The following is a 56,553-nucleotide window of genomic DNA, read 5'->3' as shown; positions in this document are numbered from 1 at the left end:
CGCCATGCTGTGATGGATTTCCTTGGTGGCCTTCCACACCAGGAAAAGGCCACCGGCGATCAGGATCATGTCGCGCCACGAGAAGGCCTTGCCGAACACGCTGAACACCGGCTCCACCAGCGTCACGATGATCGCGATGGTGCTGAGCAGGCCGAGGCGCATGATGAGCGCCAGACCGATGCCGATCTTGCGCGCGCGGGGCCGGATGTCCTCCGGCAGCTTGTTGGTGAGGATCGAGATGAAGAGCAGGTTGTCGATGCCGAGCACGACTTCCATCGCGACCAGCGTGACGAGCGCCGCCCACGCCGCCGGGCTGGCGGCAAGTTCCATCAAATAGTCCACCGGATCACTCCCCCGAAATGGTCACGACAAGCCGCGCGCCGCGCGGGCATGCGCTGCGGCGGGACAGAAAGGCAGTCGGCAAGGATATCGGAAAGGGTAGCAGCCTCATTTCGACACGGTTCCACCGGCGTGACGTCGGAAAGCGATCCGACATCACGCGAACGCCGGTTCGGTTCGCGTCAGAGGGGCCCGGATCAACGGGTGCGCCGAACTTAAGGCAGCCACGAACCATTGCCAGAGCAATCGACCTGACAGATTGTCGCACCCTTGCGCCACTGGCGCCAGTGCGCGCGCCCCTTCTGCCGCTCCGTCATCCTTGTCGAAATGCGACAGAAACATTGTCTGCACGCGACACCGGCTTCCGCTGCCGGCGGGCCCGTGTCATCGTCCGTTCATGCCCGGTAACTAGAGCGGACGCCGTTTCGCCCACCGGGGCCAAGGGAGGTACAGATGACCCGCTTTTCGCGTCGCGACCTGATGAAAGCCGGCGCCTTCGCGCTCGCCGCGCCGGCCGTGCTGCGCGCCCATGACGCGCTTGCCACCTCCGGCTCGCTGAACGTCTATGCCTGGGGCGACTATTTCGACAAGAACACGCTTCTCGCGGACTTCACCAACGCCACGGGCGTGAAGGTGAACCTGTCGACCTACGGCTCCAACGAGGAGTGCGAGAACAAGCTGCGCGCCGCCGGCGGCAAGGGCTTCGACATCATCTTCCCGTCGGTCGACACCGGCCCGAACTACTACAAGGACGGGCTGCTGCAGCCGATCGACGAGGCCAAGTTCAAGTCGGCGCTGATCATTCCTTCGCTGTACCGCAACTCGCTCAAGCTCGGCGCGGCCTATCGCGGCAAGCGCTATCTCGTGCCGTTCGACTGGGGCACCGAGGGCATCACCTGGGATTCGACCAAGTTGGCCGGCAAGAAGTCCGGCGAGATTTCCTATGGCGACATGTGGCTCGCCGGCAATCCCAAGCAGACCGCCATCCGCCAGAAGTCGGTGTTCAACGGCGTGGCGCTCTATCTCGACGCCACCGGCGAGCTTCCCTCCGACCGCGGCCTCGACCTCTACAAGTCGGAAGCCGATTCCCGCCGCGTGTTCGAGGGCGTGCTGAAGTACATCCTCGCCCACAAGGGCAATATCGGCGCCTACTGGAACAACGCCACCGAGGCGACCGCCGCCTTCACGGACGCGGGCTGCACCATCGGCCAGACCTGGGACACCACCGGCATCCTGCTGCACCGGAACACGGACAAGAAGTGGTCCTACGGCATGCCCAAGGAAGGCGGCCTCGCCTGGACCGACACGCTCGGCATCCCCTCCGGCGCCGAGAATGTCGAGCAGGCCTATGCCTTCGCCAACTTCATCTACCAGCCGGAAGTCGGCGCCCGCTTCGCCAACACCACCGGCTACAACAGCGCGGCGGACGGCGCGGGCCAGTTCCTCTCCGACGAGGCCCGCTCGGCCTTCGAGGCGGCCTATCCCGCCGGCACCATCGACAACCTGTTCTGGTGGCCGATGCAGACCGACTTCTACGCCAAGCTGCGCGGCGAGTACGTCGAGAAGCTGACCAACAGCTGATCGGGTCGGCCTGCCGCCTTTCTCAGGTTCCGGCCGCGCGTGCACCCGTCCTCCCCGAAAGCGCCCACGCGCCTCGGGGATGCCGGAGCCGGTCCGCGCGGCCGACTTCCTTCGAGGCCCGGCCGGCCGCCACGCACTTCAAGACACGTTGACCGGGGAAGGCGACGCGCCGTCCCCGCCACCGGCCTCCGGCTCTCTTTCACGCAGAGGTCTGCCCATGCGCGGCAAGGACGTCCGTCTCGACCAAGTTTCCATCCGTTTTGGCGATTCCACCGCCGTCCAGCCGACCGACCTCGCCATCCATGCCGGCGAGTTCTTCTCCATTCTCGGCCCCTCGGGCTGCGGCAAGACCACGTTGCTGCGCACCATCTCCGGCTTCATCGAACCGACCGAAGGCCGGGTGCTGATCGGTGGCGAGGACATGGCCGGCAAGGGGCCGAACGAGCGGCCCACCGCCCTCATCTTCCAGAACCTCGCCCTGTTCCCGCTGATGAGCGTCGCCGAGAACGTCGCCTTCGGGCTGGAGGCGCGCGGCGTCGCCAGGGCCGAGCGCCTGCGCCGGGCGCAAGAACTGCTGGAGCTGGTGGCGCTCGGCGGCTATGGCGACAAGAAGCCGGCCGACCTTTCCGGCGGCCAGCGCCAGCGCGTCGCCATCGCTCGCGCGCTCGCGGTGGAACCCGCCGTTCTTCTGCTCGACGAGCCGCTCTCGGCGCTCGACCTCAAGCTACGCCAGCACATGCGCACCGAGCTGCGCGCGATCCAGAAGCGGGTCGGCATCACCTTCATCTACATCACCCACGACCAGGGCGAGGCGCTCGCCATGTCCGACCGCGTGGCGGTGATGAGCCGGGGCCGGCTGGAACAGGTGGCGGATGCCGACGCGCTCTATGCCGAGCCGGCGACACCTTTCGTCGCCACCTTCGTCGGCGAGCAGAATGTGCTGCGCGGCAGCGTCGCCAGCCTCACCGGCGATCTCGCCGGCGTCGACACCCCGGTCGGCCGCCTGGAAGGGCGTGCCAAGGGCGCGCTGCGGCTCGGCGAGGAGGCGCTGGTGATGGTGCGGCCCGAGCGCGTGTCGCTGGGCGGCGCGGGCATCAACGCGCTTTCGGCCCGGCTCGCCTCGCGCAACCTCGAAGGCCCCTCGGTCAACCTGCTCTGTGCCGCCGCCGGCCAGAGCCTGACCGTCACCGTGCCGAACGGCCCCGCCGTGCGCGATCTGCCGGAAGAACTCACCCTCTCCTTCGGCGTCGACGACGCGCTGGTCTATCCGGTCGGAGCGCTGGCCCATGGGTAGCCTCGCGCGCGCCTATGGGCGGCCGCTGGCCGCTGCCATCCTCGCCATCGCGGCACTATGGATCCTCGCGCTGATCCTGGTGCCGCTCGGCGCCATGGTCGAGCAGTCGCTGTGGTGGCGGGAATCCAAGGGCGACATCTCGCTGCAGATCGACCGCATCTACAACGACATCGCCACGATCCAGCTTGACCGCGCCAGCGAGACGGACCCGGCCAAGCAGGCCGCGCTCGACGCCACGCTGGAGCAGCGGCAGGCCGAGGCCACCGCGCTGGAGGCGCAGGAGAAGGACCCGCCCAAGACCTATGGGCTCGCCAACTTCACCCGCATGAGCGGCCTGCACCTCTATATCTTCGTGCGCACCATCCTCTACGCGCTGATGGTGACGGGCCTCGCCTTCGTCGTGTGCTACCCGGTCGCCTATGTGGTGGCGCTCGCCAGCGGGCCGCGCAAGGCGGTGATCCTGATGGTGGCGCTGATCGTGCCCTATGCGATCAACGAATTGCTGCGGGTCTATGCCTGGCTGATGATCCTCGACTATCGCGGCGTCATAAACGGGCTGCTGAGCTGGTTCGGCGTCGTCGACCTCGACAATCGCGGCTGGATTCCCTTCCTGGAAAATCCCTCCGCCGTCTTCCTGGCGATGATCTACACCTATGTGCTCTTCATGGTGTTCCCGATGGTGAACACGCTGGAGACGCTGGACCGCAACCAGATCGAGGCCGCGCGCGACCTCGGTGCCTCGACGCTGCGCATCCATCGCCGGGTGATCATCCCGCACGCCAAGCCGGGCATCGCGGTCGGCTGCATCATGACCTTCATGCTGTCGGCCGGCTCCTATTCGGTGCCGGCGATCATGACGCGCGGCCAGGGCGGCGACTGGTTCAGCCAGCTCGTCTACCGGCAGTTCTATGAGAGCAACAACTGGAACATGGGCTCGGCCTATGCGGTGTCGCTGCTCGTCGTCTGCACCACCTTCATCCTCATCATGATGCGCCTGTTCGGCGTCGGGCTGAGGGACATCGCCAAATGAGCACCGCCATCGAGAGCCCCGGCGCCCGGCTGGTGCTGAACATCTATATCGGCCTCTTCGTGCTCTATCTCTTCCTGCCGCTGGCGGTCATGTCGGCGGCGGCATTCAATTCCTTCGACTACCCCTCGGTGACACAATGGCGCGGCTTCACGCTGCAATGGTTCGTGGCGCTCGCCCATGACCAGCGCCTGCTGCAGGGGCTGGTGAATTCGGTGCTGGTCGCGCTCGGCGTCATCGCCGTGTCGATCCCGGCCGGCCTGTCGGGCGCGCTCATCCTCACCCGGCTCGGCCAGCGCTCGGGGACGGTGCTCTATTCGGTGCTGGTGTCGCCGGTGCTGACGCCGGGCATCATCCTCGGCATTTCCAGCCTCATCTTCTGGCGCGAATTCGGCGTGCCGGGCGGGCTGTTCGTCGCCGTCATGGCGCAGTCGAGCTTCATCGCCTCCTACGCCATGCTGCTGTTCCTCGCCCGCCTCCAGCGGCAGGACCGCACGCTGGAGGAAGCCGCGCTCGACCTCGGTGCCAGCCACACGCTGGTGTTCCGCCGCATCACCCTGCCCTTCCTGGCGCCGACCTGCTTCACGGCCGCCGTCGTCGCCTTCCTGCAGTCCTTCGAGAACTACAACACCACGGTCTTCGCCATCGGCGGCGAGTGGACGCTGGTGACGGAGATCGCCTCGCGGCTGCGCTTCGGCCTGTCGCCGGTGATCAACGTGGTCGGCGTGATCTTCGTCGTGCTCACCCTCGTGGCGGCGGTCGCCTATGTGGTGCTGAAAGGCAAGCCGCGCCGCTGAACCGGGCGAAAGGGAAAAGCCGACAGCGTTCTGTCATCCAGGCTGCATGGCGGCCCGGAATGATGCCGGGGAAACCCGGATGAACGCATGCCCGCTCCCCGTCGCCTCCTCGCGCTCGTCGCGATCCTCGCCGCCCCGACCCTCGCGCCCGCCGCAGCGCTCGCCGGCAGTACCAGCATCGGCGGCGCCTTCACCACCGAGCGCGCCGTGGACGCCTTCGCCGACACCACCTCGTCCGACTGGCAGATCGACGTCGCGCACAGCTTCGACAACAAATTCAGCCTCGCCGGCTCGGTGAAGTATTACGACACTGCCGGCACCTCGGACTACAAGGTCAACGCCCAGTTCGGCGGCGGCTACACGTGGGAGCTCGGCACCTTCGCGCTGACGGCCGGGGCCGGCGTCGGCCAGCATTTCGTCCAGGACGACGACCCCTGGAGCTTCCCCTACTACTATTTCACCCTCGCCGGCGCCCTGCCGCTCGGCGAGAAGTGGACGTGGAACGTCTTCCGGCTGCGCTACCGCAACGCCTTCGACAATTCGAACGGCTACAACACGCCGGAGGCGGCGATGGGCGTGACCTACCGCGTCGATGCCCATAACAGCGTCTCGCTCTATATCGAACGCGACTGGACGAACGGCCAGCCGGCCTATGACGGCATCGAGATCGGCTACCGCTACAGCTTCTGAAACCGGCTCACGCCCGGCCTCACGCCAACGTGACCCTTCCCCGGCGTGACCCCGCGCCGGCGCGCCCCTAGCCTGCGGCCGGCCCGCGACGCCCTTTCACCTATGGAGAGCCGCCCATGAGCCCGTTTCCCACGAGCCCGTTTCCCACGCCCCACCTCTCCCGCCGCCATCTGATGATCGGCGCCGCCGCCGCGCCCCTTGCCGCCCCGCTCGCGGGCGTCGCCGCCCTGTCTGCCGCCTCCCCCGCCGCCGCGCAGACCGGCTCGGGCCAGCAGGTGCCCGGCCTCTATCGCTACAAGGTTGGCACTATCGAGGTGACGGCGGTCAATGACGGCGCGCGGACCTTCCCGCTGGCGGACGGCTTCGTGCGCAACGCCAGCCGCGAGCAGGTCAATGCGGCGCTGGAGGCGGCCTTCCAGCCGAAGGACGTGATGAGCGTCCAGTTCAACCCGCTGCTCATCAACAATGGCGGCAAGCTGACCCTGATCGACACCGGCAACGGCCCGCAGCCGGGCAATTCGAGCGTCGGCAAGCTGCGCGCCAACCTCGCCTGGGCCGGCGTGAAGCCGGCCGACATCCAGACCGTGGTGATCTCGCATTTCCACGGCGACCACATCAACGGCCTGCGCGCCGAGGATGGCGGCCTCGCCTTCCCCAATGCCGAAATTCTGGTGCCGGAAGTCGAATGGACGTTCTGGACCGACGAGGGCGAGGAGAGCCGTGCGTCGGAGGGGCTGAAGGCCAATTTCCAGAACGTGAAGCGGGTGTTCAAGGACATCGACAGCAAGGTGACGCGCTACGCCTGGGACAAGGAGATCGTGCCCGGCCTGACCTCGGTCGAGGCCGCCGGCCACACGCCGGGCCACACCGCCTTCGTGCTCGCTTCGGGCGAGGGCAAGCTGTTCATCCAGTCGGACGTCACCAACACGCCGATCCTGTTCGCTCCGAACCCGCAATGGCAGGTGCAGTACGACATGGACGGCGAGAAGGCCACGCAGACCCGCCGGCGCATCTACGACATGGTGGCCGCCGACAGGCTCCAGCTCACCGGCTACCACTACCCCTTCCCCGCCACCGGCTTCATCCGCAAGTCGGGCGAGGGCTACGAGGTGGTGCCGGCGATCTGGAACCCGGTGCTCTGAAGGCACGGCGCCTCGCGCCGGGCTGGCAAGCGGGCGCGAGCGAGGCTATGTCTCGCCCCCGACCGTCAACCCGAGCCGAGGACAACATGGCCGACACCCTTCCCGACCGCCTGTCGAGCGACCCGAACAGCCCCTATTACGATGCCGAGCTGCTGGAGCGCGGCGTCGGCATCCGCTTCAAGGGCGCCGAGAAGACCAATGTCGAGGAATATTGCGTCTCCGAGGGCTGGATCCGCGTCTCCGTCGGCAAGGCGAAGGACCGCGCCGGCAACCCGATGACGGTGAAGCTGGTCGGCCCGGTAGAGCCCTATCTGCGCGAGGCCGAGGGCTGAAGCGACGGCCGGAGGCCGGACCGGCGCTCAACCGCCCGTCTCAGCGGCGATCCAGTCGAGGTAATCGGCATCGCCGCCGTCGACCGGCAGGAACAGCACGGCCGGCGTCTCATGGGGATGGCGGGCGCGCACCGCCTGCGCCACCGCCTCGGCGAGCTCGGCGCGGGTTTTGAAGATCACGACGACCTCCTGCGCGCGCTCGATCTCGCCCTGCCAGCGATAGATCGAGACCATGCCGGGCACTATATTGATGCAGGCGGCCAGCCCGTCGGCGACGATGGCCCGGCCGGCCGCTTCCGCCTCGACGGCTTCCGGCCACGTCGTATAGATCAGGACTGTGCTATAGCCGCCCTCGGGCATCGTCCCCCTCCACCACCATCGGGCCGTCCAGCATGAACGAAGTCGCCCGCCCCGCCGGTCAGAGCAGCGTGGAAGCCGACGCCCCGCAAGCATATGGCCGAATCGCCTTCGTCGCGAGCGAGGCGCCGGACGCCCTGCTGGCGCAGGCGCACCTCGTCGGCCGCTACGGCAACATTCCGGCCGAGGAGGCGGATGTCGTGGTGGCCCTCGGCGGCGACGGCTTCATGCTGCAGACGCTGCACCGCTTCCGCGACAGCGGCATGCCGATCTACGGCATGAATCGCGGCTCCATCGGCTTCCTGATGAACAGTTTCCGGGAGGAAGACCTGCCCGCCCGGCTGGCGGCGGCCCAGCGTGTCGTGGTCCATCCGCTCATGATGGAGGCGACGGACGTCAACGGGCGCCAGCACCGCGCCTGGGCGTTCAACGAGGTTTCGCTGATCCGCCAGTCCTATCAGGCGGCCAAGCTGCGCATCGCCATCGACGGCAAGATGCGCATGGAGGAGCTCATCTGCGACGGCGTGCTGGTGGCGACCCCGGCGGGCTCGACAGCCTATAACCTTTCCGCGCAGGGGCCGATCCTGCCCATCGGCACGCCCTTGCTCGCGGTCACGCCGATCTCCGCCTTCCGCCCCCGCCGCTGGCGCGGGGCGCTGGTGCCGGACCGCGCGCGGGTCGACATCGCCGTGCTGGAATTCGAGAAGCGGCCGGTGAACGCGACCGCCGATCATTTTCAGGTGCTGAACGTGGTGGCCGTGCGCGCGCGCCTAGACCCGTCCTCCTCGATGACGATGCTGGTCGACCGCGACCACTCCATCGAGGAACGCATCCTCGCCGAGCAGTTCGGCTGAGCCTCAGGCGGCGAGCGACGCCGCCGTCCGGCGCTCGCGCGCCTCGGCCTGCCAGCGGCGCAGCAGCGCCAGAACGCTGTTCTCCGCCTCGCCCGGAATCGCCTCGTAGGCGCCGATCACCCGCTCGACGATGCGCTGCTTGAGACCCGGCACCTCTTCGGATTCGTCGAGATAAGCCTCGGACTGGACGACCTCCAGCGCCGTGCGGAAGGCGACGAACGCCCCTGCCGGCAAAGTGAGCCGGTCATAGAGCAGGCGGAAGGCGTCGCCCGAGCGGTCCGCCGCAAGCGCCGCCACATGCTCGACGGGAATGCCGGAACTGAGCGACATGGCCTCGAGGAACAGCCGCATCTGGCCGGACAGCAGCGAGCGCAGCACCAGGGCGGGCGTCAGCTCGCCACGCGCCTGCAGCGCCTCGGCGAGCGCCCGCACCTCGGTGAAATGCCGGCGGCCGGCTTGCGCCACCGTCGCGCTGTCGCTGGCCTCGCGGGCGACGCGCGCCGCCTCGGCCGGAGAGAGCCAGCGGCGCTCCGCCACGAAGGAGCCGAGCGCGCCGGCAACGACGCGGATCAGCGCGTGATGGGCATCGGCGGGCAGGTCGGGACGGATCAGCAGCGCCTCGCGCAGCTCTGGCACGGCGCCGAAGCGCGCCACGATATGGCCGAGCGCGAAGCCCGGCACGTCCGCCGTCGGATTGCGCACCAGCGCGAGGCAGGCGCCGATATCGCCGGATTCAGCAAGCACCGCCGAAACCGGCGCCGGCAGCTCCTCGCGCCGCGCGATGGCGGCCTGCCGCTCGGGCGTGCCGGCGGCGCAGAAGCCGATCAGTTCGCGCGTGTTGAGCACGGGCGACTGCTCCAGCACGATCTCGCCCGCCTCTCCCGGCAGCGCGGCCAGCCGCATCACCAGATCGGCCGGGACCAGCGGATGCCGGCACAGCGCGGAAGCGAGCTCGAACTGCACAAGCGGCGACGGGTCATCGGCGATGGTGGGGAAGGCGGCATCCATGTCCGCGCGGTCCGGCGCGCCAAGATCGGGCAGCACATAGGCCCGGCCGAGCGCCGCCACGGCCTTGGCGCGCGCGCCATCGGGCGCCGTACGGGCCCATTCGAGAAACTGACGCACGATCATGGCCGACCTCCGGCTGCATCCATCGAGGTTCGATGATGCCGGCCGGCACTTAAGAAACCGTTGACCATAAACGGGGCGATGACAGGCGCTCGGAGTGACGACGGGAAACGGCGTCAGTCGCCGCTGCCCTCCTGCGTGTCGATGCCCTGCGGGGCGACCTGATCGCCCACCATCACCTCGATGGGGCCATCCTTGCCCGCCTCGACGGCGAATTCCTTCGTGTAGGTCTTGCCCTCGAAGCGGGCGACCGCCGTGTATTCGCCTTCCGCCAGCGCGAAGACCGGCAGGGCGTTGATCGATTCCTTGATGCTGTCGCCGCCCGGCGTGAGGATCGACCATTGCGTGTCGGGAAGCGGCTCGCCACCCGCGACGCGCACCAGCCGCAGCGCCACTTCGCCGGCCCGGTGATGCAGCGTGGCGTCCGTCACCTTGCCCGGCGCGACCGCCACGTCGGCCTGAATGACGGCGTTGCCCTCGCCATAGGTAGACACGACATAATAATCGCCAGCCGGCAAAATAATCAGGTCGCCGGAATTCGCGCCGCGGAAATAGGGGCGGCTGGAGGCGCGCCCCTGCAGGAAGCTGCCCTCGAAGATATCGTAGGTGACCTTCTGCGCGGGGATCGGCCGGTCGGCCACGTCGGCCCGCAGCGTCACCCCGCCGGCCGGCACGACGAGCTGCTCGCGGCGGGATTCGTCGCCCACCACGATGCGGCGCGCCACGCTGGCAAGGCCATAGGCGACATGCACGACATAGCCGCCCGGCGACAGGAAGAACACCGGCGCGGGATCGGCCGCCTCCGCCACCAGGGGATAGGCGCCCGACGCCTCCGGCCGGTCGGCGAAGACACGCCAGACCAGCCCGCGCGGGATGACCGGCTCGTTCTCGCCGAAGCGCGCGCTCATGCCGATGGCGACCTTGCCCGCCGGCGGCTGCGGCAGGATGCTGTGCGGGTCGCCCGCCGGGCCGGCTGTCGCGCCCTGCCCCGCCACGGCCCGCGCGCCGGACGCCGTTCCGCCAGCCGGCGGGGTGCCAACGAAGGGCAGCGCCTGCAAAGGCAGCGTCTGCGAAGGCACCCGGGGAAGCTGCCCCTTGCCGTCCGGCGCCGGACGCGCCGTCGGTGCGCCGGCGGGGTTCTGGCCCGGCAGCACCTGCGAGAATTGCGAGGGGCTGAAGGACAGTGCGCCGGACGGATCGGCCATGAAGCCAGACTGGGCCTGCGCCGCCACGCCCATCGCGAGCAATGCCCACGCAATGCCGAGGCTGAGACTCGCCACACGCGCCCATTCAGGCATTCGGATACCGGAAAAAGCGCGTGTGAGACACGGCGACATGTCCCTCACCGCGCCGAGAAACGCCCCCTGAGCGACCCCTGCGAAGGCGCGGCGGATGCGAATCGGGTTCATCGGGAACAAGCGTGCGACGGACATGACGACCGTTCGTGCCCCCAAACGGCGGCAAATTCAAGTCGGGCGCGCTTGGATCGAGCCGTTCCCGATTGAGGCGGCGCAAGGGCCCGCGCGCGGCGGCGCGGGAGTTCGCGCCGGTCCGCCTCCCTCCCTTCCGCCACGCGCCTTGGTCGCCCGCCCGACGCATGCTAGGCGCCTATATATAAGGTGGGAGGAGCCCATGACCGCCACGCTGACGCTTCTGAAGACCCGCAAAAGCCCGAAAGTGTTCGATCTTACCGACCCGGGCCCCAGCCCGGCGGAAATCGACGAGATGCTCGCCATCGCCTCGCGCGTGCCCGATCACGGCAAGCTGACGCCCTGGCGCTTCATCGTTTTCGAGGGCGCGGCACGCGAGCAGGCGGGTGAGGTCATCGCCGGCGTGTTCGCCGCGCAGAACCCGGACGCGGATACCGACCGCCTCGCTCTGGAGCGCGGCCGCCTCACCCGCGCGCCTCTGGTGATCGCCGTCGTTTCCACGGCCGGCCCCCATGCGAAGATTCCAGAGTGGGAGCAGACCCTTTCGGCTGCCGCCGCCGCGACGCTTCTCGTGGTCTCCGCCCACGCCCACGGTTATGCCGCCACCTGGCTGACCGAATGGTACGCCTATGATGCGGACGCCCGCGCGGCTCTCGGCCTCGCCGCGAACGAGCGTTTCATCGGCTTCATCCATATCGGCACGCTGGCACGGCCGCAGGAAGACCGCCCGCGCCCGGCGCTGAACGATATCGTGACGAGATACTGAAATGTTCTACGAGACGGCCCGACGCGACCACGGCCTGCCGCACGATCCCATAAAGGCCATCGTGGCGCCGCGCCCGATCGGCTGGATCTCGACGCTTTCCGAGGATGGGGTCGCCAATCTCGCCCCCTATTCCTTCTTCAATCTGGTCAGCACGCGGCCGGACATCGTGGCCTTTTCGAGCGACGGCCTGAAGCACACGGTGCGCAATATCCTCGCGACGCGCGAATTCGTCTGCAATCTCGCCACGCTCGAACTCATCGAGGCGGTCAATCTCACGTCCAAGCCGGTGAAGCCGGATGAGAGCGAATTCGACCTCGCCGGCCTGATGCCGGCACCCTCGCGCCTCATCGCACCGCCGCGTGTCGCGGCGTCGCCCTGCGCGCTCGAATGTGTCTGGATAGACACACTCGAACTGAAGGACCAGCACGGCGATGCCACCGGCACGCACCTTACGCTAGGCGAGGTCCTGGGCGTGCACATCGACGAGGCCTTCATCGAGGATGGCCTCCTTCGCACGGAAAAGTTGCACTCCCTCGGACGCGACGGCTATTTCGACTATAGCTGGGTCGACGCTGTGCGCTCCGTGCCCCGCCCCCGCTAAGCGAGCCCGAGCCCGCCTCAGCAGGCCACCGCCTGCAGGTTTCCCGAGTCCGCATAGTCCAGAAGGACACGGTCGCGAGTCATGAGGCGGTAGCCCTGATCGCGGGCTGTTGCAATTAAGATACGGTCGATCGGATCGCTGGGCGGCATGCCCGGCAGGAAGGACGACGCGATCAACGTGTCGGCGGTCAGAGCCGCGACACTGATCCCCGGCAGCGTGCTGAGGGCCGAGAACCACTTCGCCGGATCCATCGCCAGGCGAATACGTCCCTGATGGACGAGCACCCCCACCTCCCAGGCCGTCACCGGCGACACCGCGATGGGCGCCCCGCGCAGTCTTGCCTCGATCAGGGTGCCCCGGGCCTCGTCGCCGATCGGGGCGCCCTGAGCGATCCACACGGCTGCGCAGGTGTCGAGCAAGAGCGGCAGCGCCATGTCACCCCTCCACCGTCCAGTCGATGCTCACCGGCTGGGTGAGGTCGGTGTTCGGCTCCACGTGGATGGTGCCCCGCAGCCCCCCGAACAGGCCAGCCAAAGGCGACGTCGTCGATGCCGCCGCCGGTCGCGCCATAGCGGGGTCCGATACCGGATTCGGCAGATGCCGGGCAAACACCAGTTTTCGACCGATCATATCGACTTCCTCGCTTCGGAAGCCCGCAGCGAGCCAAGCCTTGGTCATGACACTGTTTGTTGGATTGTTGCTCCACCACGCCCGGTGATTGAACGCCGACTGCGGAAGTCGCGCGCCAACAATCCGCTCTATGTCCTCGAACGACATGGAAATTCGTGGCTGCGTACGGCTGGCCAGAAACGTTGTCAGGACGCTGTATTTCGACATAAGTACACCCCCCGATGCGTCATGCACTAACGGTGGGACTTCTAACACTGTTTGTGTTATGTGTATATGCGACTCCAGCCAAACAATTCAGCACCCGATACCGGTAGCTAAATACCGATTCTATACATGACCCACGTCACGTCGACGCTGCCCGGAAGCAGCGCGAAGCCTGGCAAAGCCGGGGCGCACGACCCCGATCAAAATACCTCTCACCGCGAGAGACATACAGAAACGCCGCTGTATGTCAGTGCGGAACTGTCTAACTTTTGTATCGCTCTGAGCTATGCCGACTTAGCGGCCATCGCTTACATGAAATGCACTAGACAAAATGCTGATCTAAATTACGTTTTTGTTATCTCGAAGACCTTTGCCATCGCCAATTCCGACGAGGAAATTGTCCATTCACACGGCCATAGTTTCACCGGTAGTACCGGCCGGTCTGTCAGCACTAACTGCGCCGAACGCATAAAGTTAACGCCGCGACGGGATAACGGATGGGCGACGGGCGCCGCCCCTCCCCGGACCCCTTCACGACTCATTATTCACGCCTTCGACAACAGGTTGTTTACCATATCCGCACTAATATCAGGCCGTGAAGCTGCCAAGGGGTTGCCTTATGCCGAAACTTGATCGCCGCACCATGCTCGCCCTGTCTCTGGGCGGCCTCGCTCTTGCTCTCGCGGGATGCAAAAGGACCACGACGGCCAGCGCCCCGCTGACGCCAATCACCCCGGTGAGCGGATATGCGGCCGCCGGCGCCTATGGTCCGGTCGCGGACAAGTTCCCCGTCGCTGAGGTCGACACCTCACAGATCGACCCTGCCTATCTCCGGCGGGAGGTCGCCTACGCGACCACCCAGCCGCCAGGCACGGTTGTCATCGATCCGCGGGAGCACTTTCTCTATCTGGTGCAGCCCGGCGGCACGGCGATCCGCTACGGGGTCGGGGTCGGCAAGGAGGGTTTCGGCTGGTCGGGCACGGCGACCATCAATTCGAAGCAGGAGTGGCCGGACTGGTATCCGCCGAAGGAGATGATCGAGCGCCGGCCGGACATCAAACCCCAGCTCACCCAGCTCCGCAGCGGCCAGGGCGTGGCCGGCGGACTGCAGAATCCGCTCGGAGCCAGGGCGATGTACCTCTGGCAGAACGGCAAGGACACGCTGTACCGGATCCATGGAACGCTCGAACCCGAGACGATCGGCACCAACGTCTCCTCGGGGTGCATCCGGATGATCAATCAGGACGCGATCGACCTCTACAACCGCATTCCGGTCGGAACGAAGGTCGTGGTGCTGGGTGGAGCGACCGGCGCCTGACGTCCGTCGGCACCACTCTATGGTTGTGTCGCAGTTCGGCAACAGGCCAAGTCGGCCGATCGTGCCATATTCGCAACGGTTCGTTTTCTTAACTTTGGAGAGGCCTTGGCGATGAGTGGCATTATTATCACAGTCGCGCAGCAGAAGGGTGGATCGGGCAAGACAACCCTCGCCGCGCATCTCGCCGTGGCCTTCGCGCAACTTGCCGCGATTCGCGGGTCCGGCCGAGTCGCCCTTCTCGATTGCGATCCACAGGGCAGCCTCGGCGAGTGGTTCGAGGCGCGCGAGCGCACGCTGGGCGAAGACGCCACCGGATTGGCTTTCCGGACCGCCTCTGGCTGGGGCGCGCGACGGGAGGCCCGAAGCCTGGCGCGGGATTTCGGCGTCGTGGTCATCGACACCCCGCCGAAATCCGACGTCGAATCCCGGCCGGCGATCGAAGTCGCCAGCCTTGTCGCCGTCCCCGTTCAGCCCACGCCGATCGATCTTTGGGCGACGCAGCCGACGCTGGAAATGATCGCCAAGGAGGGCGCGCGCTCGCTGCTCGTCATCAATCGCGCGCAGTCGCGCTCGGTGCTGACACAGGAGATCGCCGAGGCGATCCTCGCGCTGGGCCACCCGGCCGCCGACACGCGCCTCGGCAATCGCGTCGCTTTCGCCGCGAGTATGGGTGAGGGGCTCACGGCACAGGAAACGGCTCCCGGCTCGAAAGGCGCCGCAGAAATCGAGGCCCTCGCTGTTGAAATCCGGCGTTATGTGAATTTCTGATCGCGCATCGGCTGAATCTCGATGCTGGTCCGAGGGATTTCGGACGGCGTACCGGACCCGTTCTGCCCGTCGCTACCGGCGTATTGAGGCGTGCTCGGCCGTGCGAAATGGCCCGAAGCTGTTCGCCACCGGATACCACGCGCGCATCGACGTATGCGTCAGACTCCTGTGTCGGTCGCCCGAAGCTGCAAAGGCGCGCCCACGCCACTCCTGCCCTGTCCCGGCCGCATATAGCGGCGCGTGGCACGGACGCACGGCAACCCTGCCCTTCCGGGCAGAGCCTGTTGACGGCCGCCCTTTTGCTGGCCGCGCGGCCGCCGCAGGCTGCATCCCCGCCAAACGGCGCTGAGAGCGCCGCGGGCGGCCAAACGCCTGGCTCGCGGCCGTTTTTCCGCGCTCACCGGCGAACCGGCGCGTGCGCGCCTCCCGCACATCCTCCTCCGCCGCCCGCGTCTCCCGAAGGGCCGCCCGGAAAGATCGAACGCGTTGCCGCCGCCGGGACGCTCCGTTCGCGCGAATTGCAGCAGGCGCTGAAATCAGAGGGGCTGCGAGCGACTGGCGGTGCCGATGCGATCTTCCGGAAGGGAGCCGTGCACAGTTGCGCGCAACGCCCTGCCTAGCATCGATCCAATCACCCATCGTCGCCGCAACCAGATCGAGCGGCTTCGTCCGAGGGCTCCAGCACCTCGGACGGATCGCCGTCCATTCCGAAAAATGCGCGAGAAAGGCCGCAAGGTCGTCTGCGCGGTCCCGCTCGCATCCACCCGCTTGTGGATCGGCGCTCATGAGGCGACGATCTTGGCCCTGAGATCGAACGCCTGCGCGCCAGCCACACCCGCCGGCGGCGGTTCTGCCTGCTCACCGGTACGCGCCGCCGTGAGCCCGCAGGGGTAGCCCACCCCGCCACGAACGAGGGACCCGCGGCACACCCGTCCCGACTGCGCGACGGCATCGCGGCACCCCGATGCCGCCGATTCGTCCATCCGTTACCGCCCTGGTAACCCTGCGGCGGCGAAAGACTGCATGTATCCCGGGCCAAGGTTGACGCTGACGGCCGCACGCGGCAATCAAAGGGTGCTTTCCTATTGGCGTGCCTGCATAATCGGTCGGAATGCGGCTGGCGCGGGGCCGTCGACGGGGCGGGCATAAGATGCTCCGGCCCGATGCGGGACGAGCAGACGGGGAGGGCTTTTGGCGGGCGTACGGGAGACGGATAGCCGGCGCGTGCTGCGTGTTGCGAGGCCGGGGGCCTCTTGGGCGGCTGCCTTCCGGCGGCGCGCCTCGCGTCTGCATGCCTGGCTTCTGCCGGCTGTGCGCCTGCCCGCCTCACTGCTGGCCGCGCTGCTGCTGGCCGCCCTGTTCCTGTTCGCGGCCCCCCAGCCGGCTTCCGCCCAGCTCTTCGGCGGCACGGAGAACGCTGGCGCGGAGGATAGCAAGAGCAGCGGCTTCTTCGATCCCCTGCTCAACCTGTTCAATCCCCAGCGCGCCGCCGAGGCCGGCCCACCGGCGCCGGACGCAACGCCTTACACGGTGACGATCGACATAGCCGGCGGCGACAGCGCACTGCGCGACAGCGTGGAGGCAGCCTCCAATCTCCAGCGGCTGCAGGCGCGCGCGCCTGCCGGCGCCGCCGGGCTCGTGCGCCGGGCGCTGGCCGACCGGCGCGACATCAATGCCGCGCTCTATTCCGCCGGCTATTATGGCGGCATCATCCGCATCACGCTCGCCGGCGCGGCGCCCGACGCGCCCGATATCTTCGAGCGGGTGGAAGCCGCCCGCGCGCAGGGGCCCGTGCCGGTGCGCATCGATATCACCGCCGGGCCGCTGTTCCATTTCGGCCGCGTGGCGGTGCTGGACGCGCCGACGCGCCGCCCGCTGGCGGACGCACCGAGCCTCGCGCGGCTGCGCCTGGTGCCGGGCGAGCCGGCGCTGGCGACCGCCGTGGTGCGGGCCGAGGGCGCCCTCGTCGATCACTGGCGCGGCCTCGGCCACCCCTTCGCCCGCATCGCCGCCAAGAACGTGACCGCCGACCATGCCAGCCGCACGCTGGACGTGACCTTCCTGGTCGCGCCGGGGCCTTTCGCCACCTTCGGGCGCTTCACCGTGTCGGGGGCGGATTTCCTCACGCCGGGATTCATCGAGGAGCGCATCGAGATCCCGCCCGGCACGCCCTATTCGCCGGAGACGCTCGACCGGCTGCGCCGGCGCCTGCTGGAATATGAGGCCATCGCCAGCGTGCGCATCCACGAGGCGGAGCGGCTCGATGCCGACGGCAGCCTGCCGATCCGCATCGAGGTTTCGCCGCGCAAGCCGCGCTATGTCGGCTTCGGCGCCAGCTATTCCTCGACGGAGGGCTCGGCGATCAATGCCTATTGGGGCCATCGAAACCTGTTCGGCGGCGGCGAGACGCTGCGGCTGGACGCGCAGGTCTCCTGGTTCGGCGAGCGCTCGGAGGCGGTGCCGAACGCCGACCCGTTCGGCTACCGCATTGCCGCCTCCTTCACCAAGCCGGGCATCTACACCGCGCAGGACGATCTCGTCGCCCAGGCGGCCGTGCTGCGCGAGGTGACGAACGCCTATGTGCGCGAGGCCGCCACGCTGCTGATCGGCGTGCGCCATCGCTATAGCGACAAACTGAGCCTGCAGGTGAGCCTCGACCTCGAACAGTCGCAGGTGGAAGACAGCACCGGCACGGGCGATTACGGCATCATCGGCGTGCCGTTCGAGCTGACCTATGACAGTACGGACAGCAAGCTCGATCCCTCGCGCGGCTGGCGGGCGCTCGCCACCGTGGAACCCTTCGCCTATCTCGGCGACGCCGGCGCCGGGCCGACAATGTTCAAGGGCACCGTCTCGACGTATCACGCCTTTGACGAGGAGAAAAAACTCATCTTCGCCGGGCGCCTGTCCGCCGGCAGCATCATCGGCGCGGGGCTCTACGACGTGCCGCCGCAGCGGCGCTTCTATGTCGGCGGCGGCGGTTCGCTGCGCGGCTACGACTACCAGTCGGCCAGCCCGCGAAACGAGGAGGGCATCATCATCGGCGGGCGCAGCTTCTTCGAGGCCTCGCTGGAGGCCCGGCTGCGCGTGACCGACACGATCGGCATCGTGCCCTTCTTCGACATGGGTTCGGCCTTCGCCTCCGAATGGCCGGACTTCGACGGCATGAAATATGCGGCGGGCATCGGCCTGCGCTACTATACGGCCATCGGTCCGCTGCGCCTCGACCTCGCCTTCCCGCTCAATCCGGGGCCGGAGGACGGCAGTTTCGGCGTCTATGTCAGCTTGGGGCAGGCCTTCTGATGAAACGCGCGCTCCGCACCCTCGCCTTCCTGCTGATCGTGCTGGCTCTGCTGCCGGTGCTGGCCTTCGGCGTCGTGCAAACGCCGCCCGGCCGCGCAATGCTGGCGCGTCTCGTCTCCTCCGCCGCCTCGACGCCGGACCTGACGGTGAGCGTGAGCGGTCTCGGCGGGCTCATTCCGTTCGAGATCCGAGCCGAGCGCATCGAGCTGGCCGACGCGAAAGGACGCTTCGCCGGCGTCGAGAATGCCGCCCTCGACTGGCGGCCGACCGCGCTGCTCGTGGGCCGGCTGGACGTGACGCGCCTGTCCGCCGCCCGCGTCGCGCTCCACCGCCGCCCCGAACTGCCGCCGGCGCCCGCTGCGACGGACGGGGGCACGTCCTTCGCGCTTCCGGTGCGCGTGAGCGCGCTGGAGATTCCCGAAATCGTTCTCGATGAGCCCGTGCTGGGTCATGCGGCACGGCTCTCGCTCACCGGCTCGGCGGACCTTGCATCGCTGGCGCAGGGCATCTCGGCGCAGTTCGCCCTCGCCCGGCTCGACGCACCGGGCCGGCTCGCGGGTTCAGCCATCTATGCGCCGGAGAGCGGCAGACTCGACCTCGACATCGCCGGCGAAGAACCCGCCGGCGGGCTGATCGCGCGTGCCGCCGGCTTCGACGGTCTGCCGGAGATCGCCGCGACCCTGAAGGGTGGCGGCCCGCTCGACGCCTGGGACGGGCAGTTGCGGCTTTCGGTCGGAACGCTCGCCGAGGCGAGCGGCGCGGCCGGAATCCGTGCTCTGGCGGACGGACGCCGCGTCACCTTCGCGCTCGATGCCGACATGTCGCGCGTGTTGCCGGCCGATATCGCACCGATCTTCGCGGGGAGGGCGGAATTCTCCGGCAGCGCCGCCATCGACAACGCGCGCAACGTCGCGATCGAGAAGCTGACCGCCCATGCCGCCGGTTTTCAGGCCGAAGCCAGCGGCACGATTGAATCAGCCGGCAAACTAAACCTCACCTTCGACGTCACCGCGAACGATGCTGGGCGCTATGCCGCCGTCTCGCAAGGTGTTGCGTGGCAAGGACTTCGCGTCTCGGGAACGGCCGGCGGCACGATCAATCAGCCGGCTATCGATACGCAAATATCCGCCTCCGGCGTCACCGGGGCGGGCTATGGCGCAGATACGCTGAATGCAACGCTCCGAACGATGCCTGATTCGTCCGGCTACCTCAATCTGAAGGTGGACGGTGCCGCGAGCGGACTGACCGCGCAGGATCCCCAGGTCGCAAGCGCGCTCGGCGGTTCCGGCCGCTTCGCCCTGAGCGGCACGGCCGATCCGCAGGCATTGCCCGCCCCGCAGGCCGTCACCGTGCAGTCCGTCACGGTCGAACTGGCGGCGCTGGAGGCGCGCTTTACGGGTCAGGCGGATATCGCCGCCATCGACGGCGACCTCTCGGTGCGCCGGCTGGATCTGGCCGCCTTCGCTCCCCTCGCCGGCCAGCCTCTCGCCGGCACCGCGACGCTGGAGGCGCGGCTCTCCGCCGCCGCCGACCTCTCCCGCGCCAGCGCGAGCGTGCAGGGCAGCGCGCAGGGGCTGACGACCGGCATCGCCCGGCTCGACGCGCTTCTCGGCCCGTCGCTGCGTATCGAGGGCGCGCTGGCCCGCGACGGCACCAACGCCGTCTCGGTGCGTGACCTGCAGATCGACACCCAGGGCCTCGCGGCGACGGTGAACGGGCGCATCGCCTCGGATGTCGCCGACCTTGCTGCCAAGGCGACGCTGGACGACCTCGCTCGCCTCGATCCGCGTCTTGGCGGCGCGCTGGAGGCCGACGCCACCTTCTCCGGCACGGTCGACGATCTCGGCGTTACCGCCCGCCTGCGTGTACCGCAGGGCGTCGCGGAGGGCCGCCCGCTGCGCGATCTCGCTCTCGACGTCACCGCGAGCGACATTACCGGCTCCCCGGCGGGCCGTTTCACCCTCGCCGGGGAACTGGCCGGCAAGCCCGCGCGCGGCACAGGCGCTTTGGCGACGCAGGCGGACGGCACCCGTGCGCTGAGCGGCCTCGACATCGCGATCGGCTCCGTAACGGCGCGCGGCGACGTGGCGCTCGCGGCCGACGGCCTGGCGAATGGCCGGCTAAGCATCGCCGCCGGCGACCTCGCCGACGTGGCCGCCCTGCTGCTCACCGAAATGTCGGGCCGACTCGAGGCGGATGTGACGCTCACCGCCGCCAGTGGCCGGCAGGACGCCGCCATCCGCGCCACGGCGGCCAATCTCGACGCCTTCGGCCGCCGGCTGGGCGCCGCCACCATCGACGGCACGGTGCGTGACGCGCTGGGCGTTCCGCTGCTCGACGGCACGGCGGACCTGCGCGCGCTCGACCTTTCCGGCCTCACGGTGGAGACCGCCTCGCTGCGCGCCAATGGCAGTGCCACCGGCACGGACCTGACGCTGGACGCCGTGGCGCAGGGCACCACGCTGCGCGGCGGCGGGCGACTGGAGCCGCGACCGGACGGCGCTCGCCTGCGGCTCGACCGGCTCACCGCGACGCGGGGCAACCTCAGCGTGGCGACCAGCGCGCCGGCCACCTTCACCCTCGCCTCGGGCACGGTGAGCGTCGACCGCCTGGTGCTTTCGGCCGGCGGTGGCAGCGCCACCCTTTCCGGCTCGGCCGGCGCGACGCTCGATCTCTCCGCCGATCTGCGCGCGCTGCCTCTGGCGCTGGCGGGGCTGGCGGGCAGCGATCCCGGCCTTTCCGGGACGTTGGCCGGCACCACGCGCATTCGCGGCACGCCGCAGGCACCGACCGGCACCTATGACCTGCGCATCGCCCGCCTCAGCAGCCCGGACCTCGCCGCCTCGGGCGCCGGGCCGTTCGACATCACGGCAACCGGTGCGCTGGAGGGCGGGCGCGCCTCGCTGCGCGCCGGCATCACCGGCCCGAATCTCCAGGGCTTCACGGTCAACGGCTCCGTGCCGGTGGGCCCGGGCGAGCTCGACCTCGCACTGCGCGGGGCAATCAACCTCGCCATCGTCAACCCGCTGCTCGCCACCACCGGCGCCCGGCTCACCGGCACCGCCAATGTCGACGCGACCCTGCGCGGCACGCCCGCCGCCCCGCGCGCCGGCGGCACGGTGCGCGTCACCGGCGGGCGCTTCGACGACGCGGTGAACGGCGTGGCGCTCGATCGCATCGAGGCGGTGCTGACCGGCACGGACCGCACCGTCACGATTACCAGCGTCTCGGCCCGCACGACAAATGGCGGCACGGTGACGGGGCGCGGGAGCATCACGCTCGACCCCGCCGCCGCCTATCCCGGCCGGATCGACCTCGATCTGTCCAACGCCGCCATGGTGAACAGCGACCTCATGCGCCTCGTCGCCGAGGGACGCATCGGCATCGAGGGCGCCTTCCTCAACGGCCCGCGCCTCACCGGGCGGCTCGTGCTGCGCGCGCTCGACATCAACGTGCCGGACCGCTTTCCCGGCGGGGTGCAGAACCTCAATGTCCGCCACGTCAATGCCAGCGGGAAGTTCAACAAACTCAGCCCCTCGGTGAACCGGCCGGCGACGGCCAGCCGCAGCGGCATCGCGCTCGATCTCGTGCTTTCCGCGCCGAGCAACAACGTCTTCGTGCGCGGCCTCGGCATGGAGGCGCAGCTCGGCGGCGAAGTGAAGCTCAGCGGCACCACGCGCGCGCCGATGGCGCTGGGCGGCTTCGATCTGCGGCGCGGCACATTCGATTTCGGCGGACGCCGCCTCACCTTCTCGCGCGGGCGCGTCACCTTCACCGGCACCACCGATCCCGAGCTGGACTTCCTGGCCGAGACGACGAGCGCCGACATCACTGCCCAGCTCCTCGTCTCGGGACCGGCCTCGCGTCCGCGGGTGAGCTTCTCCTCCACGCCCACCCTGCCGCAGGACGAGGTGATCGCCCGCCTGCTGTTCGGCCGCTCGGCCGGCACGCTGAACGCCGGACAGGCGGTGCAGCTCGCGCAGATCGCCGCTCAGTTCTCCGGCGGCGCGGGCGTGCTGGAGAATCTGCGCCGCTCGCTGGGCGTCGACAGCCTCGACATCGGCGCCAATTCCGAGGGCACCGGCGGCCAGATCGGCGTCGGCCGGCGGCTCAACGACAATATCTATCTCGGCGTTCGACAGGGCACGACGGGCGGCTCCAGCCGCGTGACGGTCGATGTCGACGTGACGAAGAACATCCGCCTGCAGGGGGCCACGGGCGCCGACGGCTCGGCCGAGGTCGGCATCGGCGCCCAGTGGGACTACTGAGGCTCAGGATGCCTCGTGGACGCCGTAGCGCGCCGCCGGCCGGCTGAGCGACAGGTTCGGCCCGAGCTGGCGCACCGCCGCCTCGGCAGCCGTCCAGTCAGCCGCTTCCGGCAGCGAGGGAATGGTGATCAGCTCGCCCAGGTCCAGCCCGGCCAGCGCGGCATCCACCAGATCCTCCGCCGACATCACCATATGCGCCGGCAGCGCATTGGCATCGAGCCCAGCTCGGTCGAAGAATTCGGTGCGCGTGAGGCCCGGCAGCACCGCCTGCAGCCGCACCGGCCCGTCCTTCAGCTCGGTGCTGAGCGACTGGGTGAAGGCCAGCACATAGGCCTTGGTGGCGGCATAGGCGCCGAGGAAGTTCTCCGGCATCAGGGCCACCACCGAGGCGATGTTCACCAGCGTGCCCTGCCCGCGCCGGGTGAAGGCGTTGACCGCCGCGACGGCGAGCTGCGTCAGCGCGACGACGTTGAGCTGCACCATGGCGTCGATCTTGCCGGCGTCGGCACCGATCACCGGCCCCTCCGTCCCGGAACCGGCATTGTTGACCAGCAGCGTCACGGCCGGATCTTCGGCGATGCGCGCGGCGACGGCCGCGACATCCTGCGGCGCGCCGAGATCGGCGGCCAGCACGTCCACCTTGCGGCCGGTGGCGGCGGAAAGCTCGGCGGCGAGCGCTTCCAGGCGCGCGCGGTTGCGGGCGACGAGGATGAGGTCGTAGCCGCGCCGGGCGAGACGCTGCGCATAGACCTTGCCGATGCCGCTGGAGGCGCCGGTGACGAGGGCGGTGCCCTGGGAGGGAACTGCATTCATGATGGAAACTCCCTGTGCGCCGGCCAACCGGCACTATTGATGATAGTTATCATTATTAAGTATCGGTGGATTTGGCCAGCGCCGTTGAACCCATCGGGCGGCGATTGCGTAAAAAGCCGCGCAACGCCACGGTGAACCGACCATGCCCACGCCCTCCCAGCGCCCTGCCCTCGTCTGGCTGCGCGACGACCTGCGGCTCGCCGACAATCCGGCCGTCGAGGCGGCGCGCGCCAGCGGCCGGCCGCTTATCCTCGCCTATGTGCTGGACGAGGAAAGCCCCAATATTCGCCCGCTCGGCGGCGCGGCGCGCTGGTGGCTCGGCCGCTCTCTGGCAGCACTTGGGGCGGAGATTCGCGCTCTGGGCGGCACGCTGGTGCTGCGGCGGGGCGCAGCGGCCGAGGTTATCCCCGCGCTCGTCGAGGCCAGCCATGCGGCCGCAGTGTTCTGGAACCGCCGCTACGGCGCGCCCGAAATCGCCGTGGACGGCGCGCTGAAAGCCGCCCTCGTCGGGAGCGGGCTGCTGGTGGGCAGCTTCAACGCCGCGCTGCTGCACGAGCCGTGGACGGTGAAGACGCAGGCCGGCGGCCCCTTCCGCGTGTTCACGCCCTTTTACCGCAGCGCCCGCCAGCAGGAGGTGAGCCCGCCGCAGCGGGCCGCCGGCACGTGGAGCTTTGCCGAAGCTCCACCCGGCGACAGGCTCGACGATTGGGCTCTGGAGCCGACCCGACCCGACTGGGCGGGCGGATTGCGCGAGAATTGGACGCCCGGAGAGCGAGGGGCGGCGGCGCGGTTGGCGACGTTCGTCGACGAGGAGCTTGCCGGCTATACGCAAGGCCGCGACCGGCCGGACCTGCCCCATGTCTCGCGCCTGTCCCCGCATCTGCGTTTCGGCGAGGTCTCGCCCCGGCAGGTTCTCGCCGCCGTCCGCCACGCGGCGGACGCCGGCACTGTGCCCGGCCGCGACGCGGAGAAATTCGTCAGCGAGCTCTATTGGCGGGAGTTCAGCTACCACCTGCTGTTCCACTTCCCCGACATCGGCCGGCAGAATTTCAATGCCCGCTTCGATGCCTTCGAATGGCAGCCCGACGCCACGCTGGAACGGGCATGGCGCAAAGGGATGACAGGCTACCCGCTCGTCGACGCCGGCATGCGCCAGCTCTGGCAGACGGGCTGGATGCATAACCGGGTGCGCATGGTCGCCGCCTCCCTCCTCATCAAGCACGGCCTCACTGACTGGCGGCAGGGCGAGGAGTGGTTCTGGGACACGCTGGTCGACGCCGACCCCGCGAACAATCCGGCAAGCTGGCAATGGGTCGCTGGATCGGGCGCCGACGCCGCGCCCTATTTCCGCATCTTCAATCCCGTGAGCCAGGGCGAGAAATTCGACCCCAACGGCGCCTATGTCCGCCGCTTCGTGCCCGAACTCGCCGGCCTGCCCGACGCCTTCATCCACAAGCCGTGGCAGGCCCCGGCGGACGTACTCAGGCGGGCCGGCGTGGTGCTGGGCGAGACCTACCCGCGCCCCGTCGTCGATCACGCGGCGGCGCGCGAGCGGGCGCTGGCGCGATTTGCGCGCATTCGCGGGGAATTACACGCAAGCCGGTTGCCGAGCCGGTAAGGGCCCACTAACTTCGTGGGCCTTTCGGGCAGAGCAGCAGAAGCACCATGGACATCCGCAACGGTCTCGTCGAGGCGATCGGCAACACGCCGCTCATCAAGCTCCAGCATGCCTCGCAGGCCACCGGCTGCACGATCCTCGGCAAGGCCGAGTTCCTCAATCCCGGCCAGTCGGTGAAGGACCGCGCCGCGCTGTTCATCATTCAGGACGCGGTGGCGCGCGGCGAACTGCGCCCCGGCGGCGTCATCGTCGAGGGCACGGCCGGCAATACGGGCATCGGCCTCGCTCTGGTAGGCAACGCGCTGGGCTTCCGCTCGGTGATCGTCATCCCCGACACTCAGAGCCAGGAAAAGAAGGACATGCTGCGGCTCGCCGGCGCCACGCTGGTGGAAGTCCCGGCGGTCGGCTATGCCAACCCGAACAACTATGTGAAGGTCTCCGGCCGGCTGGCCGAGGCGCTGGCGGCGAGCGAGCCGAACGGGGCGGTGTGGGCCAACCAGTTCGACAACGTGGCCAACCGGCAGGCTCATATCGAAACCACGGGCCCGGAGATCTGGGCGCAGACCGGCGGCAGGGTGGACGGCTTCGTCTCCGCCGTCGGCACGGGCGGCACGCTGGCGGGCACCGCCATCGCGCTCAAGGCGCGGAACCCGGCGATCCGCATCGCATTGGCCGACCCCTTCGGCGCCGCGCTCTACAGCTACTACACGACCGGCGAACTGAAGTCGGAAGGCTCCTCCATCACCGAGGGCATCGGCCAGGGCCGCATCACCGCCAATCTGGAGGGCGCGCCGATCGACACCGCGTACCAGATCCCCGATGCGGAAGCGGTGCAGATCGTGTTCGACCTGCTCGAACATGAGGGCCTGTGCCTCGGCGGCTCCTCCGGCATCAATGTCGCCGGCGCCATCCGGCTGGCGAAGGAGCTGGGCCCGGGCCACACCATCGTCACCGTGCTCTGCGATTTCGGCACGCGCTACCAGTCGAAGCTCTTCAACCCCGCCTTTCTGCGCGAAAAGGGCCTGCCCGTGCCGGGCTGGCTGGAGCGCAGCGTGGACATTCCCAGCGTGCTGATCTGATGGCAACAATCCTGCTCTTTCGCGACGACGCCTACCAGAAGGAGACGACCGCCGTCGTCACCGGGCTGTCGCCGGAGGGCGGCATCGCGGTCGACCGCACGGTGTTCTACGCGACCGCCGGCGGCCAGCCGGGCGATCGGGGAACGCTGGTGCGCGCCGACGGGTGCGAGATCGCCATCGAGACCGCCATCTACGGCCCGTCCAAGGTCGATGTCCTGCACATGCCGGCGGCCGGCGCCGAGCTGCCCGAACAGGGCGAGGTGGTGACATTGCGCCTCGACTGGCCGACCCGCCACAAGCGCATGCGTATGCACACGGCGCTACATCTCCTCTCCGTTGCCCTGCCCTTTCCCGTCACGGGCGGCTCCATCGGCGAGGAGGAAAGCCGGCTCGACTTCGACATTCCCGATGCCGGGCTCAACAAGGACGCCATCACCGCACAGCTCGTCGAGATGATCGCCACCGGCGCAAAGGTGTCGGAGCGCTGGATCACCGAGGAGGAGCTGGACGCCAATCCGGGCCTCGTGAAGACGCTGTCGGTGCAGCCGCCGCGCGGCAGCGGGCGCATCCGCCTCGTCGAGATCGCCGGCCTCGACCTGCAGCCCTGCGGGGGCACCCATGTGCGCTCGCTCGACGAGATCGGCGCGGTTCAGGTGACGAAGATCGAGAAGAAGGGCCAGCAGAACCGCCGCGTGCGGCTGGCCTGGGCCTGACGCCCAGCGCGCGGCTCCGGAGAGTGCCCCATGACCGAGAATAACCGCCTCGTCTCGACCGAATGGCTCGCTGCGCATCTCGGCGCGCCGAACCTCGTGATCGTCGACGGCTCGTGGCACATGCCGACGAGCGGGCGCAAGGGGCGCGAGGAATACCTCAAGGCGCATATTCCCGGCGCCGTGTTCTTCGACGTGGACGCCATATCGGACGCGTCGAGCCCGCTGCCGCACATGCTCCCCTCGCCGACGCTGTTCCGGGCGGCGATGGAATCGCTCGGCATCGGGCGGCAGATGAAGATCGTCGTCTACGACACGCACGGCCTGTTCTCGGCGCCGCGCGTCTGGTGGACGCTGCGGGCCTTCGGCGCGGTGGATGTGGCGATCCTCGACGGCGGCTTTCCGAAATGGCTGGCCGAGGGGCGGCCGACGGAATCGGGCGAGGTGCCCTATCTGCCCGCCCATTTCGACGCCGCGCTCGATTCCGCGCTTGTCGCTTCCATCGAGGACGTCGCCGCCCATCTCGCCAGCGGCAGCGCGCAGGTGCTCGACGCCCGCTCGGCCGAACGCTTCCGTGGCGAGGCGCCGGACCCACGGGCCGGTGTGCGGGCCGGACACATGCCGGGCGCCCGCAATCTGCCCTTCAACGCGGTGGTGAAGGACGGGCGGCTCGCCGACCCCGCGACGATCCGCGCCGCGGTGGAAGCCGCCGGCATCGACGTCTCCAAGCCCGTCGTCACGAGCTGCGGCTCGGGCGTGACGGCCGCTGTGCTCTGGCTGGCCCTCGACACCATCGGCGCGCCGCCCAAGGCGCTCTATGACGGCTCCTGGTCGGAATGGGGCGCCTCGAACAAGCCGGTCGCGACCGGGCCCGCCTGAGGCGATCTGCGGGCTCCGGGAGGCCATTGCGCTGAAATGAGAACGGCCGGAGCGGACGCCCGCTCCGGCCGTCGTCTTTCGCGGTGTCGGTCGACCGCCCGTGGACCGCTCAGTGCAGGATCTGGCTCAGGAACAGCTTGGTGCGCTCGTGCTGCGGGTTCGAGAAGAACGCGTTGGGCTCGTTCGCCTCAATGATCTGGCCGGCATCCATGAAGATGACCCGGTTCGCCACCTGCCGCGCGAAGCCCATCTCGTGGGTCACGCACAGCATGGTCATGCCCTCCTCCGCGAGGCTCACCATGGTCTCCAGAACCTCCTTGACCATTTCCGGGTCGAGGGCGGAGGTCGGCTCGTCGAACAGCATGATCTTCGGCTTCATGCACAGGGCGCGGGCGATGGCGACGCGCTGCTGCTGGCCGCCGGAGAGCTGGCCGGGATATTTGTTGGCCTGCTCCGGGATCTTCACCTTCCGGAGGAAGTGCATCGCCAGTTCCTCGGCCTCGCGCTTGGGCATCTTGCGCACCCAGATCGGCGCCAGCGTGCAGTTCTCGAGGATGGTGAGGTGCGGAAACAGGTTGAAGTGCTGGAAGCACATGCCGACCTCGCGGCGGATCTCGTCGATCCGCTTGAGGTCGTTGGTCAGCTCGATGCCGTCGACGACGATGGTGCCCTGCTGGTGCTCCTCCAGCCGGTTGATGCAGCGGATCATGGTCGACTTTCCCGAGCCCGAGGGCCCGCAGATGACGATGCGCTCGCCGCGCTGGACACGCAGGTTGATGTCCTTGAGCACGTGGAACTCGCCGTACCATTTGTGCACGCCGACCAGCTCGACGGCGACCTCCCGGCTCGGGGCGGTGTGCACGGCGGGGAGCTCGTCGCTGGGAACGATCGAATGTGTATCGGACATGGGCAGGGTCTCCGTCACCGCCGGTGAGATGTGTTGAGGCGCCGCTCCACGAACAGGGAGTAGCGTGACATGCCGAAGCAGAAGAGGAAGTAGACGACGCCCGCGAAGGCGAAGCCCGTGTAGAGCGTCACCGGCGTCGCCCAGTTGGGATCGGTGAAGGAGGCACGCAACTGGCCGAGGAAGTCGAAGATCGACACGATCAGCACCAGCGTCGTGTCCTTGAACAGGCTGATGAAGCTGTTCACGATGCCGGGAATGACGAGGGTGAGCGCCTGCGGCAGGATGATGAGCCGCATCATCTGGCTCCAGGTCAGCCCCATCGCCATGGCGCCCTCGTACTGGCCCTTGGAGATCGCCTGCAGGCCGCCGCGCACCACCTCGGCCATATAGGCCGCCGAGAACAGCGCCACGCCCACCAGCGCGCGCAGCAGCGCGTCCGGATTGGTGCCGGAGGGCAGGAAGAGCGGCAGCATGTAGGTGGCGAAGAACAGCACGGTGATCAGCGGCACGCCGCGCCAGAACTCGATGAAGACGACGCAGAGCAGCCGCACGATGGGCATTTGCGAACGCCTGCCGAGCGCCAGCAGGATGCCGAGCGGCAGCGAGGCGACGATGCCCGTCACCGCGATCACCAGCGTCACCAGCAGGCCGCCCCATTGCCGGGTCTCGACATAGGGCAGGCCGAAGTCGATGTCCCAGGCGAGCACGAGCGCGCCGAAGGCGAGGAAGACCCACAGAGTGGTGCGCGCCGCGCCCGTGCCGCTGCCCCCGAGCAGCGCCAGCAGGCCGCCGACGAAGGCCGCCGCCGCGATGGCGGTCAGCACGTAGTCGACCCAGAAGGTCGCGTTGACGCCTGCCATCGTCACGTCGCCGACGAAGGAATGGATGAGCCCGAAATGCTCGAACAGAAAGGCCGAGGCGTCGATATTGCCGCCGGTCAGCAGCACGAAGGAGACGACCGGATAGATCACGAAGAACAGGAAGGAGTTCAGCCGCTTCAGCGGCCAGCTCGGCACCAGCAGCGGCACCATGAGCAGGATGCCGGCGGCGAACACGATATTGGGCCGCCAGCGTTGGTCGATGGGGTAGAAGCCATAGATGAGCTGGCCGAACTTCGCCTTGATGAAGGGCCAGCAGGCGCCGACCTCAGGCCCCAGGCAGGCCTCGCGGTTCTCACCGGTCCACACCGCGTCGAGGATCATGAAGCGCACCAGCGGCGGCAGGATGAGCGCCACCAGCGCGATGCCGGCAAGGGTCAGCACCGTGTTGAGCACGCTGGAGAACAGGTTCTCGCGCACCCAGCCGAGGGCGCCGACCTGGCGGCGTGGCGGCGGCAGCGGCTGCACCATCTCGTTGCGGATGAAGGTGCCGTCGTCGAAGGTCAAACTCATGGCCGCGCCCTCACCGTTCCACGAGCGCGACGCGCTTGTTGTAGGTGTTCATGATCAACGAAGTGATGATCGACAGCACCAGGTAGACGCCCATGGTGATGGCGATGATCTCGATCGCCTGCCCGGTCTGGTTCAGCGTCGTCCCCGCGAACACCGCCACCAGGTCGGGATAGCCGATGCCGACCGCGAGCGAAGAGTTCTTCGTGAGGTTCAGATACTGGCTGGTGAGCGGGGGAATGATCACCCGCATCGCCTGCGGGATGATGACGAGGCGCAGCGTCTGGCCGTTGCGCAGGCCTAGCGAATGCGCCGCTTCGGTCTGCCCATGGCTCACCGCCTGGATGCCGGAGCGCACGTTCTCGGCGATGAAGGCGGCGGTGTAGGTGGCGAGCGCGATGGTCAGCGCGACGAATTCCGGGATGACCCGCACGCCGCCGACGAAGTTGAAGCCCTTCAGTTCCGGCCGCTCGAAGCTGATCGGGAAGCCGGTGACGATCATCGCCACGAGAGGGATGCCGATCAGCAGCGCCAGATTGACCCACAGCACCGGCAGGCGGCGGCCGGTCTCCTCCTGCCGCCCGGCCGCCCAGTGGCCGAACAGCACGGCGGCGACAAAGGCGAGGCCGAGGGCCCACAGCACGAGGCCGGTGCCCTCGCCGAACAGCGGGCGCGGCACGATGATGCCGCGGTTGGAGATGAACACCTCGTCGAGGATGTTGATGCTCTGGCGCGGGTTCGGCATCGCGCTCAGCACGGCGAGATACCAGAACAGGATCTGGAACAGCGGCGGCAGGTTGCGCAGCACCTCGACATAGACGGTCGAGATGAGCCGCACGACGAAGTTCTTCGACAGCCGGCCGATGCCGACGAGAAAGCCGATGATGGTGGCGAGTATGATGCCCACCACGGCGACCAGAATGGTGTTGAGCAGGCCGACCAGGAAGGCGCGGCCATAGGTCGAGGTTTCGCTGTAGGGGATCAGCGTCTGGTTGATGCCGAAGCCGGCGGTGTTGTCGAGAAAGCCGAAGCCGGTGGCGATCTTCTGCGCCGCGAGGTTCTCGCGGGCATTCTGCGCGAACATCCAGCCGAGCACGACGACCACGATCAGCGCGATGATCTGCAGCCCGATGCTGCGCACTCTGGGGTCGTTGATGAATGACGTCTTCTCACGCGCCGGCGCGTGGTGAGCCAGGTCCGACATAGTCCCCCTCGCCTCTTTCCGAGGCCCATTCTCGTGCCGGGTGCCGAACGTGCCGTCGGCTTGGCCGGAAAGAAAAGGCTCCCGGCGCGTGCCGGGAGCCTCATGCACGGATCAGCGGATCGGCGGAGCGTATTGCAGGCCGCCCTTGTTCCACAGCGCGTTGACGCCGCGGGCGAGCTTCAGCGGGGTGTCGGGGCCGACATTGCGGTCGTACATCTCGCCGTAATTGCCGACCTGCTTGACGATGGCCACGACCCAGTCGTTGCCGATGCCCATGCCCTCGCCGAACTTGCCCTCGGTGCCGACGAGACGCTTGATCTCGGGGTTGGTGGCGGACTTGACCTGCTCCTCGACGTTCTTCGAGGTGAGGCCGAGTTCCTCGGCGTTGAGCTGGGCGAACAGCACCCACTTCACGATGTCGAACCACTGATCGTCGCCATGGGCGACCACCGGGCCGAGCGGCTCCTTGGAGATGATCTCCGGCAGTACGACGTGGTCATCCGGGTTGGTCAGCTTGAGACGCTCGCCGGCAAGGCCCGAGCGGTCGGTCGTGAGCACGTCGCAGCGGCCCGCGTCATAGGCCTTGACCACTTCGTCGTTGGTGGCGAAGGCGATGACCTCGTAGGTCATGTTGTTGGCGCGGAAATAGTCGGCGAGGTTCTGTTCGGTGGTGGTGCCGGTCTGGGTGCAGACCGAGGCGCCGGAGAGTTCGAGGGCCGAGTTCACCTTCTTGTCCTTGCGGATCAGGAAGCCCTGGCCGTCATAGTAGGTCACGCCGGTGAAGTTCAGGCCCAGCGAGGTGTCGCGGGTAATCGTCCAGGTGGTGTTGCGCGACAGGACGTCGATGTCGCCGGACTGCAGCGCGGTGAAGCGGTCCTTGGCGGAGAGGGGCGTGAACTTCACCTTCGTGGCATCGCCGAACACCGCGGCAGCGACGGCGCGGCAGAAGTCCACGTCAAGGCCGGTCCAGCTTCCCTTGTCGTCCGGGTTGGAGAAGCCCGGGAGACCCTGGCTGACGCCGCACTGGACGAAGCCCTTGGCCTTCACCTGCTCGAGCTTGGTCGCGGCCTGCGCGCCAAAGGCGCACAGCCCGAAGGCCCCCGCGAGGGCGAACGTGGAGAGGAGGCGTTTCATGTTGGCTGCCTTCTTCATTCGGTTTTGAGCTGGCGTGTCCGCCGCGAGGCCTGCGGTCGGCACGGGCGATGTGAAAAGCAATTCGCATGCCGTAAGGCGCGGAAGGGAGCGGATCATTCCTACTTCCTTCGTCTGACGCGGCCCAGCGAGCGACCGCCGGGCACAACCGAAACGACAGACGCAAGGTCATCAGAACGCCGTAATCCGATCCGGTCAAGCGCTTGACGCCGGGCGGGCACTGCTTTCCCAATGGCCCCCCTTCGAACCCGGCGAGCAGGCGCAGGAATGGCAGACCAACGGCAAGACGAAACCCAACGCCACCTCTCGGTTGAAACGGAACTGGTTCACGCCGGCCGCGATCCCGAGCGTTTCGACGGTTTCGTGAACGTGCCGATCGTGCGCGGATCGACCGTGCTGTCCCCCACCGTCGCCGATCTCGAAGGCCATACCGGCCGCTATTCCTACGGCCGCCGGGGCAATCCGACGGTGGAGGGGCTGGAAGAGGCCATGACCCGTATCGAGGGTGGCGCGGGCGTGGTGTTGACGCCCTCGGGCCTGTCGGCGGTTAGCGTGGCGCTGCTTTCGGTGCTGGAGGCGGGCGACCATCTTTTGATGGTCGACAGCGCCTACCAGCCGACCCGGCGCGTCTGCGACGCGGTGCTGAAGCGTGCCGGCGTCGAGACCACCTACTACGATCCGCTGATCGGCGCCGGCATCGAGGAACTGATCCGGCCGACTACGCGCGCGATCTACATGGAGACGCCCGGCTCGCAATCCTTCGAGATGCAGGACGTGCCGGCCATCGTGGCGGTCGCGAGCGCGCGCGGCATCGTCACGCTGATCGACAACACCTGGGCGACGCCGCTGTTCTTCCGCCCGCATGCCTTCGGCGTCGACATCTCGATCCAGGCCGGCACCAAATACATCAGCGGTCATTCGGACCTCAATCTCGGCACCGTCTCGGCCAATGCGCGCTGCTTACGGCAGCTCCGGCTCACCCATGGCGATCTCGGCATCACGGTGGCGCCGGAGGATGCGTTCCTCGGCGCGCGCGGGCTTCGCACCATGGCGGTGCGCCTCGCCCGTCACCAAGAGTCTGGGCTCACGGTCGCGCGCTGGCTCGCGCAGCGCCCGGAAGTGCTGCACGTGCTGCATCCGGCCCTGCCCGAGCATCCCGGCCACGCCCTCTGGCAGCGCGACTTCGCCGGCGCCTCGGGCCTGTTCAGCATCATCCTGAAGCCGGCCCCGAAGGCGGCGGTGGACGCCTTCCTCGACAGCCTCGACCTGTTCGGCCTCGGCTACAGCTGGGGCGGCTTCGAGAGCCTCGCCATTCCGTTCGACTGCAGCGATTACCGCAGCGCCACGCGCTGGGAACCGGGCGGGCCGGCCGTGCGCCTGCATATCGGGCTGGAGGACCCGGCCGACCTCATCGCCGATCTGGAACGTGGCCTCGCGGTCCTGGCGGAGACGAGCGAAGCCTGAGCCGGCTCACGAGCCAAGGCGATAGGCGCTGATGCGAAGCTCGCGCAGCCCGTTATAGTCGAAGCCGTGCAGCTCGATGCCGCGCTGGATGTGCAGGCCGAGCGCCTCCGCCCGGCGGGCGAAGCGGGCTTCGTGGGAACGGGTGACGAAGGCGACGCGGCAGCCGCCTTCCTTCAGGAAATCGGCGGCGGCGGCACCATCCAGCAGGCGTGGAGGCTGCGGCAGCAAGAAGACCAGGCTCGGCTCGCTGTAGCCCGCCGAAGCGACCTGTATGCCCCCGCCCGCCGCGACGCAGCGCTCCTGCGCCGCCAGTGCGGCCATACGCGGCGCGAGCCAGAAGCTGTCCATGGCGGGCAGCACGAGCTGCATCACCCCGAAGCCCGAGACCAGCATGCCGGCGATGGCCAGAAGCGCGGACTTCTCCGTCCCGTAGTCGCGCACCGACCCCGCCGCCGTCACCAGCGCGAAGAAGCCGAGCAGCAGGAAGGGCCAGGCGAGCAGGCTGGTCGTGCCATCGAACACCGCGAGCCCCAGCAGCGCGGCCACCGCGATGACCGCGCCGATGACCGGCCACAGCCAGAGCAGCCGGGCGAGGCGCGTATTGCCCAGCGCCATGGCGCCGCGCTCGACGGCGATGGCGATCAATACGGCGATGGCCGGCAGCGTCGGGCCGACATAGGCCGGCAGCTTGACCGGCCAGAGCTCGAAGACCAGCCAGGCCGGCAGTACCCAGGCCAGAAGGAAGCGCACTGCGCCGATGCGCCGCGCCTTCCAGATGATCGGCACCGCCAGAGCGGCGAGCGGCGCGCCGGGCCAGAACATCGCCCAGAACAGCAGGAAATAGGAGCCCGGCGGGCCGGTGAAGCCGGGATAATCCGGCGGCACGCGGCCGATCAGCGTGCGGGCGATGGCGGCCTCCTGCGTGTCCACCGCGCCGTAGCGGCGCAGCAGGAACCAGCCGACGGCGACCGTCAGGATGATCGCCAGCCCGGCATAGGAACGGGCACGGCGCAGGAATGCGGCCGAACGGTCCACCGCGGCGATGGCGACGAGCGGCAGGATCACGTAGATCGGGACGATCAGTCCCTTGGTGAACAGGCCGAAGGCGAGCCCCGCCCAGAAGATAAGCGCCAGCCGTGCCTCGCCGGCGGAGCGCTGCGGCGGGCCCAGCGCGTCGCCGTGGCGCTCGGCGAGATAGAGCCGCCCCAGAGCGCCCATCATCGCGGCGACCGCCGCCAGCAGCGAAATCTCGGGCAAAGCGAGCCGTCCGCCGACGCTGAACGCCACGCTGCCGGCCAGCAGGCTCGCCGCCAGCAGCGCCGCACGCCGGTGGGTGAAGGCAAGCGCCGCCCAGAAGGTCAACAGCACCGCAGCGATGGCGCATGCCAAAGTCGGCAGGCGGTAGAGCCAGATGCGCCGTTCGGCCGAGGGCACGCCCACCGCATCGGCGACCGCGACCACCGCCGCCTGCATCCAGTGCTGGCCGACCGGCCGGGTGCGCTTCACCTCCCAGCCGAGCCGCGTCTCGCCGAGCTGGCCGGTCTCGGCCATCTGGCGGGAAATCTCGGCGAAACGGGATTCGTTGCGGTCGACCGGCGGGATGCTGAAGAAACCGGGCAGCAGTGCCAGCAGGCACAGCCCGACGAGAAACAGGCTGGCGCGCCGGTCAGACCGGCTGCAGGCGTCGAACAGTTCGACGATTCGGGCGGGAATCCGCGGGCCGCCTTTCGAATAGAGCGGCGCGCGGCGCGCGCTCCGGCCCGCACTCAATGACGTCATCTGGCGGAATCCCTCCACGTCGCTCCACCATATCAGAGGAACGCCGTCCGGGTGCATCCGTCCGGTTTGCAGGCCCGGCCCGCGCGAGGGTCAGTTCGCGACGCCGATGGCCAGCCCGTCGCCGATCACCTCCGCCGGGTCCCAGCCGCGCATCAGGGCGGGAATGCGCGAGGCCGGCAAAGCCTTGGAATAGAGGAAACCCTGCGCATAATCGCAGCCATTGGCGCGCAAATAGGCGGCCTGCGCCGGCGTCTCGACGCCTTCCGCCACCGTCTCGATGCCGAGGCTCTGGCCGAGATGGATGACCGCGCGCACGATCGCGGCGTCGTCGACGTCGTGCTCGATGTCGTGCACGAAGGAGCGGTCGATCTTTATGCGATCCACAGGAAACTGCTTGAGGTGCGACAGCGATGCGTAGCCCGTGCCGAAATCGTCGAGTGCGATGCGCACGCCGGCGCTGTTGAGCGCCTGAAGGCTGTTGCGCACCACGTCGGTGCCGCGCCCGAGGAACACGGTCTCCGTCACCTCGATGGTCAGCCGCTCGCGCGCCAGCCGCGCCCGGTCGAGGGCCGCCAGCACGCGCTCGGGAAGTTCGCCGCGCGCGAATTCCGAGGAGGTGACGTTGATGGCGACATGGCCGAAATCGCATCCCTGCGCGATCCAGTTCGCCATGTCGCGCGTCGTCGCCTCCAGCAGGCGTTCGCCGATGATGGTGGCGAGGTCCGCATCGTCGAAGATCTGGCCGAACTCCTGCGGCCCGAGCAGCCCCCGGCGCGGGTGGCGCCAGCGCAGCAGCGCCTCGTAGCCGACGATGGTGCCGGTGCGCAGCGAAACCTTCGGCTGGTAATAGGGCTGGAACTCGCCATTGCGCAGGGCGAGGCGCACGCGCGCGTAAAGCTGGATGCGCTTCTCGGTCGCCTGCTGCATGCGCGTGTCGTACTCGACCGCGATGCCGCGCCCGCCGCCCTTGGCGCGGTAGAGCGCGATGTCGGCATTCTTCAGCAGGGTCGTGGCATCGGTGCCGTGCTCGGGCGCGACGGCGATGCCGATGCTGCCGCGGCAGGACAGAGCCGTGCGCTTGTAGTTGAACGGCAGGCTCAGTGCCGAGAGAATGTGCTGGGCGGCCACCGCCGCGTCGGTCGGGCTGTCCATGCGGGTGAGCAGCACGATGAACTCGTCACCGCCGAGGCGCGCCACCATGTCGGCATCGCCGATGCAGCCGGAAAGGCGTTGCGCCGCCTCAACCAGCAGCGCGTCGCCGGCATCGTGGCCGAGAGAATCGTTCACGTCCTTGAACTGGTCGAGATCGACCAGCAGCACCCCGACATAACGCTGCGACCGGCGCGAGCGGCGCAACGCCACCTCCAGCCGCTCGCGCATCAGCCCGCGATTGGGAAGGCCGGTCAGCGCGTCATGATTGGCCATGTGCCACATGCGCTGCTCGGCTTCCTTCTGCTCGGTGATGTCCTGCAATATGCCGAAGGCGCGCACTACGGTGTCGCCGTCGGTCTCCACCTGGCATGTCTTGCGCACGAGGCGGTGATTGCCCTGCGCGTCGACGAAGGGCAGTTCGATCTCGAACGCCTCGCGGTGGCGCAGGGCGGTATTGAATTTCTTCACGAACTGCTGGCGCGCCTCCGGGGGGAAATGCGACAGCGCGCGCTCCTGGTCCGGCGCGAAGCCCGGCGTAAGCCCGTAGATGCGGTAGACGCCGTCCGACCAGTTCAGTCGCTCGGTGGCGACGTCGAACTCCCAGCCGCCGACCCTGGCGAGGCGCTCGGTCTGCGCCAGCAGGCTCTGGCGCCGCCACAGCTCGCGGCTCTGCATCTCCAGCAGGCTCTGGCTGACGCGCCGGTGATCGAGATCGCGCTTGGTGCGCCGCGTCGCTTCGTGAAGGCGGAACTGGTCGACGATGATGCGCGCGAGATGGCCGACGCGCTCGATCTCGGCCAGGCTCGGCGTGCGCGGCTCCGGCGACCACAGGCAGAGAGTACCGATATTGAGGCCCGGTCGCAGCGCCAGCGGCGCGCCGATGTAGAAGCGGATATTCGGCGCGCCGGTCACATAGATGTTGTTGGTGAAGCGGGGATCCCGGGAAGCGTCCGGCACCACCAAAATGTCAGACGACAGGATCGTCCAGGTGCTGAAGGAGTGTGTCCGCGAGGTGCCTTCCCAGTCGACCCCGGAGGTCGCCTTGAACCACTGGCTCTCGCGGTCCACCAGCCCGATCGCGGCGCAGGGAACGTCCAGCATATCCCGCGCGAGGGCGCATACGCCGTCGAGTTCGGGCGACGGCGCCGTGCCGAGAATTTCCAGCGCGTGAAGCTCGGCGAGCCGCTCGGCCTCATTCTCCGGTAGCGGATAGTCCATCGGACACCTGGTCGGTCGGCAGTCGGACGGGAACGCGCATCAGCCACGCCGTCGCCGTGTCTCGGACGGCGCTGCCGACGCCGGCCCCGAACGGGACAAGCAATATACGAGCCTATCCACAACTCGGTGTCTAGGAGGCACTCCGTTACGTCACGTCTTCCCGCGCCAGAGTTTCGGCCGGGGTGCCCGCGAGGCCGCCGGCCTCCTCGATGAAGCGGGCCACTTCGGCGACACCGACGCCGGCCCGCACATTGGCGAAAACGAAGGGCCGGCGCCCGCGCATGCGGCGGGAATCGCGGTCCATCACGTCCAGCGAGGCGCCGACCAGCGGGGCGAGATCGACCTTGTTGATCACCAGCAGGTCCGAGCGCGTGATGCCCGGCCCGCCCTTGCGGGGGATCTTCTCGCCGGCCGACACGTCGATGACGTAGATGGTGATGTCGGCCAGCTCGGGGGAGAAGGTAGCGGCGAGGTTGTCGCCGCCCGATTCGATCAGGATCAGGTCGAGGGCGGGGAAGCGCCCGCGCATCTCGGCGATGGCGGCGAGGTTGGCCGACGCGTCCTCGCGGATCGCGGTGTGCGGGCAGCCGCCGGTCTCCACGCCCATGATGCGCTCGGCCGGCAGCGCGCCGGCGCGGGTGAGTATCTCGGCGTCCTCCTTGGTGTAGATGTCGTTGGTGATGGCGGCGAGGTCGTAGCGCTCGCGGAAGGTGCGGCACAGCGCCTCCATCAGCGCCGTCTTGCCGGAGCCGACCGGCCCCCCGATGCCGACCCTCAGCGGGCCGCTGCTGTCGCTTGCCATCGAACTCCCCTCGCCTTCAGCTTCGGAATAGCCGCGTGTACTGCGTCTCGTGGCGCATCGACGCGATGTCGGATTTAAGCGCCGCTCCGCCGATGGCGTCGAGCGGCACGCCGGCGGCACGCGGGGCGACCTCGCGAACGGTGATCGTCGCCGCCGCCAGGGCGCGGTTCCCGTCGGTCTGGCCGAGCGGCACGAGGCGCACGGCGGCCGAGATGAGGTTCGCCGCCACCGCGTTGAGGAAGGCCGCCAGCGTCGGCGCCAGCGGTAGGCCGTGCGCCGCCGCCGCGATGCCGACCGCGACAGGATAGGCGACGCGGCCGTCCCAGAGCGCGGGAACCCGCTCCAGCAGCGGCGCCGGCCAGGAGACCCGGGTGGCGGCGAGGAAGGCGTCGCCCTGGTTCAGCGTCTCCATCTGCCGCTCGCGCGAGGGGGCGAAGGCGCTCGCCAGTTCCAGCACCTCGACCAGCGCCGCTTCGTCGCCGGCCCGCGCGGCGCGCCAGGCATGGGCGAGCAGCACCGCATCGGCGAAGGGCCCGCCATGGCGCAGCAGGTCGTCGACCCAGCGGTCCAGCGAGGCGAGGTCGGAAATGTCCTGCGTCTCCACCGCCCATTCGAGGCCGTGCGAATAGGCAAAGGCGCCGACGGGAAAGGCCGGCGAGAGCCAGACGAAGAGCGGCAGCAGGTCGGGCGCAGCGTTCCCCGGTTCGGCGGCCGCCTCGCTCATGATCCTAGCCTAGCGGCCATGCCGATGGCCGTGGGCATGGTGCCCGTGGTCGTGGTGATCGTGGCTATGGTCGTGACCGCAACCGCAGTCCGCACCGTGTTTGTGCTCCTGAGCGTGGTCGTGCTCATGGACATGCATCACGTCCCGGGCGCGCTCGGGCGCATGGGCGTGCTCGTTATGTCCGTGGGCGTGATGCTCGTGGGCGTGATGATCGTGACCATGGTCATGGCCGCAGCCGCAGGCCTCGCCATGCGCATGAGCGTGATGGCCGTGATCGTGATGGCCGTGATCGTGATGGCCGTGATCGTGATGGCCGTGATCGTGATGACCATGCGCCTCGGCGGCCTCATAGGCACCGCCTTCCGGCTCGAAGGCGGCCTCGACGATGGAGACGTCAGCGCCGAGACCGCGCGCCATCTCCTCCAGCACGCTGTCGCGGGCGATGCGGATGCGGTCGGCCAGCAGCTCGGCCGGCACGTGGCGGTTGCCCAGATGCCAGGCGAGGCGGGCGAGATGATGCGGGTCGCGCGCGACGATCTCGGCGACCGGCTCCTCGGCGGCGATGACAGCGACAGTGCGCCCGTCGTCGAGCGCGAGACCGTCGCCGTCCTTCAGACGGGTCGCCTCGTCGAGATCGAGCAGGAAGGCCACGTCGCCCTCGCCGCGCATGGCGATGCGGCGGCGGTAGCGGCCGTCATGGGGCAGCACGACGCGGTCGGCGGCGACGGCGACATCCCAGCTGCCGGCGGGAAGAACGGTGCGGGCGCGGATCATGCGGGAACTCCGGTTGCGGCAAGGCCCGGACGTGGCCTCCTTCGAGGCCGGCCCCGAGCGGTCGCTCCCACACTTAGAACAGGAAGTAGCGCTGCGCCATGGGCAGCTCGGTGGCAGGCGCGCAGGTCAGGAGCTCGCCATCCGCCCGTACCTCATAGGTTTCCGGGTCGATCTCAAGCTGCGGGGTCGCGCTGTTGTGAATCATCGACGCCTTGCCGATGCCCCCGCGCACGTTCTCCACCGCCACCGCGCGCTTCTCCAGCCCGAGCTTGTGCGCGACGTTGAGGTCCATCGCCGCCTGCGAGACGAAAGTGAGCGAGGTCGCCGTGCGCGCCTTGCCATAGGCGCCCCACATCGGCCGGTAATGCACCGGCTGCGGGGTCGGGATCGAGGCGTTGGGATCGCCCATGACCGCAGCGACGATGGTGCCGCCCTTGATCACCATGTCCGGCTTGGTGCCGAAGAAGGCCGGCGACCAGACGACGAGGTCGGCGAGCTTGCCGTTCTCCACCGAGCCGATATGGCGCGAGATGCCGTGCGCGATGGCGGGGTTGATCGTGTATTTGGCGATGTAGCGCTTGGCGCGCGCGTTGTCGTTGCGCTCGCTGTCACCCGGCAGCAGGCCGCGCTGAAGCTTCATCTTGTGCGCGGTCTGCCAGGTGCGGGTGATCACCTCGCCGAGCCGGCCCATCGCCTGGCTGTCCGAGCTCATCATCGAGATGGCGCCGAGGTCGTGCAGGATATCCTCGGCCGCGATGGTCTCCTTTCGGATGCGGCTCTCGGCGAAGGCGAGGTCCTCGGCGATCAGCGGGTCGAGATGGTGACACACCATGAGCATGTCGAGATGCTCGTCGAGCGTGTTGATGGTGAAGGGCCGCGTCGGGTTGGTCGACGATGGCAGCACGTTGGGCAGGCCCACCACCTTCATGATGTCCGGCGCGTGGCCACCGCCCGCGCCCTCGGTGTGGAAGGCATGGATGGTGCGGCCCTTGAAGGCGCCGACCGTATCCTCGACGAAGCCGCTCTCGTTGAGCGTGTCGGTGTGGATCATCACCTGGATGTCGTACTCGTCGGCCACCGACAGGCAGTTGTCGATCGCCGCCGGCGTGGTGCCCCAGTCCTCGTGCAGCTTGAGCGAACAGGCGCCGGCCTCGATCTGCTCGACCAGCGGACCGGGCAGCGAGGCGTTGCCCTTGCCGGACAGCGCGAGATTGACCGGGAAGCTGTCAAAGGCGCGCAGCATCATTTCGATGTGCCACGGGCCGGGTGTGCAGGTGGTGGCGTTGGTGCCCGCCGCCGGACCGGTGCCGCCGCCCAGCATGGTGGTGACGCCGCTCATCAGCGCGTGCTCGATCTGCTGCGGGCAGATGAAATGGATATGGCTGTCGAAGCCGCCCGCCGTGATGATCTTGCCCTCGCCGGCGATCACCTCGGTGGACGCACCGATGACGATGTCGACGCCCGGCTGGATGTCCGGGTTGCCGGCCTTGCCGATGCCGTGGATGCGCCCGTCGCGGATGCCGATATCGGCCTTCACGATGCCCCAGTGGTCGAGGATCAGTGCGTTGGTGATGACGGTGTCGACCGCCCCTTCCGCGCGCATGATCTGCGACTGGCCCATGCCGTCGCGGATGGTCTTGCCGCCGCCGAACTTCACCTCCTCGCCATAGACGGTGAGGTCCTTCTCCACCTCGATGACGAGCGCCGTGTCGGCGAGGCGCACGCGGTCGCCAGTGGTGGGGCCGAACATCTCGGCATACATGGCGCGGGAAATCTTGATCGACATGGGGCAATCCGTTCCGGGCAATCGGTCAGGCGGGAAGGCGATAGGGTCGGCGGGCTAGAGCTTGCCCATCACGTCCTGGCGGAAGCCGTAGACCTCCCGCTTGCCGGCGAGCGCGACGAGCTTGACCTCGCGGCTCTGGCCGGGCTCGAAACGCACCGCCGTGCCGGAGGGAATGGCGAGGCGCATGCCCCGCGCCTTGTCCCGCTCGAAGGCAAGCGCCGGGTTGGTCTCGAAGAAATGGTAGTGGCTGCCAACCTGGATCGGCCGGTCGCCGGTATTGGCGACCGTGAGAGAGACGAACTCGCGGCCCGCCAGCAGCTCGATCTCGCCTTCCTCGAAAAGGATCTCGCCCGGCGCGCCGGCATGGTGCCCGCCGCCTATCGGCTCGTGCACGGTGACGAGCTTGGTGCCGTCCGGGAAGGTCGCCTCGACCTGGATTTCCAGGATCATCTCCGGCACGCCGGGCAGCACCTGCTCGGCCGTCAGCACCGTGGTGCCGAGCGTCATCAGCTCCGCCACCGTCTTACCGTCGCGCGCACCCTCCACCACCACGTCGGTGATCAGCGCCACCGCCTCGGGATAGTTGAGCTTCACGCCTCGCTCCAGACGGCGGCGGGCCACCACGGCCGCCATGGCGACGAGGAGCTTGTCCTTCTCGCGCGGGCTCAGATTCATGAATGCATCTCCGGCTCAGCAAAGGCGGCGGGCGTGTGAAAGGCGAAGCGCACCTGCATCAGGAGTGCCAGATGCGGGGAAGCTCGGCGACGCCGAGCGTGCCGAGGGTGCGGGCGATGGCGCGCTCCAGCGGCGCCCCGTCGCGCGCGAGCAGGCGTACCGAGAGCATGCCGTCCCACGCGCTGGCGCCGGCGTCGAGCCCGTCGGGCAGTCCCTCGCCCTCTTCCGACAGACCGAGCGAGGCACGCACAGCGTCGAGCCGCGCCTCCGCGTCGGGCGCCAGCAGCAGCAGCGTGGCGAAGGCGGCCCAGCCGCCGGCGGTGGCGCGGCGGTCCAGCGTGCGCGCGATGTCGCCGTCGAGATGGAGGCCGTCCGCGTAGACCAGCCGCCCGCCGCGCCGGATGCGCCAGCGGTCGGCCAGCAGGCCGTGCGAGAGGCGCTCGCCATGCGCGGTACGGCCGAGGATCACCGGTTCGACCAGCAGCAGTCGCGCTTCCGGCGCGACATCGGCGGCAATGGAGCGTTCGAGCCGGGCGCCGTCGAAGACGATGGTCGCCTGCGGCATCCAGTCGATGGAGCCGCCGGCCTCCACGGTCAGCTCGACATCGACCCGCGAGGTCGCCCCGTCCGAGCGATAGACCTTCTCGGCCGCCTGCGTCGTGACCACAAGTTGGGCACCGCGCCCGGCATGCAGGCAGGTCTGCGCGACATCGCCGCCGGCGAGCCCGCCGCCGGTGTTGATCATCACGGCTTCCAGCGAGCGGCCGCGCCGACCCGACAGCGGGAAACGCACGCGGGCGAAGCCGGATTCGGCGATGCGCCCGCGCACGGTGCGCCCGTCCAGCCCCAGCGCCTCGACCGAAACCCGCCCCTGCCCGCGCCGCTCGACCGGGATCGAGGCGGCGGCGGCCTCAGACGGCAATTCGGTTGCGTACATCCGGGTCCTCGAGGGCCTTGCCATCGCCCGACATGACGACCGCGCCGCGCTCCATCACGATGAAATGGTCCGCCAGTTCCTTGGCGAAGTCGAAATACTGCTCGACCAGCACGATGGCGATGTCGCCCTTGGAGCGCAAGTAGCGGATGGCGTTGCCGATATCCTTGATGATGGAGGGCTGGATGCCCTCGGTCGGCTCGTCCAGCACCAGCACCTTCGGCCGCATCACCAGCGCGCGGCCGATGGCGAGCTGCTGCTGCTGGCCGCCCGAGAGGTCGCCGCCGCGCCGGCGCAGCATCGAATCGAGCACCGGGAACAGCGAGAAAACGTCGTCGGGGATGTTGCGGTCGGCCCGCTTGAGCGGGGCGAAGCCAGTCTCCAGATTCTCCGCGACGGTGAGCAGCGGGAATATCTCGCGGCCCTGAGGCACGAAGGCGATGCCGCGCCGCGCCCGCTCGGACGGCGCCATCGCGGTGATGTCCTCGCCCCCGAAACGGATGCTACCCTTGGCGACCGGCGCCTGCCCGACAATGGCGCGCATCAGGCTGGTCTTGCCGACGCCGTTGCGGCCGAGCACGCAGGTCACTTTCCCCGGCTCGGCCTTCAGCGAGACCCCGCGCAGCGCCTGCGCGGCGCCGTAGAAGAGGTTGACGTCCTGAACTTCCAGCATGCGCCTAGCGTCCCAGATAGACTTCGATGACGCGCTCATTGGCGCTCACCTGATCGAGCGTGCCTTCCGCCAGCACCGATCCTTCGTGCAGGCACATGACGCGCACGCCGAGGTCGCGCACGAAGGTCATGTCGTGCTCGACCACGACGACGGAATGGCCGTTGGCGTTGATCTCGCGCAGCAGCTCGGCGGTCTGCGCGGTCTCGGCGTCCGTCATTCCGGCGACCGGCTCGTCCACCAGCAGCAGCTTGGGGTCCTGCGCCAGCAGCATGCCGATCTCCAGCCACTGCTTCTGGCCGTGCGAGAGCGCGCCACCGAGGCGGTCCTTGTGCTCGGTCAGCCTGATGGTCTCGAAGATCTCGTCGATGCGCTCGCGCTCGGCCGCACTCTCGCGACGGAAAATGTTGGGCAGCGCGCGGCGCTGGCCCTTCAGCGCGAGGCGCAGATTGTCGATCACCGTATGGTTCTCGAACACCGTCGGCTTCTGGAACTTGCGGCCGATGCCGAGGGTGGCGATCTGCGTCTCGTCGAGCTTGGTGAGGTCGGTCGTGCCGCCGTTGAAGAAGACGTCGCCGCGGTCGGGCCGGGTCTTGCCGGTGATGACGTCCATCATCGTCGTCTTTCCCGCGCCGTTCGGGCCGATGATGGCCCGCATCTCGCCGGGGTCGACGGTGAAGGAAAGCGCGTTCAGCGCCCGGAAGCCGTCGAAGGTGACCGTGACCGCGTCGAGATAGAGCAGCGCCTCGGTCAGCTCCTTGCGGGCGGCGGGCGCCGGCTCGGCGGTGCGGGGCTCCAGCGTGTCGATGTCGCTCATGTTCGCCTCCCTACGCGGCCGGCTTGGGTTCGGCGAGCGGCGGCTCGCCGGGCAGCTCACCGGGCGATTCTCCGGGAATGTCGTCGCGCTCGCGGCGGCGCGCGCGCCACTCGTAGAAGGTCCCGACGATGCCCTTGGGCAGGAACAGCGTCACTGCCACGAACAGGCCGCCGAGCATGAACAGCCAGTAGGGAGCGAGCATGCCTGAGGTGAAGTAGGTCTTGGCGTAGTTCACCAGCACCGCGCCGAGCGCCGCGCCGACCAGCGTGCCGCGCCCGCCCACTGCCACCCAGACGATGATCTCGATGGAATTGGCCGGCGAGAACTCGGACGGGTTGATGATGCCGACCTGCGGCACGTAGAGCGCGCCGGCGATGCCGGCCAGCATGGCCGAGGCCACGAAGGCGACCAGCTTGTAGTTCTCCGCCCTGTAGCCGGTGAAGCGCACCCGCGTTTCCGCGTCGCGGATCGCCACCAGCACCTTGCCGAAATGCGAGCGCACGAGGAAGCGGCACAGCAGGTAGCCGAGCCCCAGCGCCAGCGCCGAGAGCACGAACAGCACGATGCGCGTGCCGTCCGACTGGATGTTGAAGCCGAGAATATCCTTGAAGTCGGTCAAGCCGTTATTGCCGCCGAAGCCCATGTCGTTGCGGAAGAAGGCCAGCAGCAGCGCGAAGGTCATCGCCTGAGTGATGATCGACAGGTAGACGCCGGTGACGCGCGAGCGGAAGGCGAACCAGCCGAACACCAAAGCGAGGATGCCCGGCGCCAGCAGCACCATCAGCGCGGCGAAGGGGAACCAGTCGAAGCCGTACCAGAACCAGGGCAGTTCCTTCCAGTTCAGGAACACCATGAAGTCCGGCAGCACAGGGTCGCCATAGACGCCGCGCGTGCCGATCTGGCGCATCAGATACATGCCCATCGCGTAGCCGCCGAGCGCGAAGAAGGCGCCCTGGCCGAGCGAGAGGATGCCGACATACCCCCAGATGAGGTCGACCGACAGCGCGAGCAGCGCATAGGTCAGGTACTTCCCGAGCAGCGAGACGACATAGGTCGGCACGTGCACCGCCGAATCCGGCGAGATGGCGAGGTTGAGGATCGGCACCAGCACGGCGGCGGCAACCAGCACGCCGAGGAAGACGAGGCCGCTGGTACCGAGCAGGGCGGGCTGACGGGTCTGGGTCGTGCTCATGCTTCGATCGACCTCCCCTTGAGGGCGAAGAGGCCGCGCGGGCGCTTCTGGATGAACAGGATGACGATGACGAGCAGGGCGATCTTGCCGAGCACGGCGCCCGCATAGGGTTCCAGCAGCTTGTTGGCGACGCCGAGCGACATGGCGCCCACCAGCGTGCCCCACAGATTGCCGACGCCGCCGAACACCACGACGAGGAAGCTGTCGATGATGTAGCTCTGGCCGAGATTGGGCGAGACGTTGTCGATCTGGCTGAGCGCGACGCCCGCCATGCCGGCGATGCCCGAGCCGAGGCCGAAGGTCGCCGCGTCGACCCAGTTGGTGCGGATGCCCATGGAGGCGGCCATGCGCCGGTTCTGCGTCACGGCGCGCATTTCGAGGCCGATGCGGGTCAGCCGCAGCGTGGCCAGCAGCGCGACGAAGACGAGGATGGCGAAGACGATGATCCAGAGCCGGCCATAGGTGATGGAGAGCTGCCCGATCTCGAAGGAGCCCGACATCCAGCTCGGCGCGCCCACCTCGCGGTTGGTCGGGCCGAACAGGGTTCGGATCGCCTGCTGCAGGATCAGCGAGATGCCCCAGGTGGCGAGCAGCGTTTCCAGCGCCCGGCCGTAGAGGAACCGGATCACGGTGCGCTCGATGATGATGCCGATGAGGCCTGTGAAGACGAAGGCGAGCGGGATGGCGATGATCAGCGAGAGGTCGAACAGGGCGGGATTGTAGGTGCGGATCAGTTCCTGCACGACGAAGGTCGTATAGGCGCCGAGCATCACCATCTCGCCATGCGCCATGTTGATCACGCCCATCACGCCGAAGGTGATGGCGAGGCCGATGGCGGCGAGCAGCAGCACCGAGCCGAGCGAGAGGCCGTACCAGACATTCTGCGCCATGCTCCACATGGCGAGGTTGCGCTCGATGGCGTCGATGGCCGCCGCCGCTGCCTGCTTCACCTCCGGCGCCGCGCTGGCCGGCACGCTGCGCAGGATCGCAAGCGCTTCCTGATTTCCTTCGGCGGCGACGAGATCGACGGCCGCGATGCGTTCGGCGGGGCTGATGCCCTCCTTGCCGATAACGATCGAGGCGCGCGCCAGCGTCATCGCCGACTTGACCTTCGGGTCGGCCTCCTTAGCGAGGGCGACATCAAGCGCCGGCAACGCCGCCTCGTCCCGCGAGCGGCCGACGGCGTTCGCCGCCTCCATCCGCTTGGCGGGGTCGGGGCTGACCAGCGATAGCGCGCCGTTGGCTGCGTCGATGGCGCGGCGGATGCGGTTGTTGACGCGCACCGGCTTCACCGCCGGGGCATCGGCCACCGGCTGCATGGTCAACGGGTCGATGAGACCGGCGTCGCCACGGATATAGACCTGGCGCGGCGAGGTGCTGAAGACGAGCTTGCCGTCCGCGAGCGCCGCGACGACGCCGGCGGCCGCCGGGCTGCCGCTCAGGGCGAGCGCGCCGAGAGCGGCTTCGGTGTCGCCGTAATTGTCATTGGCGAGCTGGGCGAGCGGCGCGCTGATGTCTGGCGCGCTGGAACCCTGGGCCATGGCCTGCTCCGTGCCGGGTCCGGCGCAGAAGGCGAACAGGGTGAGGAGAAGGCCGCCGGCGAGGCGGCGAAGTCGGGCGCTGAATGTCATCATCTTCCGTCGATGTCGCGCTGCGGATGGCCGGAGGGCTCCCCGGCGACGGAGGGATCGGAGATCGCAGTCCGATGTCGGAAGGCCGGACGCGTCCGGCGTCCGGTGCCGGGTCCGGCCGCCCGTGGGCGGCCGGATGTCGTCGGCTCAGACGCGGCGAGCGCGTCCGGGCAAGGGGTTCGTGGGGCTCACTTGCCCGCGCCGCCGCACTTGCCGGTCTTGACGTTGAAGTTGCCGCAGTTCATCGGCGAGCGCCAATCGGCGATCAGGTCCTTCGAACCTTCGAGGTAGGGCGACCACTCTTCCGCGACGATCAGGCCCGGGGTCTGCTCGACGATGTCGAACTGGCCGTCGTCCTTGATCTCGCCGATCAGCACCGGCTTGGTGATGTGGTGGTTCGGCATCATCGCCGAGAAGCCGCCCGACAGGTTCGGAACCGCGACGCCGATCAGCGCCGGGATGACCGCGTCCGGATCGGTGGTGCCGGCCTTCTCGACCGCCTTGACCCACATGTTAAAGCCGATGACGGTGGCCTCCATCGGGTCGTTGGTCACGCGCTTGTCGTTCTTGGTGTACGCGCGCCACTTGGCGATGAAGTCCTTGTTCTCGGGGGTGTCGACCGACTGGAAGTAGTTCCACGCGGCGAGATGGCCGACCAGCGGCTTGGTGTCGATGCCCGCGAGTTCTTCCTCGCCGACCGAGAAGGCCACGACCGGGATGTCGGTCGCCTTGATGCCCTGGTTGCCGAGCTCCTTGTAGAAGGGAACATTGGCATCGCCGTTGATGGTCGAGACGACGGCGGTCTTCTTGCCGGCCGAGCCGAACTTCTTGATGTCGGCGACGATGGTCTGCCAGTCGGAATGACCGAACGGCGTGTAGTTGATCATGATGTCCTCGGCGGGGACGCCCTTGGACTTCAGATAGGCTTCGAGGATCTTGTTGGTGGTGCGCGGGTAAACGTAGTCGGTGCCCGCGAGCACCCAGCGCTTCACGCCTTCATTGGCCATCAGGTAGTCGACAGCCGGGATGGCCTGCTGGTTCGGGGCGGCGCCGGTGTAGAACACGTTGCGCTCGCTCTCCTCGCCCTCGTACTGGACGGGGTAGAAGAGGATCGAGTTCAGCTCCTTGAAGACCGGCAGCACGGACTTGCGCGACACCGAGGTCCAGCAGCCGAACACGACCGCGACCTTCTCCTTGGCGATCAGCTCGCGCGCCTTTTCGGCGAAGAGCGGCCAGTTGGAGGCCGGATCGACCACCACGGCTTCGAGCTTCTTGCCCAGCACGCCACCGGCGGCGTTCTGTTCCTGCACCATGAACAGGACGGTGTCCTTCAGCGTGGTCTCGCTGATGGCCATGGTGCCCGACAGCGAGTGGAGCACGCCGACCTTGATCGTTTCCTGCGCGGAAGCGGGGATGGCGGTGCCGGCAAGCGCGAGCGCGGCGGCGCCGACGGCGACGCGACGAGCCGCGTGCCGCGCCTGACTGAACAGGTTGAGCATATTCTTTCCCTTCTGGAGTTCGCGCGCAGGACCCCCGTCCGCGCGCCGAAGGGAAGGAGTGCAATGGCCGTGCCAACACCGCGCGCCGCACGGGGGCAGGCCGGTCCCGCCGCCGCCTCAGCGATGGGCAGATGCGATGCCCATTTCGTAGGCAAGAAACTTCGAAATTGCACAGGACATTGTTCGGTCCCGTGCAGAGGACATCATTTGTGCACATGCGAGAGCATTGAGCGGCCCGCAGACGCCACACCCGACAGCCGCTCCAGCGCCCGGTCGAGCGTGGCGTCGGTCTTGGCGAAGCAGAAGCGCACCACGCTTTGCACCGGCGCCTCGGCATAAAAGGCCGAGACCGGAATGGCCGCCACGCCCTCGCGCGCCACAAGGCTCAGGCAGAACGCCTCGTCGCGCAGCGCCGGGTCGAGCGGGGCGAGGTCGACATTGAGGAAATAGGTGCCCGCCGAGGGGAGCACGGGAAGACCCAATCCCGTCAGGCCGGCCGCCAGCCGGTCGCGCGAGCGCTGGAGATTGGCGCGGGTCGAGAGGAACCAGTCGCGCTCCTTGCCCAGCCCGTACGCCACCGCCTGCTGCAAGGCCGGCGGCGTGGTGAAGGTGAGAAACTGGTGCACCTTGGAGAGCGCCTTCATCAGCCCCGGCGCGGCGCAAACGAAGCCGACCTTCCAGCCGGTCATGCCGAAGATCTTGCCGGCCGAGCCGATCTTCACCGCCCGCTCGCGCATTCCCGGCAAAGCGAGCACGGAGCGATGCTCCGCGCCATCGAAGATCACGTGCTCCCACACCTCGTCGCTCACCAGCACGGCGCCGGACCGCTCGCAGAAGCGCGCCAGAAGCTCCAGCTCGCCGGCATCGAAAACCCGGCCGGTCGGGTTGTGCGGGTTGTTGAACAGCACGAGGCGGGTGCGTGGGCTGAAGGTGCCGGCCAGCGCCTCCTCCGTCAGCCGCCACGCCGGCGGCACGAGACGCACGAGGCGCGGCACGCCGCCCGCCCGCTTCACCAGCGGCAGATAGGCATCGTAGAGCGGCTGGAACAGCACCACCTCGTCGCCGGGCTCGATCAGCGCCAGCAGCGCGCCGGCAATCGCCTCAGTGGCGCCGGAGGTGATCATCACCTCGGCGTCCGGGTCGAGGTCGAGCCCCTGCCAGTCGCGGTAATGGTCGGCGACGGCACGGCGCAGTTCCGGCGTGCCCATCATCGGCGGGTACTGGTTCCAGCCGTCGACCACCGCCTCGGCCGCCTTGCGGCGCACGTCGAGCGGGCCGGGATCGTCCGGGAAACCCTGACCGAGATTGACCGCCTGATGCTCGCGCGCGAGCCGCGACATGGTCTCGAAGACGGTGGTGGGCAGGTCGGCGAAGATCGAGTTCATTTCACAGGCCGGAGGCGGATGACAGGGCGATGGAACGCCGACGCCCTGTTCTATCCGTCCCGCCGCGAAAAAGGAAAGGGCGTCGCCGCTCAGGCCACTAGCACCGCGTGATTGTCGAAGCGCGGCCCGCCGGAACGGCGGGCGACGACGCCGACGCCCTCCCCGTCGGTGGCGATCAGCACCGTCTCGCCGAGCCCGCTGGTGGCGAGGAACTGCCCCGCCTCGCGGGTCGGGGCGAGGCCGCAGCCGTCGACCAGCGTCAGCGAGCCAAGGAATCGCCCGTCGCGCCGCCACAGCGCCACCCGGTTGCCGCGCGGCGAGGCCGCCGCCACATAGGCGCCGGAGGCATCGAGGCAGACCGAGCCGACATAGGTGCGCAGGCCGCGCCATTCCTCGTCCGGCGCGTCGAAGGCGCGCAGCCCCTCGCCGTCCACCGCATAGAGCAGCGGCCGGGCGATGCCGTCGGCCAGCAGGTCCTGCGCCGCCACCACGGTGAAGCCGTCGGCGCCCGAGGTGAGATGGCGCAGCGAGAGCGAGGACAGGTCCTCGCTGAGTTCTGCCACCGAACGCACCGCGCCGCTCACCGGATCGAGCCGGGCGACGCTGGCGCCGGCGATCTCCGCGCCCACCGCCTCGGGCGTGTGCGGCTCGACGCCGCCATTGGCGACGACCAGCGTGCCGCCTGCCGGAAGCATGTCGTGCGGGCCGATGCCCGACGAGGCCCATTCCGCCTCGATGGCGAAACCTGCCTCCACCACCCGCCGCGTCACCATGCCGGCGCCGGTGTCTCGGTCGATCTCGACGGCGAGGAAACGGCGCCCGCCCTCGATGAAGCGGCCATGGCCGGAGAACACCCGCCCCTCGCCCGGCTCGAAGCTGGCGAGCACGGAGCCGGCGCGGCGGTCGAACAGCACGGCGGTGGTGCCGGGCCGGCGCGCCACGGCGACGGCGGTGCGCCCGTCGGGGCTCGGCTCCACCCAGTGCAGCCGCTGCGTGCCGGCGCCCACCGGCGTCGCGGCGAAGTCGGGCGACAGCACCACAGGCGCGAAGCCCTCGCCGACCCCGGCCGTCGCCAGCCATTCGGCGTCGAGCAGATGGTCGCGCGCATGGGCCGCGCCGCTGGCGAAGAAGACGCGCGGAGCCGCGACCAGCGCGCCCAAGGTGCCGGCCAGCGAGCGCCGCGTGAGATCGAGAATGCCCATCGCGGCCTCCCTCAGTCGCCGTCCAGCGCGTTGAAGCCGAGCGCCACGCCGAGGCCGGAAGCAAGCGGCTTGGCAATCCCCGCCTGCGCCGCCTTGAACGCCGCCATGGCAGCCTCCAGCGTCTTGCGGCCCTGCGCGGTGGTCGCCGCCTGCCCGATATCCTCCGGCAGCCCGGCAGCCGCCTTGGCGGCGCCCTGGAGCGTCGTCGTCAGGCCCGCCCGGTCGGCGGCGGGAAGCCCCTGCGCCAGCGTATCGGCCAGCGAGCCGGCGCTGGTGATGATGGCGACGATGGCCTCCTTGGCGAGGCCGCTGCGCCGGCGGTCGGAAAGCAGGGGCTTGGCCTCGTCGGCACTCTTGCCGAGCACGACGAGCAGGCGCTGATCGACGACGCGCTGATAGGCGCCGGCAAGGTCGGTGACGATCTGGCTCAGCAGCGCGTTCGGCTCGGGGAAGAAGACGGGATCGGACTTGCCGGCGAGGAGCTGCGCCAGCAGGCCCTGCGTGCGGTCGCCCCAGCCCTCGCGTATTTCCCCTGCGATGTTGGCGAGGTTGGCGGCGACGGCGAGGCCGAGCGCCTGCCGGCGGGCAGCTTCCGGCCCTGACAGCAGCGCGGCATCGGCACCCTCGTCAAAGAGCAGGCGTTCCATGGCCGGCAGGCCCTGCACGGCGGCGCTCAGGCGGAAGAAGCGCTCCGGCTTGAGCCGCTCATCCGTGGCATCGCCGATGATCTCGGTGACGGAGCGACCCACCGCGTTGCGCCGCTCCGGGAACAGGTTGAAGCGGTCGGGCCGCAGCGACAGCATGACCGGGCCGAAGGTGATGAACTCGACCGAGGCCCAGGCGTCGGAAACGGCGGCGAAGCGTGCCTTCAGCTCCTTCACGCCTTCGGCGGAAGGCGCCTTGTCGAAGGCTTCCCACGCCGCCTGCTGTGCCTTCGCGCTCGCCAGCAGCGTGTCGTAGCGCGGCAGCAGCCAGTCCTCCACCACCTGCGGAGCGGAGAGCGCCGCCGCGTCGGCGCGCGAGACGAGCAGGCCGGAGACGAGGGCGGTGGCGGCGGCGATCGCCGGCACGCCCTGGGCCGCCTGCCCGATCTGGCTCGCCAGCGCCAGCGCCAGCGCGAAGGGGGATCGGTTCATCTTGGCTCTCGCTCTAAAGGGAAGACACATAGTCGATCAGCGCCCGGCGCTGGCGCACATCCAGCGCCTCGAAGCGCGCGCGGGCGCCCGCCGCCTCGCCGCCGTGCCATCGCACGGCCTCGGCGACATCGGCGGCGCGGCCATCGTGCAGCAGCCCGGCGCCATGCGCCAGCGCGGCGGAGACGCCGGCCAACGGCGCCGTGCGCCATTCCCCGGCCGCGGCACCGGGCACGCCGGCGGGATCGGCGAGGCCTTCGCCCATCTCGTGCAGCAGCACGTCGGTATAGAGCGCGACCTTCCCGCCCCCGCGCGTCGGCAGGAAGGGACGGTGGCAGGCGGCGCAGCCGGTCGAGGCGAAAAGCCGCGCGCCGGCCGCATCGTCGACGCCCGCCGGCACCTTAAGACCACTGAGATAAGCGACGATACGCGAGACGATGGCGTCGCCGATCTCCGGCTCGCCTTCGGCATCGCGCCCGTGCGGGGCGTTGCGGCAGGCGGTCTGCGCCTGCGTACAATCGCCCCACGGCTCCATGCGCAACAGCGTCGACAGGCCGAGGTCGAGCGCGAAGGCCTCGGAAGCCTGCCCGGCCAAAGTGGGATGGCTCGCCTTCCAGCCGAAGCGCCCGACGCGCGACCCGCCCTCGGGCGTGGCGAAGCGGCGGGCCCGGCCGCGCACGCCGTCATTGTCGCGGTCGTCGGGGTCTTCGAGCGCGAGGATCGCCGCGTCGTCCACCAGTTCCAGCTTGCCGCGCCCGCGCAAATCGGGCGCCGCGCGCAGCGAGACGCGGGTGGCGGGGTCGAGCGGGCCATAGCCCGGCGCCTCAATGCGGGGAAAGCGCCGTCCCTTTTCGATACCGACCGCGAAGGTGCCTTCCGCCGGCACGCCGGGCAGCGTCATCGTCTCCAGCCGCTGGCCATAAACCGGATCGCCCGTGCCGTCCGCGCGGAACAGCGAGAGCACCAGGCCGAGCCCGTCCGGCCGGCCTGCGCCATCGAGCGCGGTCGCGCCGCGCCCGGCCCCGCCGGGATGGCAAGCCGAGCAGGAGCGGGCGTCGAACAGCGGCCCCAACCCGTCATTGGCACGGGTCGAACTCGGCGCCGGCACCCAGGGCCGCTCGAACAGCGCCTTGCCGATGGCGGCGTCGAGACGCGCATCCTCGGCGAGCGCCGGGACAGGCGCGAGCAGAACGCACAGCGCCACGACCTTCGTCAGGGAGGAGACGATTCCGCTGCGCGGCGTTTTCGCTGGGTCCCGGATCGGCGCTCCGGCTTCGCCTCCGCTTGTCCGGGACACGAGTGAGTTACCCGGCTGATCGTCACGCGGCGTGACGCCGATCCGCCCCGGGCGGCTGTTTCCCGGACAAGCCGCGCGCAGCGCAGCGCCGATCCGGGACCCAGGAGAAACCCTTCGGCCGGATCCCGCTTTCTGCGCGGCGCGCGGGCGGCGAGCGGAAGCGGAGCCCTGTTCCATCACACGATCCGGAACCAGCCCATCATCCCGGTCTCCATATGCTCCAGGATGTGGCAGTGGAACGCCCAGTCGCCGGGCGCCGCGACGAAGGCGATCTCGACCGCCTCGCCCGGCTGGACCAGCACCGTGTCGGCGAAATGGCGCGGCAGGCGGTCGAGGCTCGAACTCACCACCTCGAAGGCGTGGCCGTGCAGGTGCACGGGATGGGGAAAGCGCGTCTCGTTCCTGATCTCGACGCGACAGGAGCGGCCGGTCGTCATGCGGGCCAGCGGCGGGGGAAGGTTCCGCCGGTTGCCCGCCGGCCAGGATTCGGCGTCGATCCCCCAATAGGTCGTCGAGCCGACGCACAGGCTGTCGATCAGCGCCTTGGCCAGCGGGTCGTCGGCCGGCAGTGCGAGGTTCTTCACCGCCGCGTCGGTCGCCTGCTGGAGCGTGAAGGAGAAGCGCGCCGCCTTCTTCATGTCCGGGCGCGGCAGCTCGGGTTTCGGCAGCGCCAGCGGCCCCTTGCGGGGTTTTGCCGCCTGCCCCTCGGTGCGGATGGCGGCGAAATGATAGATGTCGGAGGCGCGATAATCGCCCACCGTCACCGTCCCGCCGTCCGCCGGCATGCGCACGTCGAGGTCGATGCGCTGGGCCGGGCCCATGCGCCAGATGCCGTCCGGCAGGTCGTCGAGCCGCACGGGCTTCAGCGCGTGGCCGTCGACGGCGATGAGCCAGGCTTCGAAGCCCTCCGCCTCACCCCCTTCGACGCCGATATCCATGATGCGGGTCGAATCGAGATTGAGGATGCGCAGGCGCGCATGCCCGCCGGCCGGAGCCGTCAGCTCCACCGAGGCGGCGCCGTTCACCGTGCGGGTGGCGCCGAAAGTGCCGGCCTTGGAGGCGCCGTCAGGCTCGGTGAGCGGCAGGAAGGAGCCATCCTCCGCCAGCCGCCAGTCCTTGAGGCAGAGCACGTGCTCGGCGTCGAAAGCGGGATCGCGCGGGTCCTCCACGACCAGCACGCCGGCGAGACCCTTGCCCGCCTGCCCGGTCTCGTCGCAATGGGGATGGAAGAAGAAGGTGCCGGGGTCGTCGAGCGGCAGCAGATAGGTGAAGCGCCCGCCCGGCTGCACGAGAGGTTGCGTCAGCGTGGGCACGCCATCGAACTCGTTCGGCATGCGGATGCCGTGGAAATGCAGCGTCGAGCCCTCGTCGAGGCCGTTGACGAACTCGGCCTTCAGCCGCGTGCCGCGCGGCACGCGCAACGTCTGGAAAGGCACCCCGTCATAGGCGAGGATGCGGGTCGCCGGGCCGTCTGGACCGAGCAGCTTCAGCTCGGTCTCGCCGGCGCCCAGCGTCACCGTGCGCGTCGGCTCGAAGGGCGCGGCCGCACGGGCCTGCCCGGTACGGGTCGGCCCCAGCAGGACCAGCCCGCCGAGCGCCGCGCCCGCGCCGAGGAAGGCGCGGCGCGAGAGTCCCGCGCCGCTGTTCGTCATCTCGGTCTCACTCGCCGACCTTGGAGGGATCGTCGAGGCTGTCCGAGCCCTCGACCTTGATCTTCAGCTTGAGCGCGGCGACCACGCCTTCGATGGCGCGGGTCTGGGCGACGAGCGAATCGACGCCCTTCTGCACCAGCGCGTTGCCCTCGGCATTGCCCTCGCCGATCATCTGGTCGTAGGCCTGC

At 68.9% G+C, this 56,553-nt stretch carries 50 protein-coding genes (2 of these 50 cut by a window edge); 20 read left to right on the top strand and 30 right to left on the bottom strand.

The genetic code is table 11. From position 1 onward, the window contains the following. On the bottom strand, positions 1-342 hold the 5' end (the start) of the coding sequence (locus MWN33_RS12745; protein ID WP_247201244.1) for a TerC family protein. It extends 396 nt beyond the left edge of the window; 342 of the gene's 738 nt are visible here — the first part of the coding sequence; it begins with the start codon at positions 340-342; its stop codon lies off the left edge, out of view. A 450-nt stretch (positions 343-792) separates the two neighbouring features. Between MWN33_RS12745 and MWN33_RS12740 the strand changes: the two genes are divergently transcribed. From MWN33_RS12740 to MWN33_RS12710, 7 genes are all read left to right on the top strand, one after another. Continuing rightward, entirely contained in the window at positions 793-1,920 is a 1,128-nt protein-coding gene (locus MWN33_RS12740; protein ID WP_247201243.1) for an extracellular solute-binding protein, read from the top strand. A 217-nt stretch (positions 1,921-2,137) separates the two neighbouring features. Beyond that, entirely contained in the window at positions 2,138-3,214 is a 1,077-nt protein-coding gene (locus MWN33_RS12735; protein WP_247201242.1) for an ABC transporter ATP-binding protein, read from the top strand. Then, entirely contained in the window at positions 3,207-4,244 is a 1,038-nt protein-coding gene (locus tag MWN33_RS12730) for an ABC transporter permease (protein WP_247201241.1), read from the top strand. The genes MWN33_RS12735 and MWN33_RS12730 overlap by 8 nt, the downstream gene beginning before the upstream one ends. Beyond that, a complete protein-coding gene (locus MWN33_RS12725) occupies positions 4,241-5,038 on the top strand; it encodes an ABC transporter permease (protein ID WP_247201240.1) in 798 nt (265 codons plus the stop codon). The genes MWN33_RS12730 and MWN33_RS12725 overlap by 4 nt, the downstream gene beginning before the upstream one ends. A gap of 87 nt (positions 5,039-5,125) precedes the next feature. Further along, on the top strand, positions 5,126-5,728 hold the full coding sequence (locus MWN33_RS12720; protein WP_247201239.1) for a hypothetical protein: 603 nt from the start codon (positions 5,126-5,128) through the stop codon (positions 5,726-5,728). Positions 5,729-5,844: 116 nt separating this feature from the next. Further along, a complete protein-coding gene (locus tag MWN33_RS12715) occupies positions 5,845-6,870 on the top strand; it encodes an MBL fold metallo-hydrolase (RefSeq protein WP_247201237.1) in 1,026 nt (341 codons plus the stop codon). Between the two features lie 86 nt (positions 6,871-6,956). Next, positions 6,957-7,202, top strand: coding sequence for a DUF3297 family protein (locus MWN33_RS12710; protein WP_247201235.1), 246 nt, complete (start codon positions 6,957-6,959; stop codon positions 7,200-7,202). 27 nt (positions 7,203-7,229) lie between these two features. Here MWN33_RS12710 and cutA read toward each other — a convergent pair whose 3' ends face one another. After that, complete coding sequence (gene cutA, locus MWN33_RS12705) at positions 7,230-7,562, bottom strand: divalent-cation tolerance protein CutA (protein ID WP_247201233.1); 333 nt, start codon at positions 7,560-7,562, stop codon at positions 7,230-7,232. A 32-nt stretch (positions 7,563-7,594) separates the two neighbouring features. Here cutA and MWN33_RS12700 point away from each other — a divergent pair, with 32 nt between their 5' ends. Next, the gene (locus tag MWN33_RS12700; protein WP_247201232.1) at positions 7,595-8,413 is read left to right on the top strand and encodes an NAD kinase; all 819 of its coding nucleotides are present in this window, start codon (positions 7,595-7,597) and stop codon (positions 8,411-8,413) included. Positions 8,414-8,416: 3 nt separating this feature from the next. Here the strand turns inward: MWN33_RS12700 and MWN33_RS12695 are convergent, their stop codons facing one another. Both MWN33_RS12695 and MWN33_RS12690 read right to left on the bottom strand, forming a co-directional pair. After that, a complete protein-coding gene (locus tag MWN33_RS12695; protein ID WP_247201230.1) occupies positions 8,417-9,544 on the bottom strand; it encodes a DUF2336 domain-containing protein in 1,128 nt (375 codons plus the stop codon). A gap of 113 nt (positions 9,545-9,657) precedes the next feature. Then, positions 9,658-10,821 (bottom strand): hypothetical protein, encoded by a 1,164-nt coding sequence (locus MWN33_RS12690; protein WP_247201227.1) that lies wholly within the window; start codon positions 10,819-10,821, stop codon positions 9,658-9,660. 352 nt (positions 10,822-11,173) lie between these two features. Between MWN33_RS12690 and MWN33_RS12685 the strand changes: the two genes are divergently transcribed. Both MWN33_RS12685 and MWN33_RS12680 read left to right on the top strand, forming a co-directional pair. Beyond that, the gene (locus MWN33_RS12685) at positions 11,174-11,737 is read left to right on the top strand and encodes a nitroreductase family protein (protein ID WP_247201226.1); all 564 of its coding nucleotides are present in this window, start codon (positions 11,174-11,176) and stop codon (positions 11,735-11,737) included. A 1-nt stretch (position 11,738) separates the two neighbouring features. Next, complete coding sequence (locus tag MWN33_RS12680) at positions 11,739-12,338, top strand: flavin reductase family protein (RefSeq protein WP_247201225.1); 600 nt, start codon at positions 11,739-11,741, stop codon at positions 12,336-12,338. A gap of 17 nt (positions 12,339-12,355) precedes the next feature. Here the strand turns inward: MWN33_RS12680 and MWN33_RS12675 are convergent, their stop codons facing one another. Both MWN33_RS12675 and MWN33_RS12670 read right to left on the bottom strand, forming a co-directional pair. Further along, entirely contained in the window at positions 12,356-12,772 is a 417-nt protein-coding gene (locus tag MWN33_RS12675) for a type II toxin-antitoxin system VapC family toxin (RefSeq protein ID WP_247201224.1), read from the bottom strand. A gap of 1 nt (position 12,773) precedes the next feature. Next, the gene (locus tag MWN33_RS12670; RefSeq protein WP_425532000.1) at positions 12,774-13,175 is read right to left on the bottom strand and encodes a DUF7662 domain-containing protein; all 402 of its coding nucleotides are present in this window, start codon (positions 13,173-13,175) and stop codon (positions 12,774-12,776) included. Between the two features lie 126 nt (positions 13,176-13,301). Between MWN33_RS12670 and MWN33_RS12665 the strand changes: the two genes are divergently transcribed. From MWN33_RS12665 to MWN33_RS12645, 5 genes are all read left to right on the top strand, one after another. Continuing rightward, a complete protein-coding gene (locus MWN33_RS12665) occupies positions 13,302-13,805 on the top strand; it encodes a hypothetical protein (protein WP_247201222.1) in 504 nt (167 codons plus the stop codon). Next, on the top strand, positions 13,792-14,490 hold the full coding sequence (locus MWN33_RS12660; protein ID WP_247201221.1) for a L,D-transpeptidase: 699 nt from the start codon (positions 13,792-13,794) through the stop codon (positions 14,488-14,490). The genes MWN33_RS12665 and MWN33_RS12660 overlap by 14 nt, the downstream gene beginning before the upstream one ends. A gap of 111 nt (positions 14,491-14,601) precedes the next feature. After that, on the top strand, positions 14,602-15,258 hold the full coding sequence (gene parA, locus MWN33_RS12655) for a ParA family partition ATPase (protein WP_247201219.1): 657 nt from the start codon (positions 14,602-14,604) through the stop codon (positions 15,256-15,258). Between the two features lie 1,311 nt (positions 15,259-16,569). Beyond that, positions 16,570-18,561: an autotransporter assembly complex protein TamA gene (locus tag MWN33_RS12650; RefSeq protein WP_247201217.1), complete on the top strand. Its 1,992-nt coding sequence runs from the start codon at positions 16,570-16,572 to the stop codon at positions 18,559-18,561. Continuing rightward, entirely contained in the window at positions 18,561-22,829 is a 4,269-nt protein-coding gene (locus MWN33_RS12645; RefSeq protein ID WP_247201216.1) for a translocation/assembly module TamB domain-containing protein, read from the top strand. Before MWN33_RS12650 ends, MWN33_RS12645 begins: the two co-directional genes overlap by 1 nt. Positions 22,830-22,832: 3 nt before the next feature. Here the strand turns inward: MWN33_RS12645 and MWN33_RS12640 are convergent, their stop codons facing one another. After that, positions 22,833-23,642, bottom strand: coding sequence for an SDR family NAD(P)-dependent oxidoreductase (locus MWN33_RS12640; RefSeq protein WP_247201215.1), 810 nt, complete (start codon positions 23,640-23,642; stop codon positions 22,833-22,835). A gap of 142 nt (positions 23,643-23,784) precedes the next feature. On the opposite strand from MWN33_RS12640, the gene MWN33_RS12635 reads away from it, so the two are divergent. From MWN33_RS12635 to sseA, 4 genes are read left to right on the top strand one after another with little or no spacing between them, the layout of a single operon-like run. Beyond that, positions 23,785-25,260 (top strand): cryptochrome/photolyase family protein, encoded by a 1,476-nt coding sequence (locus MWN33_RS12635; protein ID WP_247201214.1) that lies wholly within the window; start codon positions 23,785-23,787, stop codon positions 25,258-25,260. A gap of 47 nt (positions 25,261-25,307) precedes the next feature. Further along, positions 25,308-26,339, top strand: a complete 1,032-nt coding sequence (locus MWN33_RS12630) for a cysteine synthase A (protein WP_247201213.1) — start codon at positions 25,308-25,310, stop codon at positions 26,337-26,339. Further along, positions 26,339-27,052: an alanyl-tRNA editing protein gene (locus tag MWN33_RS12625; protein WP_247201212.1), complete on the top strand. Its 714-nt coding sequence runs from the start codon at positions 26,339-26,341 to the stop codon at positions 27,050-27,052. Before MWN33_RS12630 ends, MWN33_RS12625 begins: the two co-directional genes overlap by 1 nt. A gap of 30 nt (positions 27,053-27,082) precedes the next feature. Continuing rightward, complete coding sequence (gene sseA, locus MWN33_RS12620) at positions 27,083-27,928, top strand: 3-mercaptopyruvate sulfurtransferase (RefSeq protein WP_247201210.1); 846 nt, start codon at positions 27,083-27,085, stop codon at positions 27,926-27,928. 109 nt (positions 27,929-28,037) lie between these two features. On the opposite strand, the gene MWN33_RS12615 is transcribed toward sseA, so the two are convergent. The 4 genes from MWN33_RS12615 to MWN33_RS12600 form a co-directional block, all read right to left on the bottom strand. After that, on the bottom strand, positions 28,038-28,835 hold the full coding sequence (locus MWN33_RS12615; protein WP_247201208.1) for an amino acid ABC transporter ATP-binding protein: 798 nt from the start codon (positions 28,833-28,835) through the stop codon (positions 28,038-28,040). A 14-nt stretch (positions 28,836-28,849) separates the two neighbouring features. After that, positions 28,850-30,226, bottom strand: a complete 1,377-nt coding sequence (locus tag MWN33_RS12610; protein WP_247201206.1) for an amino acid ABC transporter permease — start codon at positions 30,224-30,226, stop codon at positions 28,850-28,852. 10 nt (positions 30,227-30,236) lie between these two features. Then, positions 30,237-31,427, bottom strand: coding sequence for an amino acid ABC transporter permease (locus MWN33_RS12605; RefSeq protein WP_247201204.1), 1,191 nt, complete (start codon positions 31,425-31,427; stop codon positions 30,237-30,239). A 111-nt stretch (positions 31,428-31,538) separates the two neighbouring features. Beyond that, on the bottom strand, positions 31,539-32,561 hold the full coding sequence (locus MWN33_RS12600; protein WP_247201201.1) for an amino acid ABC transporter substrate-binding protein: 1,023 nt from the start codon (positions 32,559-32,561) through the stop codon (positions 31,539-31,541). A gap of 285 nt (positions 32,562-32,846) precedes the next feature. Between MWN33_RS12600 and metC the strand changes: the two genes are divergently transcribed. Continuing rightward, positions 32,847-34,043 (top strand): cystathionine beta-lyase, encoded by a 1,197-nt coding sequence (metC, locus tag MWN33_RS12595; RefSeq protein ID WP_247201200.1) that lies wholly within the window; start codon positions 32,847-32,849, stop codon positions 34,041-34,043. A gap of 6 nt (positions 34,044-34,049) precedes the next feature. Here metC and MWN33_RS12590 read toward each other — a convergent pair whose 3' ends face one another. From MWN33_RS12590 to MWN33_RS12500, 19 genes are all read right to left on the bottom strand, one after another. Then, positions 34,050-35,822: an ArnT family glycosyltransferase gene (locus tag MWN33_RS12590; RefSeq protein WP_247201199.1), complete on the bottom strand. Its 1,773-nt coding sequence runs from the start codon at positions 35,820-35,822 to the stop codon at positions 34,050-34,052. A 90-nt stretch (positions 35,823-35,912) separates the two neighbouring features. Beyond that, a complete protein-coding gene (locus MWN33_RS12585; RefSeq protein WP_247201190.1) occupies positions 35,913-38,192 on the bottom strand; it encodes a putative bifunctional diguanylate cyclase/phosphodiesterase in 2,280 nt (759 codons plus the stop codon). A 145-nt stretch (positions 38,193-38,337) separates the two neighbouring features. Next, on the bottom strand, positions 38,338-38,994 hold the full coding sequence (ureG, locus tag MWN33_RS12580; RefSeq protein ID WP_247201183.1) for an urease accessory protein UreG: 657 nt from the start codon (positions 38,992-38,994) through the stop codon (positions 38,338-38,340). A gap of 16 nt (positions 38,995-39,010) precedes the next feature. Then, positions 39,011-39,718: an urease accessory protein UreF gene (locus MWN33_RS12575; RefSeq protein WP_247201181.1), complete on the bottom strand. Its 708-nt coding sequence runs from the start codon at positions 39,716-39,718 to the stop codon at positions 39,011-39,013. Between the two features lie 9 nt (positions 39,719-39,727). Then, a complete protein-coding gene (locus MWN33_RS12570; protein ID WP_247201174.1) occupies positions 39,728-40,492 on the bottom strand; it encodes an urease accessory protein UreE in 765 nt (254 codons plus the stop codon). Between the two features lie 73 nt (positions 40,493-40,565). Beyond that, the gene (gene ureC, locus MWN33_RS12565) at positions 40,566-42,278 is read right to left on the bottom strand and encodes an urease subunit alpha (protein WP_247201173.1); all 1,713 of its coding nucleotides are present in this window, start codon (positions 42,276-42,278) and stop codon (positions 40,566-40,568) included. Between the two features lie 54 nt (positions 42,279-42,332). Further along, positions 42,333-42,953 carry an urease subunit gamma gene (locus tag MWN33_RS12560; protein ID WP_247201172.1) on the bottom strand — a complete coding sequence of 207 codons (621 nt, stop codon included), beginning with the start codon at positions 42,951-42,953 and terminating at the stop codon, positions 42,333-42,335. A 58-nt stretch (positions 42,954-43,011) separates the two neighbouring features. Next, positions 43,012-43,890, bottom strand: a complete 879-nt coding sequence (locus MWN33_RS12555) for an urease accessory protein UreD (RefSeq protein WP_247201171.1) — start codon at positions 43,888-43,890, stop codon at positions 43,012-43,014. Continuing rightward, positions 43,865-44,560, bottom strand: a complete 696-nt coding sequence (gene urtE, locus MWN33_RS12550) for an urea ABC transporter ATP-binding subunit UrtE (protein ID WP_247201170.1) — start codon at positions 44,558-44,560, stop codon at positions 43,865-43,867. Before urtE ends, MWN33_RS12555 begins: the two co-directional genes overlap by 26 nt. A 4-nt stretch (positions 44,561-44,564) precedes the next feature. Further along, positions 44,565-45,374, bottom strand: a complete 810-nt coding sequence (gene urtD / locus MWN33_RS12545; protein ID WP_247201169.1) for an urea ABC transporter ATP-binding protein UrtD — start codon at positions 45,372-45,374, stop codon at positions 44,565-44,567. A 10-nt stretch (positions 45,375-45,384) separates the two neighbouring features. Next, positions 45,385-46,566 carry an urea ABC transporter permease subunit UrtC gene (gene urtC / locus MWN33_RS12540; RefSeq protein WP_247201168.1) on the bottom strand — a complete coding sequence of 394 codons (1,182 nt, stop codon included), beginning with the start codon at positions 46,564-46,566 and terminating at the stop codon, positions 45,385-45,387. Beyond that, positions 46,563-48,107: an urea ABC transporter permease subunit UrtB gene (gene urtB / locus MWN33_RS12535; protein ID WP_247201265.1), complete on the bottom strand. Its 1,545-nt coding sequence runs from the start codon at positions 48,105-48,107 to the stop codon at positions 46,563-46,565. Before urtB ends, urtC begins: the two co-directional genes overlap by 4 nt. Before the next feature lie 278 nt (positions 48,108-48,385). Next, the gene (urtA, locus tag MWN33_RS12530) at positions 48,386-49,696 is read right to left on the bottom strand and encodes an urea ABC transporter substrate-binding protein (protein WP_247201165.1); all 1,311 of its coding nucleotides are present in this window, start codon (positions 49,694-49,696) and stop codon (positions 48,386-48,388) included. A gap of 203 nt (positions 49,697-49,899) precedes the next feature. After that, positions 49,900-51,081 (bottom strand): aminotransferase, encoded by a 1,182-nt coding sequence (locus tag MWN33_RS12525; protein ID WP_247201164.1) that lies wholly within the window; start codon positions 51,079-51,081, stop codon positions 49,900-49,902. Between the two features lie 89 nt (positions 51,082-51,170). Next, positions 51,171-52,283 carry a DUF1513 domain-containing protein gene (locus MWN33_RS12520; protein ID WP_247201163.1) on the bottom strand — a complete coding sequence of 371 codons (1,113 nt, stop codon included), beginning with the start codon at positions 52,281-52,283 and terminating at the stop codon, positions 51,171-51,173. 11 nt (positions 52,284-52,294) lie between these two features. Next, the gene (locus MWN33_RS12515) at positions 52,295-53,419 is read right to left on the bottom strand and encodes an imelysin family protein (protein ID WP_247201162.1); all 1,125 of its coding nucleotides are present in this window, start codon (positions 53,417-53,419) and stop codon (positions 52,295-52,297) included. Between the two features lie 13 nt (positions 53,420-53,432). Beyond that, on the bottom strand, positions 53,433-54,620 hold the full coding sequence (locus MWN33_RS12510) for a di-heme oxidoredictase family protein (protein ID WP_247201160.1): 1,188 nt from the start codon (positions 54,618-54,620) through the stop codon (positions 53,433-53,435). A gap of 269 nt (positions 54,621-54,889) precedes the next feature. Next, positions 54,890-56,365 (bottom strand): multicopper oxidase family protein, encoded by a 1,476-nt coding sequence (locus MWN33_RS12505; RefSeq protein WP_247201157.1) that lies wholly within the window; start codon positions 56,363-56,365, stop codon positions 54,890-54,892. Positions 56,366-56,372: 7 nt separating this feature from the next. Then, positions 56,373-56,553: the 3' end of an imelysin family protein gene (locus MWN33_RS12500; RefSeq protein ID WP_247201149.1), read on the bottom strand. 1,112 nt of this gene lie beyond the right edge of the window; only the last 181 of its 1,293 coding nucleotides appear in the window; its start codon lies beyond the right edge, outside the window; its stop codon occupies positions 56,373-56,375.

It is taken from the genome of Ancylobacter koreensis (assembly GCF_023016525.1).
Classification (GTDB): Bacteria; Pseudomonadota; Alphaproteobacteria; order Rhizobiales; family Xanthobacteraceae; genus Ancylobacter; species Ancylobacter koreensis.
Note: the sequence above shows the minus strand (reverse complement) of the source record. Positions and strands in the feature narration are given on the sequence as shown.

Bases quoted from the DNA above. Each gene is read 5' to 3' on its own strand.
- MWN33_RS12635 (WP_247201214.1), top strand. From the start codon at position 23,785: ATGCCCACGCCCTCCCAGCGCCCTGCCCTCGTCTGGCTGCGCGACGAC.
- MWN33_RS12525 (WP_247201164.1), bottom strand. From the start codon at position 51,081: ATGAACTCGATCTTCGCCGACCTGCCCACCACCGTCTTCGAGACCATG.
- MWN33_RS12680 (WP_247201225.1), top strand. From the start codon at position 11,739: ATGTTCTACGAGACGGCCCGACGCGACCACGGCCTGCCGCACGATCCC.
- MWN33_RS12570 (WP_247201174.1), bottom strand. From the start codon at position 40,492: ATGATCCGCGCCCGCACCGTTCTTCCCGCCGGCAGCTGGGATGTCGCC.
- MWN33_RS12740 (WP_247201243.1), top strand. From the start codon at position 793: ATGACCCGCTTTTCGCGTCGCGACCTGATGAAAGCCGGCGCCTTCGCG.
- parA (WP_247201219.1), top strand. From the start codon at position 14,602: ATGAGTGGCATTATTATCACAGTCGCGCAGCAGAAGGGTGGATCGGGC.
- MWN33_RS12735 (WP_247201242.1), top strand. From the start codon at position 2,138: ATGCGCGGCAAGGACGTCCGTCTCGACCAAGTTTCCATCCGTTTTGGC.
- sseA (WP_247201210.1), top strand. From the start codon at position 27,083: ATGACCGAGAATAACCGCCTCGTCTCGACCGAATGGCTCGCTGCGCAT.
- MWN33_RS12515 (WP_247201162.1), bottom strand. From the start codon at position 53,419: ATGAACCGATCCCCCTTCGCGCTGGCGCTGGCGCTGGCGAGCCAGATC.
- metC (WP_247201200.1), top strand. From the start codon at position 32,847: ATGGCAGACCAACGGCAAGACGAAACCCAACGCCACCTCTCGGTTGAA.
- MWN33_RS12560 (WP_247201172.1), bottom strand. From the start codon at position 42,953: ATGAATCTGAGCCCGCGCGAGAAGGACAAGCTCCTCGTCGCCATGGCG.
- MWN33_RS12625 (WP_247201212.1), top strand. From the start codon at position 26,339: ATGGCAACAATCCTGCTCTTTCGCGACGACGCCTACCAGAAGGAGACG.
- urtD (WP_247201169.1), bottom strand. From the start codon at position 45,374: ATGAGCGACATCGACACGCTGGAGCCCCGCACCGCCGAGCCGGCGCCC.
- urtA (WP_247201165.1), bottom strand. From the start codon at position 49,696: ATGCTCAACCTGTTCAGTCAGGCGCGGCACGCGGCTCGTCGCGTCGCC.
- MWN33_RS12610 (WP_247201206.1), bottom strand. From the start codon at position 30,226: ATGAGTTTGACCTTCGACGACGGCACCTTCATCCGCAACGAGATGGTG.
- MWN33_RS12645 (WP_247201216.1), top strand. From the start codon at position 18,561: ATGAAACGCGCGCTCCGCACCCTCGCCTTCCTGCTGATCGTGCTGGCT.
- ureC (WP_247201173.1), bottom strand. From the start codon at position 42,278: ATGTCGATCAAGATTTCCCGCGCCATGTATGCCGAGATGTTCGGCCCC.
- MWN33_RS12660 (WP_247201221.1), top strand. From the start codon at position 13,792: ATGCCGAAACTTGATCGCCGCACCATGCTCGCCCTGTCTCTGGGCGGC.
- MWN33_RS12605 (WP_247201204.1), bottom strand. From the start codon at position 31,427: ATGTCGGACCTGGCTCACCACGCGCCGGCGCGTGAGAAGACGTCATTC.
- MWN33_RS12505 (WP_247201157.1), bottom strand. From the start codon at position 56,365: ATGACGAACAGCGGCGCGGGACTCTCGCGCCGCGCCTTCCTCGGCGCG.
- MWN33_RS12590 (WP_247201199.1), bottom strand. From the start codon at position 35,822: ATGACGTCATTGAGTGCGGGCCGGAGCGCGCGCCGCGCGCCGCTCTAT.
- MWN33_RS12585 (WP_247201190.1), bottom strand. From the start codon at position 38,192: ATGGACTATCCGCTACCGGAGAATGAGGCCGAGCGGCTCGCCGAGCTT.
- MWN33_RS12700 (WP_247201232.1), top strand. From the start codon at position 7,595: ATGAACGAAGTCGCCCGCCCCGCCGGTCAGAGCAGCGTGGAAGCCGAC.
- MWN33_RS12640 (WP_247201215.1), bottom strand. From the start codon at position 23,642: ATGAATGCAGTTCCCTCCCAGGGCACCGCCCTCGTCACCGGCGCCTCC.
- MWN33_RS12665 (WP_247201222.1), top strand. From the start codon at position 13,302: ATGACCCACGTCACGTCGACGCTGCCCGGAAGCAGCGCGAAGCCTGGC.
- MWN33_RS12555 (WP_247201171.1), bottom strand. From the start codon at position 43,890: ATGTACGCAACCGAATTGCCGTCTGAGGCCGCCGCCGCCTCGATCCCG.
- MWN33_RS12710 (WP_247201235.1), top strand. From the start codon at position 6,957: ATGGCCGACACCCTTCCCGACCGCCTGTCGAGCGACCCGAACAGCCCC.
- cutA (WP_247201233.1), bottom strand. From the start codon at position 7,562: ATGCCCGAGGGCGGCTATAGCACAGTCCTGATCTATACGACGTGGCCG.
- MWN33_RS12715 (WP_247201237.1), top strand. From the start codon at position 5,845: ATGAGCCCGTTTCCCACGAGCCCGTTTCCCACGCCCCACCTCTCCCGC.
- ureG (WP_247201183.1), bottom strand. From the start codon at position 38,994: ATGGCAAGCGACAGCAGCGGCCCGCTGAGGGTCGGCATCGGGGGGCCG.
- MWN33_RS12575 (WP_247201181.1), bottom strand. From the start codon at position 39,718: ATGAGCGAGGCGGCCGCCGAACCGGGGAACGCTGCGCCCGACCTGCTG.
- MWN33_RS12730 (WP_247201241.1), top strand. From the start codon at position 3,207: ATGGGTAGCCTCGCGCGCGCCTATGGGCGGCCGCTGGCCGCTGCCATC.
- MWN33_RS12615 (WP_247201208.1), bottom strand. From the start codon at position 28,835: ATGTCCGATACACATTCGATCGTTCCCAGCGACGAGCTCCCCGCCGTG.
- MWN33_RS12695 (WP_247201230.1), bottom strand. From the start codon at position 9,544: ATGATCGTGCGTCAGTTTCTCGAATGGGCCCGTACGGCGCCCGATGGC.
- MWN33_RS12520 (WP_247201163.1), bottom strand. From the start codon at position 52,283: ATGGGCATTCTCGATCTCACGCGGCGCTCGCTGGCCGGCACCTTGGGC.
- MWN33_RS12675 (WP_247201224.1), bottom strand. From the start codon at position 12,772: ATGGCGCTGCCGCTCTTGCTCGACACCTGCGCAGCCGTGTGGATCGCT.
- urtC (WP_247201168.1), bottom strand. From the start codon at position 46,566: ATGAGCACGACCCAGACCCGTCAGCCCGCCCTGCTCGGTACCAGCGGC.
- MWN33_RS12725 (WP_247201240.1), top strand. From the start codon at position 4,241: ATGAGCACCGCCATCGAGAGCCCCGGCGCCCGGCTGGTGCTGAACATC.
- urtB (WP_247201265.1), bottom strand. From the start codon at position 48,107: ATGGCCCAGGGTTCCAGCGCGCCAGACATCAGCGCGCCGCTCGCCCAG.
- urtE (WP_247201170.1), bottom strand. From the start codon at position 44,560: ATGCTGGAAGTTCAGGACGTCAACCTCTTCTACGGCGCCGCGCAGGCG.
- MWN33_RS12685 (WP_247201226.1), top strand. From the start codon at position 11,174: ATGACCGCCACGCTGACGCTTCTGAAGACCCGCAAAAGCCCGAAAGTG.
- MWN33_RS12670 (WP_425532000.1), bottom strand. From the start codon at position 13,175: ATGTCGAAATACAGCGTCCTGACAACGTTTCTGGCCAGCCGTACGCAG.
- MWN33_RS12720 (WP_247201239.1), top strand. From the start codon at position 5,126: ATGCCCGCTCCCCGTCGCCTCCTCGCGCTCGTCGCGATCCTCGCCGCC.
- MWN33_RS12630 (WP_247201213.1), top strand. From the start codon at position 25,308: ATGGACATCCGCAACGGTCTCGTCGAGGCGATCGGCAACACGCCGCTC.
- MWN33_RS12600 (WP_247201201.1), bottom strand. From the start codon at position 32,561: ATGAAACGCCTCCTCTCCACGTTCGCCCTCGCGGGGGCCTTCGGGCTG.